Origin of the sequence: Comamonas serinivorans (assembly GCF_002158865.1) — a bacterium.
Classification (GTDB): domain Bacteria; phylum Pseudomonadota; class Gammaproteobacteria; order Burkholderiales; family Burkholderiaceae_C; genus Comamonas_E; species Comamonas_E serinivorans.
Genome location: NZ_CP021455.1, coordinates 1704087 through 1760756 on the forward strand (window position 1 = coordinate 1704087; position 56670 = coordinate 1760756).

Below are 56670 nucleotides of genomic sequence, written 5' to 3' on the forward strand. Positions count from 1 at the left end.
CATCATGCTGGAAAACGGTCGGAAGTCTATCTATTAGATCTGAGTCAATACTCCGGTTCTCGTCTCAAGCAAAATCTTTACGTGTTGGATTTTGAGAAAGGCCATATGGTTCTGAAAAGGACTCGAAGTTCAGAACCCGCACGCGTGGGAGATACGGTACTAAAGTTAGTATCACTCTTGCGGCGTGCGCCAATGCTCAATTTGGACCGCCTGTCAGATTCCATTCTGCCGGCGCACGATTTATGAGAAATATTTCGCGGTAAGGGATATTCACGGCTTGCTGATCGTGCAGAGCACGCTTGCGACCGCCCGATTGCAAGGCCGGCCGAAAAGCTGCTTTTGGCCGTTTTGCTGTCGCCCAACTGCTGCCCCCGCCTCTTGGCCAGCCTGATGAGGCCACTTAGCCCATCGTGATCACCACCCGCCCGGCCAGCGCGTTGTGCTGTACGTCGGCCACGGCCTGCTGGATGTCGGCCATGGGCAATTGGCGTGCGATGCGCGGCTTGAGCTTGCCTTCGCCAAACCACTGCATGACTTCGGCCATGAGCTGCGCGGCGAGCGCGGGCTGGCGTTCGCGGCACTGGCGCATGTCCACGCCGACCAGGCTGGCGCCTTTGACGATGCTGAGGTTGGTGCCCAGCTTGCCGATGTCGCCGCTGGCGAAGCCGACCATGAGCAGGCGGCCGCCCCAGCCCAGGGTGCGGAAGGCGGTGTCGGTGGCGGCGCCGCCCACGGGGTCGACGATGACGTCGACGCCGCGCTTGCCGGCCAGGGCCTTGACTTCGTCCTTCCAGGCGTCGGTGCTGGTGTCGACCACCTCGTCGGCGCCGGCCTCGAGGGCGGCCTGGCGGCGGTCAGCGGTGCGGGCGCCGGCAATCACGCGCGCGCCCAGCAGGTGGGCGATTTCGACGGCGGCGTAGCCCACGCTGCCGGCGGCGCCCAGCACCAGCACGGTTTCACCGGCCTTGAGCTGGCCGCGTTCGCGCAGGGCATACAGCGCCGTGCAGTAGGCGGCGGGCAGGGCGCTGGCGGCCACCAGGTCGGCATCGGGCGACAGGCGGTAAGCCAGGTCCTGGTCGACCACGGCCTGGCCGGCCCAGCAGCTGCGCACCAGGCAGGCCACCTTGTCGCCGACCTGATGGCTGGTGACGCCCTCGCCAACGGCGGCCACGGTGCCTGCGCATTCGCTGCCGCCGATCCAGGGGATGGTGTCCAGCACCTGGTATTTGCCTTCGGCGCGCAGCAGGTCGACGAACGAGATGGCGCTGGCGTGCACGTCGATGAGGACCTGGCCGGGCGCTGGCTGGGGCGGGGGCACGTCGTCCAGCGTGACGCGGGGCGGGGTGGCGAATTCGTGGATGCGCAGGGCTTTCATGGGCGGGGGCAGTGCGGTCAAGGGGTGGATGAAACGGCGGTGGTGCGTCTGCCAACATGGGCAGGGGTATCTGCGCATGGCCGTTCAATGTCAAACGGGCATGTGAACATACTCCTGAATGCATGGGCCTCGAGTGCCAATGCACTGGGCGCGCTGCCGGGTTGCTGGCGTGGGGCACGGTTCACGGCTGCACCGCGGCGGCTGCTCGGCTTGCGGCGATCCGGTCCATCGTCCAGCGCGGCCTGACCCGATTGCAAGCCGGTCGCAAGCCGGTCGCGGGCGGTCCGCACACCTGAATTCCACGTGTCGTGTGGCTGCCCGCTGTGCCGGTCCGCCGCGATGCGGTTGGCCATGCATGCGTCGCCCACTCTAGGGGCCGCGTCGCTGGCGCGCAGCCACCTGGGCGTCTTGCCACGGCGGGCGGCGCGAATCGCCACGAGGCCCGCAGGGCGGTGCGGTGGTCGGCGTGGCGCTGCTCGGGCCTGGGCCACAATCGCCGCTTTGCCTGCCATGCCGGTCGTTCGGGGCCGTGCCACCGCCATGACCGCTTTGCCCGTGCTGTACAGCTTTCGCCGTTGCCCCTATGCGATGCGCGCGCGCTGGGCGCTGTGGGTGGCGGGTCAGGCGGTCGAGCACCGCGAGATCCTGCTGCGCGACAAGCCCGCCGCGCTGTTGCAGGCCTCGCCCAAGGGCACGGTGCCGGTGCTGGTGCTGCCCGATGGCACGGTGATCGACGAAAGCCTGGCGGTGATGCGCTGGGCGCTGGCGCGTCATGACCCCGAGCAGTGGCTGCAGCCCGAGCGCGAATCATTGGTCGCGATGCTGGACAGCATCGCCGACTGCCAGACGCGCTTCAAGCCCCACCTGGACCGCAGCAAGTACCCGCAGCGCCATGCCGACGAGCTGCGCGCCTGGGCCGCGCGTGACGGTGCGGTGGCGACCGCCGTGGCGGAGTCTGATCCACGGGCGGGTGCGCCATGGGGTTCGCCAGCGGGCTCGGCGCACGCGCCCGGGCTGGTCGGGCCCGAGTTCGGAACCGAGCGCCATGCCGCCGTGCTGGCCGCCTACGTGGCGGCGCAGCACGCCTTGGCCGGCGCCTACCTGCAAGCCCTGAACGCACGCCTGGACGAGGGCGGCGCCCACCTGTTTGGCGAGCGCCCGGCATTGGCCGACTTCGCCATCGCACCCTTTGTGCGCCAGTACGCCGCGGTGGATGCGGCGCGGTGGGCGAGCGGCCCCTGGCCGGCGCTGCGAGCCTGGCTGGCGGGCCTGCTGGCGCGGCCCGAATTCGAGTGGGCGGTGATGCGCAAAGTGCCCGTCTGGCAGGCACCCACCTCGGGAGCCGCGACATGAGCGCAGCCGATTCACCCGCCCGTCCGGCATCTGACGCAGCCGCGCCGGCCCGTGCTGCCGGGCCGGATGCCGGGCCCCCCGAGGGCGCCGCGTTGAAGACGAGCGGCGCGAGCGCACCAGGCGCGCCTGCGGGCGGTGCGGCCACCTCCTCGGGGGTGCCGGCACTGGCGGTCGCAGCGCTGTCGTTCGCGGCCTTCCTCAGCGGCACCTCGCTGCGCCTGACCGATGCGCTGCTGCCGCGGTTGGGCGGCGAGTTCGGCATGGACCTGGCGCAGGTGGCCCGCGTGGTGACGCTGTTCGCCGTGGCCTATGGCGTGGCGCAGCTGCTGTTCGGGCCGCTGGGCGACCGCTTCGGCAAGTACCGCGTCGTGGCCTGGGCCTGCGTGGCCTCGGTGCTGACCACGCTGAGTTGCGCGCTGGCGCCGGGATTTCAGACCTTGGCGCTGGGGCGGCTGCTGGCCGGGGCCACGACGGCGGCCATCATCCCGCTGTCCATGGCCTGGATTGGCGACAACGTGCCCTATGAACAACGCCAGCCGGTGCTGGCGCGCTTTCTGCTCGGGCAGATCCTGGGGGTGTCGGCGGGCGTGTGGCTGGGGGGCTTTGCCGCCGATCACCTGAGCTGGCGCACGCCGTTCGTGCTGATCGCGGCCTGTTTCGCGCTGGCCAGCGTGCTGTTGTTCTGGCAGCACCGGCGTTTGCGGCCCCAAGCCCCCGTGGCCTCGGAGGCGCAGGGATTCGTGGTCGCGCGCATGGCGCGCGAATTCGGCCAGGTGCTGGCCAAGCCCTGGGCGCGCGTGGTGCTGCTGGCGGTGTTCCTGGAGGGCGCCTGCCTGTATGGCGTGTTTGCCTTCGTGGCCACCCATCTGCACCACACCTTCGGTCTGTCGCTGTCCACGGCCGGCAGCATGGTGATGCTGTTCGGCTTTGGCGGCGTGTTGTACGCCGTGGCCTCGCCGTGGCTGGTGCCGCGCCTGGGCGAGGTGGGGCTGATCCGCGTGGGCGGCGTGCTGATGGCGGTGTCGCTGGGGCTGGTCGCCCTGGCGCCGCTGTGGTGGTGGGCCATGCCGGCCTGCTTCGTCACCGGCCTGGGCTTTTACATGATGCACAACACGCTGCAGATCAACGCCACGCAAATGGCGCCCGAGCGGCGCGGCGCGGCGGTGTCGGCCTTTGCCTCGTGCTTTTTCATGGGCCAGGCGCTGGGCGTGGCCACGGCGGGGCGGCTGGTGGCGCAGTGGGGCTCGGCGCAGGTGATGCTGGCCGGGGCCACCGGCGTGCTGGGGGTGTCGCTGCTGTTCGCCTGGCGACGGGCCCGGCGCGGCCCGGCGTGAGCACGCGATGGGGGGCGCTGTCCGCAACGCTTGCCTCACGACCGATTCACGCAGGCCTGCGGTGTGCGCCGTGGCGCACAGTCGCATGAAGTCACCCAAAAGCCGCTGTGTTGCGCGATGATGCGTCGCAGCCGGGGCTGAACCCGGCCTCCGCCGCCGGATCCGGTGGGGGCTGTGAACCGATTGCGAGGACGACGATGAATTGGATGGCCGAACACCTGTTGAAGGGGCTGATGGCGCTTGCCCTGGTGTGCAGCGCGGGGGCTGTGAAGGCCCAGGGGCTGTTGTTTGAGCCCGGCGTGGTGAATTTTCCCAACACCGTGGCGGGCAGCACGTCGAGTGAGGTGACCATCACGGTGACCAACTTCGACCCGATGCCTGTGACGGTCACGGCCATCATCCCGCCAGCGAACACCGCCTTTGCCGTGACTCACGACTGCCCCGTTGGCAGCTACGCGCCGTTTGCGACTTGTCAGGTGCGGGTGACGTTCACGGCTCCGATGGCGGCCGGCCCGGTCAACGACGTGTTCCGTTTTCAGGCCTTGACCTATGGCGACCTGGACATCCGTTTGAACGGGGCGTCCGATGGGGTGCCGCTCACGCCGCAAACCATCACCTTCACCAGCACAGCGCCCGCGGCCACCGTGGGCTCGACCTATGCGGTCACGGCCACGGGCGGCGGCTCGGGCAACCCCGTGGTCTTCAGCATCGATCCGGCGTCTGACGCGGTCTGCACCGTCAATGGCAGCACCGTCAGCTTCATCGGGGTGGGCGATTGCACCATCCAGGCCAACCAGGCCGGCAACGCCACGTTCGAGGCGGCGCCTCAAGTTCAACAGGTGGTGACGGTGTCGGCCGCGCCGCCCGCGGCGCCGAAGGCCGTGCCCTCGTCGACCGCGTGGGGCCTGGGGCTGCTGGCGCTGGGGATGGCGGCGGGCCTGGTCTGGCGCAGGCCGCGCGCCTGAGAGGCCTTCAGGCCTGGCGCGGGCCTGAAGGTGGACGGACTGGCGGTCAGTCGCGGTTGGTGAGCGACAGCAGTAGCTGCAGCACGTACCAGAACAGCAGTGCGATCGAGGCGAACAGGTGCAGGGCCGCACCCACGGGCCGGTTGGTGGGGTAGTCGTGGATGATGCGTGCGGTGTCGTACAGCACGCAGCCGCCAGCGAACAGGATCATCAGGCCCGAGAACCACACGCCCAGCTTGAAGCCGAAGATCACGGCCGAGACGATGGTGCCCAGGGCGACGAAGCCGCCCACCTTGAGGATGCCGCCCAGGAACGAGAAATCGCTCTTCGAGGTGAAGGCGGTGTAGGTCAGGCCCGCCACCAGCAGCAGCGTGATCAGGGCCGCGGCGCCAATCGCCTCGGGGGCGATCAGCATCGCCAGGCCCATCAGCGGCATGAAGATCAGCGACTCGGCCACCACGTAGCCGCCCAGGGCCAGCATCTGCTTGCTCGGGTCATCCGAGGTGTCGGCGATCTTGGTGGCCAACCAGGCCACCACCATGAACGCGCCCAGCACCGCCAGCCAGGCATATTTGCCGCTGCCCGCCAGCAGCTTGGCCGCCTGCAGCGACAAGCCCGAGACGATGAACAGCCCGGACAGCACGGCAAACGCCAGGATGGCGATGCCCAGGTGCTTGTAGGTGGCGATCAGGAAATTGCGGCGCGCCTGCGGCTCGCCGGCATGCATCTGGGGGGACAGGACCGTGCTCATGAAACTCCTCCGGAAAATGGGCTGCGTCAGCCTCGGACATGGGGGTGGGGCCTGTGGCGCAGGCCGTCCACCCTCGGCACTACACAGTCTGACTGTACCTGGGGATGCCTGCGGCACGCCACGGGCCGGGCTATTGGGCCGGTGCCGGGGCGGGCCTTGGCGTGGCCGCGGGGGCCTTTGCGACCTCGCGAAATCGCGGCGATCACCTCAGGCTTTGAGTCTCAGGGCAAAAAAGGTCAATGGAGTATGGTTTCGTTGCCGATGTTTGGTCATCGGATGCTGCAGCATACTGCTTGGTGTTGGCCCGATCGAACGTCACCAGCACGACCTGCGCCCGCAGGCGCGTCACCATCGGCACGGTTCACCCGGCCCGCACCCAGCGGCTCAGCGCATCGGGCGAGGCAACTGGGCCACCAGCAGGCGCCAGGGGCTGCGGCCGGTGAGCTGCGACGCGATGGCGGCGCGCAGCGGGGGCAGGCGGCGCGCGCCTTGCAGCACGGCCTGGCGCAGCAAGCGCGGCAGGGGCCGGGCGTCGGTGAACAGGCCGACCACGGCATTGGTGCCCTGGTAGATCGGCCAGGCGTGGCGGTGCTGGCCGCGGGCGTAGGGCGCGAGCGCCTGCGCCGTGCCCCAGTCCCGCCCGGCCCGACGTGCGGCCACGATGGCCGCGGTCAGCCGCTCGACCCCGGCCAGGCCCAGGTTGAAGCCATGCGCGGTGACCGGGTGCATGCCCACGGCGGCATCGCCCAGCAGCGCAAAGCGCGGGCCGGCCAGGCGGTGCGCGTAGGTGGCCAGCAGCGGGTAGGTGTGGCGTTGGCCCACCAGGGCCATGGGCCCGAGCCGCTGCCGGAAGTGGCCTTGCACCTCGGCGGCGAAGGCCTGCTCATCGAGCGCCATCAAACGGGCGGCATCGGCGTTGTCCGTGGTGACCACGGCAGAGCAATGGTGGGCGCTGGCTTGGGCCTCGGCCTCGGTTGTGGTCTCGGCGCCCGCCGGCAGCGGCAGGATGGCCAGCGTGCGTTCCCAGCCAAAGCACTCGTGCGCGACCTCGTTGTGGGGCAGCGCATGGCGCATGCGGCAGACGATGACGGTGCGGCCGAAGTCGCGCATCTGCGCGCCCACGCCGAGCAGGCGCCGCATGGCGGACATGCGGCTGTCGGCTGCGACGAGCAGGGGCGCACGCAGGTGCTGTGTATCCGTGGTGGGTCCGCTGGTGGGTGAGGGGGCCGACGCACTCGCGCCCCTGTTCACGTTCGCGTCCGGGCGGAAGCGGTCCTGGGGCCCGGCGTAGCCGGTGTTGCAGGTGAACTGCAGCGCCGCGTGCGTGTCGTGCACCTGCACCTGGCTCACGCGGGCGCCGGTGATCAGGCGCAGGCCGGTGCCTGGGTCGGCCGCCAGCTCGGACGCCACCTGCCAGGCCGTGCGGCGCAGCGCGTGGTTGGGCACGATGCGGCCCAGCGCGTCCAGGCCGTGGTCGGCGGCGCCCGTGTCGCCAGCGCCAGGGTCGGCAGAACCCTTGCCGGCCGCACCGCTGGCGGCCGAACCCCTGCCAGCCGAACCCCTGCTGGTTGCGCCGCTGCCAGTCGCTCCAGGGCCGGCCGAGCCGGCGGCGTCGATGTCCAGCGTGGGGCGCCAGCCCACGGGGCCATCGTGCACCACGGCCTGGCGGATGTGGCCGCATTCGTGCGCCTGCAGGTGTTGCCAGGTGCCCAGGCGGGTCAGCGTGGCCACGCTGGGCAGGGTCAGGGCGATTTCCCGGCCGTCGGGCGCGGGCCGGGCCAGCTGGGCCTCGGGCTGCTGTTCGAGCACCGTGGTGCGCAGGCCGGCCCGGGTCAGTGAGATGGCGAGCGAGAGGCCGGCCGGCCCCGCACCCACGATGAGGACGTCGGCATGCGCGGTGGCGGTCATGGTGTGGCAATGTGTGGTTGGGTGGATGAATTGAAAACGGAGTATCAACCTGCTGTCGTTGATTGAACAACGGCAACAGGCTGATACTCCGTGCTGGCTGGCGCTCTTGCGCGCTGGCTGGCTGGCTGGCGGCACCGGTCTGCGGTGCCGGGCTTCAGCGCGTGCCCGTGATCGCGTGGCGCCGCGATCGTCGGCACGCGCTGCGGGCGTCAGCGGCGGCGCAGGGCCTCGGCTTCGGCCACGGCCAGGGCCGTCATGTTGACCAGGCGGCGCACCGTGGCCGACGGGGTCAGCACGTGCGCGGGCTTGGCCGTGCCCATGAGCACCGGACCCACGGTGACGCCATGGCCGATGGTCATCTTCATGACGTTGAACAGGATGTTGGCGGCGTCCAGGTTGGGGCAGACCAGCAGGTTGGCTTCGCCGCTGAGCGTGCTGTTGGGTACGTTCAGGCTGCGGATGGCTTCGGACAGGGCGCTGTCGCCGTGCATTTCGCCGTCGCACTCGACCTCGGGCTCCAGGTCGCGGAACAGCTCGCGTGCCTCGCGCACCTTGATGGCCGAAGGGCGCTTGGACGAGCCGAAGTTCGAGTGCGACAGGAAGGCGACCTTGGGCGGCACGCCGAAGTTGCGCACCTCGTGGGCGGCCATCTGGGCGATGTGGGCCAGCTCCTCGGCCGTGGGGTTTTCGTGCACGTAGGTGTCGGTGATGAACAGCGTGCGGTCTTCGGCCAGCAGCACGTTCAGCGTCGCGAAGTCGAAGTGGCCGGGCTGCAGGCCGATCACGTCCTTGATGTGCGAGAGGTGCTGGTCAAAGCGGCCCAGCGTGCCGCACAGCATGGTGTCGGCATCGCCGATGTGCACCATCAGCGCCGCGATGATGGTGGTCGAGCGGCGCACGGCGGCCTTGGCGGCCTCGACCGACACGCCGTTGCGGCTCATCAGGCCGTGGTAGGTCTCCCAGTACTGGCGGAAGCGCGGATCGTCCTCGGGGTCGCAGATCTCGACGTCCTTGCCGGGTTTGATGCGCAGGCCGGCCTTGGCGATGCGGGCCTCGATCACGTTGGGGCGGCCGATGAGGATGGGGTGGGCCAGGCCGTCGTCCACGGCGATCTGCGCCGCGCGCAGCACGCGCTCGTCCTCGCCTTCGGCAAAGGCCACGCGCTTGTGGGCCGCCGGGGCTTGGCGGGCCGTCATGTAGATGGGCTGCATCAGCATGCCCGTCTGGTGCACGAACTGGTCCAGGCTCTCGGTGTAGGCCTTGAGGTCGGCGATGGGGCGGGTGGCCACGCCGGACTCGGCGGCGGCCTTGGCCACGGCGGGTGCGATGCGCGTGATCAGGCGCGGGTCGAACGGCGTGGGGATGATGTAGTCCGGGCCGAACGTCATCTCCAGGCCTTGGTAGGCGGCGGCGACTTCGGCGCTGGGCTCGGCCTTGGCCAGTGCGGCGATCTCGCGCACGCAGGCGATCTTCATCTCGTCGGTGATCTTGGTGGCGCCGCAATCGAGCGCGCCGCGGAAGATGTAGGGGAAGCACAGGACGTTGTTGACCTGGTTCGGGTAGTCCGAGCGGCCCGTGGCCATGATGCAGTCCGGCCGCGCGGCCTTGGCGACCTCGGGGCGGATCTCGGGTTCGGGGTTGGCCAGCGCCAGGATGATGGGCTTGTCGGCCATGGTCTTGACCATGTCGCCCGTCAGCACGCCCGGGGCCGAGCAGCCCAGGAACACGTCGGCGTCCTTGACGACATCGGCGAGCGTGCGCGCGCCGGTGTCGGGCTGGGCGTAGCGGGCCTTGGACTCGTCGAAGCCACCCGGGCGGCCTTCGTAGATCAGGCCCTTGGAGTCGCAGGCGAACACGTTCTCGCGTTTGACGCCCAGGCTCACCATCACGTCCAGGCAGGCGATGGCGGCGGCGCCCGCGCCCGACACGGTGATCTTCACCTCACCGATCTGCTTGTTCACCAGCTCCAGCCCGTTGAGCAGGGCCGCGCTCGAGATGATGGCCGTGCCGTGCTGGTCGTCGTGGAAGACCGGGATGTTCATGCGCTCGGACAGCTTGCGCTCGATGTAGAAGCACTCGGGCGCCTTGATGTCTTCGAGGTTGATGCCGCCCAGCGTGGGCTCCAGGCTGGCGATGATGTCGACCAGTTTGTCGGGGTCGCGCTCGGCCAGTTCGATGTCGAACACGTCGACGCCGGCGAATTTTTTGAACAGGCAGCCTTTGCCCTCCATCACCGGTTTGCCGGCCAGCGGGCCGATGTCGCCCAGGCCCAGCACGGCCGTGCCGTTGGTCACCACGCCCACCAGGTTGCCGCGTGCCGTGAAGTCGTAGGCCTTGCTGGGGTCGGCCTGGATGTCCAGGCAGGGGTAGGCCACGCCAGGCGAATAGGCCAGCGAGAGGTCGCGCTGGTTCGACAGGGGCTTGGTGGGCGTGACCGAGATCTTGCCCCGCGTGGGGTTGCGGTGGTATTCGCGTGCAGCATCGCTCAGCTGCTGCTCGGCGGCATTCATGGGTTTGGACAAGGCTGTCTCCTGAACTGGCTCTAAAGGGTGAATCGTTGCATGGGCGCTGCCGCAAGGCGCTTGAGGCGTGCCGCGCACCAGGGTGCTGCAACACGTGGGACTAGCATACCCCAGCCAACCAGCCGTTTTGCCACGCGGCGCGCCCGGCCGGACACATGCGCGCAGACCACGCTGGGAAGGCGCCCACTGCTGCGCGGGCTCGCTGTGCCGGGGCCGCGCCAGCCGTTGTGCGGGCTGCTGTGAAGTCGTGTCACGGGCCGACCATGGCCTGCTGTGCAACGTATTTTTGGGAGGAGGGCCAGCGCAAGGACCCGCGCGCAGGCATCCGGGCCTGCGCAAGCCGAACCAGAGCCGCCGAAGGGCGAACGGCGAAGTGGTGTGTGACCAGCCCATGGCGCCGCGGGCCACGTTCGGCGTCGAGCGAACGGCCCGCTGCCATGTGCGCTGGGGGCCATTGCGTCGTTTTGGCATGCGCTGCCTGAGCCGGTTGGCGAGGCGATGGACATTCATGGCCATCGACACGGACACCCGCCCATGCGTTCACCCATGCGGGCCGGGTAGCGCAGCGGCGGGCGGATCATCTGCGGGCGTCGCCATGCCGAGCCGCCCTGAGCCTGGCCAGCGGCCATCCGCTCACGGGGTGTCCGGAGCGGGCCCGCGGATGCAGCCGGCACCGGCGCGGCTTTCTATACTTCGCCGGCGGTGGCGGCCGACTGGCACAGCCGGGTCCACCGCCCGTTTTTCGGCCCGACCGGGCGCGCCTTGCCGGCGCCGACCTGGCCGGGCGTGCTCGATGTTTCAGGAGTTCCCATGAGTCAACCCCGCTTTTCCACCTGCGACCTGTGCGACACCCACGAAGGCGACGTCAGCGGCGCCTTCCGCGTGCTGGCGCCCGGCTACCACAGCTACGGCGGCGTGCGCCACTTCTTTGGTCCGGCCGTGGTCCTGCGCGCGCTGGAGGACAACTCCAAGGTGCGAGATCTGCTGGCCACGCCGGGTGGCGGGCGCGTGCTGGTGGTCGATGGCGGCGGCTCGATGCGCCGCGCGCTGGTGGGCGGCAACCTGGCCGTGAACGGCGCCAAGAACGGCTGGGCCGGCATCGTGGTGCACGGCTGCGTGCGCGACGTGGCGGAGCTGCGCGCGGCCGACATCGGCATCCGCGCGCTGGGCACCCACCCCATGCGCACGGCCAAGCTCGGCACCGGCGAGGTGGACGTGCCGGTCCAGATCGGCGGCGTGTTCGTGCGCCCCGGCGACTGGGTCTATGCCGATGACGATGGCATCGTCATCAGCGACCGCGCTCTGCACGCGTGATGGGGTATGGCCTGGTTGCCGTTTGTTTGAGAACGGCAATCCAGGAATACTGCCAATTTTGAAAGGCTGAGTAGGATGCCGGTTTGGGCAGCGCCATGCCAAGGTGTCGCCGCCCGCCCCAGCGTTGCACAAGGGCGTGCAGGCAGACTGCGCGCGTCCCCTATCTAACGCTGCCCGAGCGCGGCAGGCCACCTGAACAGCCCACGCCTGCGCGCACGCGGGTTCAGCCCCGCGTGCGTCGCGCGCCGCTCCGGTCACCAGGCGTGCTGGGCGTCCACCGGAAAGCTGCCGTCCTTCACGGCACGCACGTAGGCTTCCATGGCTTCGCGCACGCCGCCTGCGCCTTCCATGAAGTTGCGCACGAACTTGGGGTTCTTGCCCAGGTTGATGCCCAGCATGTCGTGCATGACCAGCACCTGGCCGGCCGTGCCCTTGCCGGCCCCGATGCCGATGGTGGCGCAATGCGGCAGCTCCAGCGTCAGCTGGGCCGAGAGCTCGGCCGGCACCATCTCCAGCACCAGCATGGTGGCGCCCGCGTCCTGCAGGGCCAGCGCTTCTTCGCGCAGGCGCGCGGCGCTGTCGCCCCGACCCTGCACCCGGTAGCCGCCCAGGGCGTGCACGGTCTGCGGCGTCAGCCCGAGGTGGGCGCAGATCGGGATGCCACGGTCGACCAGGAAGCGCACGGTGTCCGTGGTCCAGCCGCCGCCTTCGAGCTTGATCATGTGCGCGCCGGCCTGCAGCAGCACGGTGGCGCTGGCCAGCGCCTGCTCGCGCGATTGCTGGTAACTGCCAAATGGCAGGTCGGCAATCAGCCAGGTGGTGCCCTGCACGCGGTGCAGGCCGCGCGACACGCTTTCGGTGTGGTAACGCATGGTTTCCAGCGTCACGCCCACGGTGCTGGGCAGGCCCTGGCACACCATGCCCAGCGAGTCGCCGACGAGGATGCAGTCGACACCGGCGGCGTCGGCCATGGCAGCAAAGGTGGCGTCGTAGGCCGTCAGCATGGCGATCTTTTCGCCGCGTGCGTGCATGTCGGCCAGACGCGGCAGGCTCACGGGCTTGCGGGTGGCCGGCAGGCTGGCGGGCGGCAGGCTGCCGTACGGACTGCCTTCGGGGGCGGTGAGCGTGGGGGCGGAAGAGGTCGTCATGCAGGTCCTTCAAACGGGCCAGGCCGGTGGCGCGAGCGGGGCTTGCCCAGTGCAAGCCTCATTGGCGAGCCCATGGGCAGCCTTGGGTGAACCTCGCGGCTCGCCTGGCGGGATGGCGGGTCTGCGGCAAGGCCACAGGCGAAACGGGCGCGAGTGTGCCGGCTGCGGGCGCCGCTGTCCACTGTCTGCACGACATGGCGGGCACCCGGCCCGCGTGCAGGCCCCCTCTGGGGCCACGTCGCTCGGTGTCCGCTCGTCGCCAGCGGGTGGCAGCAACGCCCTGGTGCTGCCCGGCCTGCTGCGGTCGCGTGGCCCAGGTGAACCACGCCAACCCTGCGTCAAGCCGGCTGGCCGGGCCGAGGCCTGGCCCACACGCGGTACAGCAGCGCCACGCCCACGGCCAGCAGGCCGAGGTAGGCCAGTCCGGCGGCGTAGCCCGCGCGCACGGGCGCCGCAAAGAACAGCACCCCGATCAAGGCCACGCCCAGGGCATTGCCCAGCTGCTGCGTGGACGCCAGCACCCCGGCGGCGACCCCAGCGTGCTGCGGCGGCAGGCCGGCCAGCACCGCCGAGACCAGCGGGGCCATCACCAGGCCCAGACCCAGGCCTTGCAGCAGCAGGCTGGGCCACAGCGAATGCACGCCGCCGGGCCAGGGCGTGAGCACCGCGGCGATGCCGAGCGCGTGGCCACCGGCCAGGATGAGGGCGCCCCAGCCGATCGGCGGGTGACCCAGGCGCCGGGACAGCGCGGGCGCCGCCAGCGAGGCCAGGAAGAACACGCCGGCCATGGCCCCGAACACGGCCGCGCCCGCCAGGGCCGACAGGCCCAGGCCCTCCTGCAGGAACTGCGTCAACACGAAGTAGAACGCGGCATTGCCGGCGTAGAACGCCAGCGTCATGCCCAGCCCCAGGCCGAAACTGGGCGCCGCGAGCAGGCTGGGCGGCAGCACCGGGTGGCCGCCGCGGCTGGCCAGGGCGCGCTGCTGCCGCAGCAGGATGACCAGCCCGGGCACCACCAGGGCGAGGCAGACCCAGGTCCAGGCGGGCCAACCGTGCTCGCGGCCCTGCACCAGCGGCAGCAGCACCAGCGTGATGAGCAGGCCCACGCCGCCCGCACCCATGCCATCGAGCCGGGCCTGGCCGCTGCCGGGCAGCGCCGGCAGGCCGCGCCGCAGCAGCGCCAGCACCACCAAGCCCACGGGCAAGTTGATGAGGAAGCACGCGCGCCAGCCCAGGCCCGCGGGGTTCCACTGCATCAGCAGCGCGCCCAGCACCTGGCCCAGCGCCGCCCCCAGGCCCAGCACCACGCCGTAGGCCGCATAGGCCTTGGCCCGGCGCTCACCGGTGAACAGCTCGCCCAGCATGGCCAGCACCTGCGGCTGGATGAGGGCGCCCGCGAGACCCTGCGCCACGCGCGCGGCCACCAGCGTGGGGCCGTCCGGTGCCAGCCCGCAGGCCAGCGAGGCCAGGCTGAACGCGGCGATGCCCAGCGCGTACAGGCGCCGGCGGCCGTAGAGGTCGCCCAGGCGTCCGCCGGTCACCAGCCCGGCGGCATTGCCCAGGCCGTAGCCGGCGACCACCCATTGCAGGGCGGCGTTGCTGGCCTTCAGCTCGTGCTGCAGCGCGGGCAGCATCACGTTCACGATGAAGAAGTCCAGCGTGACCATGAGCGTGCCGGCCAGCAGCAGGGCCAGGGCCAGCGCCCGGGACGATGAGGGGGCACGAGGCCAGGCGAGGGGGGCGGTGGTCGGTACAGGCATGGCACCGATTCTTGAGGCCTCCGGTCGCTTTGCCCATGACCTGGGAGGTCATGGCAGGGTGTTCAGCGCCCGCGCACGCGGCCAAGCCGTGGCGTTTGCACGCCGTGCACCAAGCACCAAGCGACCTCGGCCAGCTGAAGGCCGAGCCCCAGGGGCGCCTCGTGAACGGCATGACTTGGAAGGCCGATGCCTGCGCAGCATGGCCTCGGCGCCGCTGAGGGGGTGAGGGTGGCAGGCCATCGTCGGTCGGCTGACGGCCCAAGCCGCTGCGCGGCCATCGGGCAAGTCGCAGGAACATCCCGGCCGTGGCCGGTGCCCGCCTGGCCGGGCGTCGGCCGCACGCCAGCGATGCACGGCAGGTGCAAGGTCTCGCCGCCGGCTGCCGCGACCGCCAGATCATCCGGCCCGCCGCCAGGCCCCGCGTCACAGAGACCCGCCTGCCGATGACGCCCGCAAGCGAGTTCAACCACAGAGCGGTCAGCCTGACCCCTGGCCGGTCAGCGCGCAGGCGGTGCCTCGGGCAGGTCCTGGCGCAGCCAGGTGTCGAGCAGCGTCTTTTCGTGGCGCAGCGGGTCGCTGGGGTAGCCGTCGGCACGGGCCAGGAAGGCGTTGTCGCGCAGCTCGCGGTGACCGGCCTGCAACGTCTGGCCGTCGGCGGCCAGGCGCTTGAACGCCAGGGCGATGCGAGGCGGGTAGATGTCGCGCACGATGCGCACATCGGCCTGCGGCCCGCGCCAGGGCTCGAAGCCGCCCGCGCGTTGCACCTCGGTGATGCGCACCTCCAGCCGCTGGCCGACCGGCAACCGGGCGGCGGCGCGCTGGGCCAGGTGCTCGCCGAGCGCGGTCACCCAGGCCAGGCGGGCGCGATCGGTCTCGGCCGGGGCGTTGCGTTCGCGGTCGAAGCGCAAGGGCTGCTCGAACTGCACGCGAACCGGGCCTTCGGTCACGGTCAGGGTGGCGGCATCGGTGGCGATGGCACGGTCCGGCTTGCGGGACAGGGGCTCCTGGACACAGCCCGCCAGCAGGCCCAGGCTCAGGCTGGTGACGAGCAGCAGACCGGGCAGGCGCCGCGTTCTGCGGTGCGCGCTGGCCGAACGGCCCGGCGTGCGCAGGGCACGGCCGGTTGCTGCGTCGGCACAGGGGACGGTGTGCGGCGGTGGGGCGGGAATGGACATGGCAAGGCTCCTCTCGAACGAAGAAGTGGAGTATGGAGGGGTGGTCGATGACATCCAAATGACCTTGACTTGGTACTGCTGATGACAGGGATTTGATGCCATCGCCCGCATCGCAGCCCTGTAGCCCTGTGCGCCACGGCCACCACCGCAGCCATGTAGGCTGAGCCAACCCAGCACCTGGGGCCAACGGCCACCACCGTAAACCGGTGTGAAGCGGCTTGGTCTTGCGCCACGCGGGTTCGCTGCCGCTTGCCCGGTGCGCCGTGCCAGGCCGCCGCGGCATCGCGCCATCGCTCGCCTCAGACCCAGCCCAGCGCGCCCAGCACCGCCCCTACGGCGATCAGCCCGATCAGGCGCCAGCGCGTGCGCCAGGCCACCACGGTGGCCGCCACCGTCAGCAACCACAAGCGCCAGGGTTGGTGCACCTCGGGGTGGGCGCGCGACAGCACCCAGGCCGTGGCGAACAACAGGGCGATGACGATGGGCGCCAGCCCGCTCCTGAAGGCCCGCACGCTGCGCCGGGCCTGGTTGCGCGCCAGCCAGCGCGTGGCGCTGTAGGTCAGCACCGCAGACGGCAGCAGCATGCTGAGCAAGGCCGTGAGCGCGCCCAAGCCAGCCAGCAGCCACGGCCAGGCGGCGGCCCAGGCGCTGGCCTGCAGACCGCTTTGCTGCCCAGCCTGCCAGCCGATCTGCCAGCCCACCAGGGTGACGAACAGCAGGTTGGGGCCCGGCGCGGCCTGGGCCAGGGCAATGCTGGCGTTGAATTGCTCGCCCGAGAGCCAGTGGCGCTGCTGGACGATGTAGCGGTGCATCTCGGGCGCGGTGGACACGGCGCCGCCCACCGCCATGAGCGACAAGGCCATGAAGTGCAAGGCCATGGCGAGCCAGTCGGCTGGGCTGAAGCTCATGGCCATTCGCGGGATTCAGCCGCGGGCGGCGCGGCGTGAGGGTGGGGTGCAGCGGGTGCGGTCTGGGAGGCGACCCCCCGGGCCTGCGCCGGCACGGCGCCGGCGCGCCCGAGGCGCCAGAAGGCCAGCCCACAGCTGGCCAGCCCCAGCGTGGCCAGCACGCCGATCAGCGGCACGTGCAGCAGGGCCACGGCCACCCAGGCCAGCACGGCCAGGACGCCAGCCAGCCAGGGACCCAGCGGGTTGTGGCGCAGCGTGGGCAGCATCTTGAGGGCGGTGGCCGCGATCAGCCCAGCCGCCACGGCGCCCACCCCGCGCAGCGCGCCCTGCACGGCCGGCGAGCTGGACACCCCGCCATACAGCACGGCCAGCGCCACCAGCAGCAGCGCCGGCACGGCCAGCATGCCGGCCACGGCCGCTGCCGCGCCGCGCAGGCCGAAATAGCGCCCGCCCAGCATCATGCTCAGGTTGACCACGTTCGCGCCGGGCAGGGTCTGGGCCACGGCCCAGTCCTCGGCGAACTCGGCCGGGGTGAGCCAGCCGCGCCGCTCGACCAGCTCGCGCTGCACGATGGCCACCACGCCGCCGAAGCCTTGCAGCGAGACGCCTGTGCAGACCCAGAACAGCTGGGCCGGCGAGCGGGGGCCCAGTCGGGTGGTGGGGGAGGGAGAAGAGGTGTTCACCCCCGCGATTTTCGCCGTGTCGCCCCGGCAAAACCGCGGCGCGGCGCGCGCTTGGCCTTGGTGACGCGTTGGATCGTCAGCGAGGAGGTGACTTCGGTCCAGGCTCAGCGTCTCGTTGCCGGTGCCCGATCTTGGGCTCGATACGTTGCTGCGCGTCGGCGGGCGATGAGAAAGTCCTGCTGGCAACGCCCAGGCCCACCAGTCACTGGGCCAGCGCCAGTGGAAGCCCGCGAACGGCGCGGCATCGCGGCTTAGCTGGGCCAACCCGTGCGCTGACGGGCGGCTTGGGTCCGCTGGCGGCGCGTGGTGCTGCGCTCGGTGGCAGCGCGCCGCCATGGCGCATGCGCAGGCCGGGTTGGGCAGACCCGTGGCGATCTGCCGGGTCGACCGTGCGCGGCTTCGTGTCGTTGGCTTGCCCCAGCGCCCTCTCCGAGAGCGCATGTCAAGCACTGAGCGGCCGCCAGCAGGCAGGCAACCGTCGCAGCACGATCACCGGGCATGCGACGTCGCTCGCAGGCCTGCTTCGACGGCTCAGGCAGCAGCGGGGATGGCGTAGGTCACGACGGCCTGCCCCACGTCGTGGCGCAGGGAGTCCACGAACAGCCGCACGTCGACCACGGCCTGACGGCGGCCGAGCTTGATCAGGCTGGCGCGGGCGCGCACCGTTTCCTGCGGGCAGGCCTGCAGAAACTGGTAGTTCAGCGCCGAGGTCACCGCCATGGCGACCTCGCCGACGTGGGCCAGCACGGCGACGTAGGCGGCCGCATCGGCCAGCGCCATCAGCGTGGGGCCGGAGACGATGCCGCCCGGGCGCAGGTGTTCCAGGCCCGGCTCGCGCGACAGCAGCACCTCGCCGGGCGCCACCTGGTCCACGCGGGCCAGGTGTTCGCGCGGGCCATGCGGAAAGGCCCGCGCCATGAAGGCGTTGAGCGCCGCCGCATCCAGCACGGGCTGGTAGCCCTCGGCGCGCGCGGTGGGGCGCGCGGCCACTGCCGGCGCGGGAGACGTCAGGACCGACATGGTTCAGCGGTGGGTGAACTTGGCTTCGCGCTTGCCCAGGAAGGCGTCCATGCCTTCCTTCTGGTCGGCGGTGGCGAACAGCGAGTGGAACAGGCGGCGCTCGAACATCACGCCGTCCGACAGGCCGCTTTCAAAGGCGCGGTTCACGCTTTCCTTGGCCGCCAGCACGGCCAGGCGGCCGAAGTTGGCGATCTGCAGCGCGGCGCCCAGGGTTTCGTCCATCAGCTTGTCGTAGGGCACGACGCGGCTGACCAGGCCGGCGCGCTCGGCCTCTTCGGCGTTCATCATGCGGCCGGTCAGGGCCAGGTCCATGGCCTTGGACTTGCCCACGGCGCGCGGCAGGCGCTGCGTGCCGCCGGCGCCGGGGATCACGCCCAGCTTGATCTCGGGCTGGCCGAACTTGGCGTTGTCGGCCGCGATGATGAAGTCGCACATCATGGCCAGCTCGCAGCCGCCGCCCAGGGCGAAGCCCGACACCGCGGCGATGACCGGCTTGCGGATGCTGCGGATGACTTCCCAGTTGCGCGTGATGAAGTCACCGCCATAGGCGTCGGCGAAGCTGTACTTGGCCATGACGGCGATGTCGGCGCCGGCCGCGAAGGCTTTTTCGCTGCCGGTGATGATCATGCAGCCGATGCGCTCGTCGGCTTCGAAGGCCCGCAGCGCCGCGCCCAGCTCGTCCATCAGGTCGTTGGACAGGGCGTTGAGCGCCTTGGGACGGTTGAGCGTGATGACGCCAACGACTTCGCCTTCGGTGCGCACGTCGATGAATTGGTAGGCCATTGGGAACTCCATGTCGGGGGTGGGTGAGAGGGGCGTCTGGCTGGGGGTAGGTGTAGGGGGCCGCCAGCCAAAAACGGCCCACTATACCCAAGCGGCCGACCCGATCGCGGCGCGGGTCGGGGCCGGCGCCGCGTCCGCTGTCACCGGGGTGCCGTGCGGCATTCACGGGGCCGGACCGACGCGCTCGGGCGGCGGCGCGCACCCGCCTGGGTGGCTCAGCTGTGGGTCAAGGGGTGAAGAGATTGAGGAGCCAGCAATGACGAGTATGGGGCTGTTCTCGATGTGAAGAAAACGGCAGCAAGTCCATACTGGTTGAATTGGCTCAGGCCGAGCGTCAACGCGGCGCGTCGCCCTGGTCGACCTGTTGCAGCAGCAGATCGACCTGCTGATCGCCGTTGCCCGTGGTGAGCAGGATGCGCACCGGCAGGTACTGCAGGCTGGGCGCCAGCCACATCTGGGCGCTGATGCCCTTGGTGTCGCCTTCGATGGGGCGGGGCTTGACCAGCAGCGCGCGCGTGGTGCCGAGCTGGGGCAGCTGCAGCTGCGTGTCCTCGACCACGTCGTACGTCCACTGCGCCACGCGGTTGGGCCGCGCCAGGGCGAAGTTCACCGTTTGCCCGACCGCCAGCGGCACCTGGCCCGAGGCGAATCGGTGGCTCAGTTCGATGAACTGGCTGGCCGTGTCCTGCACGCCTGGGGGGCGCGGCAGCGTCTCGTCGTTGGCCAGGTGCAGGCTTTCGGTGCCCAGGCGCACGTTGCGCCGCTTCTTGCGCATCAGCTCCTCGTAGACCCGCGGCACCAGGCTTTGCGCCGTCAACTCGCCCTGGCTGGTCAGCCGCATGCTGGCCAGCAGGCCCAGGTCCAGCTCGACCTGCGCCTGGTACTGGGTGCCGCTGGTCTGCCACAGCACGCGCGCGGTGCCATGCAGCTCGCCGCGGTAGTTGCCACGCAGCGTGTAGGCCAGCCGGGTGTTCGGGGGCCAGGCATCGGCCACCTTGGCGCTGGCGCCGCCATGGCCGCTGCCCGTGGCGGTGCGCGCGCCCGAGGCCTGCGCGGCCGAGGCGCCGTCGCGTGCGGCGGTCAAGGTGTCGGGCGGTTGGCCCGGGCTGGCCGCTGGGTTGGCGTGGCGTGGGGGCAGGTTTGCCGAGCCGGGCTGGGCCCTGGGGTCAGCCGACGCGCTGGCCGACTGGCCGGTCATCGGGTGGGTGGAGGGGCTTGTCAACTGGCTTGCCAATTGGCTTGCCGACGCGCCGGTGAACGGGTCGGCTCCCAGGTTCGACGACCCGGCCACGGCGGCCGTCTGCCCGGTGCTTGACGGGCTGGCGCCGGCGCCCGTGGCCCCTTGCGGTGAACTGCCCGCAGCGGCCAAGGCCGCGGCGGTGTCGGTGTGACTGGTCGGGGTGTCGCCGTTGTTCGTGCCGCTGTCGGTCCCGGTCCCGGGTTCGGCCGAGCTGGCGGGTGCCAAGGGCTGAGCGGCAGCAGCGCGCGCGAGGCGTTCCTCTCGACGGGCCTTCTGGCGCGCCTGCTGGAGGGCCTCGTCGCGCGCTGCGTTCGCCTGTTGACGCGCCGCCTGGCGCGCTTCCTGGCGTGCCTGTTCACGGCGCTCGCGTGCCTGCACCCGTTCGCGCCGCGCCGCTTCGGCCGACGCGTCGTCACGCGCGGCGCTGGCGGTCGCCGCGGGCGCCGGCGCTTCGGGGGCTTCGGGGGCTTCGGGGACAGCGGGCGCGATGGTGCGGGATTGCAGGCGCTCGGGCACGGCCGCGGCCGCCACGGCCGACGCGGCGGCCGCGGGTGGGGGCGCTTCGCTGGGCGTCAGCACGCGTGTGTACATGGGGGCGGCCATCTGGGCCAGCAGGCTGTGCGGCTGGCGCAGGCCATACAGGCCGTCGAGCAGCACGGCATGGCCCAGTGCCACCAGCAGCGCAAGCGCCACCAGCCAGCGCCAGGGTGGTCGCGGGCGCCGGGGGGCGTGGGGGCGCAAGGGTGGCGAGGGCGTCATGCCGAAGGGGCGGCGGCGGAGGCCGCAGGCGCCGGCCCGGTGCGGCAGGCGCCGCGCGGCCGGGCGGATTCAAGCCCGTGTCGGCGCCCAGGGAGCGTGGCCAAGCGGTTCATGGGTATGGGGTGACTCGCGTTGTGTTGAAAACGCAACTTTGGGCATACCCACAGGTGCCGTCAGTGCACGGCCGCCAGCCAGGCGCTGACCTGGGCCGCGTCGGCGACGCCCAGCCGCCAGCTGCGGCCCGCCCCGGGCGGGTTCTGGCCGGTCCGGTCCGAATTGGCCTGGGCCTCGCCTGGCCGGGCCTCACCTGACCGGGCCTCACTGGGCTGCGCCTCGTGGTGCAACTGCAGGGGCAGGCTCAGCAGCCGGGCGCCGCGCCCCACCAGGGCTTGGACCCGGGTGTGCGGACCGGCCAGCGCGGGCAGGTCGTCCAGGGTGCGCAGGCGCCAGCTGGGCCCGGTTGATGCGTCGGCTGGGTCAGCTTCGCCGGGGGCAGGCAGCGTGATGCCCAGCCAATCGTCGCCAGCCGCCAGGCCGGCCTGTTCGGCCAGGCTGCCGCGCAGCACGGTCTGGATGCGCAGGCCGCCGTCCCGCGGTGTGCAGCGCAGGCCCAGGCGCTGGGCCACGGGCGCGGGGTCGTGGTGCACCTGCACGCCGGCCCGCGTGAGCAGCGACGCCAGCGGCAGCTCGTCGGTGCCGTGCACCCAGCGGGCCAGCTCGTCGGCGTAAGAGCGGCCGCCGAGGTCCTCGAGCACGGCGGCCACGTCGCTTTCCTGCATGGGGCCGCCCTGGCAGCGTGCCCACAGCGCGCGCATGACGCCGTCCAGCGAGGCGTTCGGCGTTTGGCCCTCCAGCCGCAGCGTCAGGTCCAGGCACAGGCCGACCAGCGCGCCCTTGGTGTAGTAGCTGATGGTGGCGTTGGGCGTGTTCTCGTCCATGCGGTAGTACTTCACCCAGGCGTCGAAGCTGGCGGCGGCCACGCTTTGCACATGGCGCCCCGGCGCCTCCTGCACCTGGTTGATGGCCTTGGTCAGCAGGCCCAGGTAGGTGGCGTCGTCGATGAGGCCGGCGCGGCGCAGCAGCAGGTCGTCGTAGTAGCTGGTCAGGCCCTCGAAGAACCACAGCAGCTCGGTGTAGTTTTCCTGGTCGTAGTCGTAGCGCGTGAACTCGGCCGGGCGCAGGCGCTTCACGTTCCAGGTGTGGAAGTACTCGTGGCTGATGAGCCCCAGCAGCGTGGTGTAGCCGGCGCTGGGCTTGGCCGCGGCGGCGTCGGAGCCGGGTGCCTGGCCGGGCCAGGTGTCGCTGCGCCGGGGCAGGTCGCGCTGGGCGCAGATCAGCGCCGTGCTGGCGCGGTGCTCCAGGCCGCCATAGCCGTCGTCGACGGCGTTGAGCATGAACAGGTAGTGGTCGAACGGCGGCTTGGCGTCCCCCTGCGGGTGCCAGAAGCGGATCTCGGCCTCGCAGATGGCGCGCGTGTCGGCCAGCAGCTTGTCGCCGTCGAACGAGGCGGGCACCCCGGCCACGACGAAGCGGTGCGGCACCCCGCAGGCCGTGAAGCGGCCTTCCCAGAAGTCGCCGAGCTCGACCGGGCTGTCGGCCAGCTCGTCGTAATCGGCCGCCAGGTAGCGGCCGAAGCCGCGCGCGTCCACGCTGCCTGCCGCTGCAGGCGCCAGCGCCGTGGCCGCGCGCCATTGCGGCAGCTCGGCCGGCGCCAGCAGCTCCAGCGCCTGGGGCGCGTCGGTCTGGCCGGCCACGCGCAGGCACAGGCTGGTGGCGTTGAAGAAGCCGCGTGCGGCGTCGAGCCAGGCGGTGCGCACCGAGTTGTCGAACGCGTACACGCGGTAGCGCAGCGTGACGGGCTGCTGGCCCGAGCAGGCCAGGCGCCAGCGGTGCTTGTCCAGCGTGTGCACGGCGATCGGGGCCTCGCCCTCGTGGGCGGTGAAGCCGAAGGCGTGGCGCGCGAACTCGCGGATCAGGTAGCTGCCGGGGATCCACACCGGCATGGACACGACCTGATCGGCGGCCGGCCGGGCGAGGTGCAGTTCGACCTCGAACAGGTGGGCGTTCACATCGGCGATGCGCACGCGGTGCAACACGGGAGAGGGAGAGGCACTCATGGACAAACGGTCAGCCCGGCCGGCGCGGATCGGCCCGCCGGGCGCAGGCGGTCAAAAGCCGACAGCGTAACCGCTGCGCGCCCCCGGGCGGCGGCGGCCGGCCAAAGGGCCTGCAGGCCGCCGGCTGGCGAGGGTGGGCGCGGAGGGTGTGGGTGAGTGAGGGGTATCCATGGCTTTCCGTTTCTTCATCAACGAAGATGCATGGATACTGCCTGGATCAAGGGCGCCGATGAAGAACGGGGTCAGCCCGTGCGCGTGCGCGCGTCGGCCGCGCTGCTTCAGTTCGCCGAGGCGGCTTGAGCCGGCTGGACCGCCTGAGCCGGCACGGGTGGCGCCTGGGTCGCGGCCTCGGCGCTGGCATGCGCCTGGGCGTTGGGGCCGTACTGGAAGCTCAGCGCGCCGATGAGGCTGAGCACCATGATGCTGACCGTGAACTGGCGGCGCAGCGGGATCCAGGGCGACAGGCCGGCGCTGGCCCACATCGGGCGTTCGACGTAGTAGGCCCAGCCGTGCAGAAGCGCCATGGCCACCAGGAACCAGGGCGTGGGCAGCAGCAAACAGGGCCAGGCGGCGTAGGCGGGCACCGGTGCCCACAGGAACTGGAACACCGGCATCTGGTGCGAGACGGCAGCGTAGCGCAGGCCCACGCCCCAGTTGATGCCGCAGGTGAACCAGAGCGTCTGGATCACCAGGGCCGTGGTCAGCAGGTGGATGCCCTCGTAGAGCGGTGCGAACCGGGGCAGCCAGAGGCAGATCAGCAGCAGGGCGACGATGAGCAGCGTGCCATACACGTAGACGTGCAGGATGCGCCAGCTGACGGACTGGCGCAGCAGCTGCAGGTCGTCCACCATGGGCTCGCCCGCCTCGGTCATCCACAGGCTGGCGTTCAGCGTGGCCGAGGTCTCCAGCAGCGTGGGGTCGTTGGGTCTGGGTTTGTCAGTTGGCATCGCTCAGCAACTGCTCCAGCTGGTCGCTGGGAATCGCGCCCGGCACGCGGCGTCCGGACTCGAACACCACCGTGGGCGTGCCCGTGATGCGGTACTTCTGGGCCAGCGCCACGTTGGCGTCGATGGCCGCGGTGTTGCAGCTGGCCTGGGCCGGGGCCTTGCCCTTGAGCATCCAGTCCGACCAGGTGGCGGCCTTGTCCTTGGCGCACCAGATGTTGCGCGTCTTGGTCACCGAGTCCTGGCCCAGGATGGGGATCAGGTAGACGTGCACGGTGACGTTGTCCAGCTTTTCGATCTCGCCCTCGAAGCGCTTGCAATAGCCGCAGTTGGGGTCGGCGAACACGGCCATCTGGCGCTTGCCGTTGCCGCGCTTGAGGGTGATGGCGTTCTTCACGGGCAGCGACTTGAAGTCGATGGCCGTGACCTTGGCCAGGCGCTCCTGGGTCAGGTTCTTCTGTGCGCGCGTGTCGAGCAGGTTGCCCTGGATGAGGTAGTTGCCTTCGGCGTCGGTGTAGAACAGGTCGGTGCCGATGCGGATCTCGTACAGGCCCTTCATCGGCGTGGGCTGCACCTCGTCGATGGCGGGCAGCTCGCTCATGCGGGCCGCCAGGTTCTTGCGGATCACGCTTTCCTGCGCCTGGGCCGAGGCCGCAAACAACAGGCAGGCGGCCAGGGTGGCGGAGGCGAGGCGGAACGTGGGCAGCTGGGTCATGGGGGAGCAATCAAATCGGTCGGTGGATCGGAAGAGGGGCGTGGCAGGCGTGGTGGTCAGCGGCTGCGCGCCACGCCCATGGCCTGGCGCGTCACCCAGCGTTTGAGCGGGCCGCTGGCGTCGAAGGCGCGCAAGCCCCAGTCCCGCAGGCCGGAGACCAGGGCGTTGTCGTGCCAGAACAGCTGTTGCAGGCCATCGGTGGCCAGTTGCATGGCGCGCACGTCGGCCTGGCGGGCGCGTTCGTAGCGGCGCAGCAGGCGCATGTCGCCCACGCTGCGCCAGCTTTCGCGCGTTTGCAGGATCTGCGCCAGCTCGGCCACGTCGGCCAGGCCCACGTTCAGGCCCTGGCCCGCCAGCGGGTGCATGGTGTGGGCGGCGTCGCCGGCCAGCGCCCAGACGGCGCCGGTCGCCTGGCCGGGCATGTCGCCCACCCAGCGCGCGGCGCGGCCCAGCTGCAGCGGCCAGCTCACGCGGCGGCTGGTCAGGGTCAGCGCGCCCAGGGTTTGGCGGCTGGCTTCGGCCAGGCGGCTTGCCAAGTCCGCGTCGGGCAGGGCCAGCAGATCGGCCGCAGCGGTCTGCGGCACGGACCAGACCACGGCCACCTCGCGCCCCTCGGGGCCGCCCAGCGGCAGAAAGGCCAGGATGTGCCCGTCTTCGAACCATTGGCGGGCCACTTGGCCGTGGGGCACTTCAGCTTGCAGGCGCAGCGCGATGGCGTGCTGCGGGTAGGCCACGCTGTCGAAGTGCACGCCCAGCGCGGCGCGCGTGTCGCTCGCCTTGCCTTCGCAGATCACGGTCAGCGGGGCTGGCACGGGCTGGCGCACCACATCGATGGCGGACTGAAAGCGCACGGCGTCGCGCAGCAGGCCTTCGAGCACCGGCACGTCCACGATCCAGTTGAGGGCACCGACGTTCTGCGTCTGGGCATCGAAGTGCAGCTGGCCGCCGTCGGCGCTGAAGACCTGCATGGCCTGCACGGGCGTGGCGTGCTGCTCGTCCGGCCAGCAGCGCAGGCCTTCGAGCAGGCCGCGCGCATGGGCGTTGAGGGCATAGGCGCGCACGTCGGCGTGGCCGCTGTCGCTGCGCGTGGCTGCGCTGTGGGGGCCGGACAGGGCGGTGGCCTCGGTGTCCACCAGGGCCACCCGCAAACGCGCGCGGGCCAACAACAATGCCAGGGTGCGGCCCACAATGCCACTGCCGCGCACGCAAACGTCTGGGGTATCGGACATGCGGGCATTCTAATGACGGCGCCATGCGGCCGCGGCGGCGCAGGGCATGGCGGCCAAGGCCGTCAGGCCCGGTGCGCGGCTCGGCTGGACCGGGTCAGCCCGAACGTGGCGCGAGGCCACTGAAACCGCCCTGCTGGGCACCCGGGGCAACGCCCAGTGCTGGGGACGGCACACCAGGATGGGTACACCGGTGCTGGGCGCTTGACGCAGCGCGGCGCGTCAACCACCCGCAGCAAGAGCTGCGCCACGACCTTGAGCGCAACCGATGGGCGACCGCACGCTGCGGGTTTGCCCATTTACCGCCCAGGTGGCGGCATCGCCTTTGGGCCGTCGGGCCGATTCGGCCATCGGCGGGATGAGTCCGATCATGGGATGTCAGCTCGCGCCGCATGCCTGGCCGATGAGCCCAACCCCTTCGGGTCTGGCCGCAGGGCTGTGGCACAGTGCAGGCCGATCTCACGCGGCGACACACCATGCACACACCAGCGTCTGTTCCCACCCCGTTCCCCAGCGCCCCGTCTGCGGCCGCCGCCGGCCAGGGGACCTTGCACGAGATCTGGGTTCACCCGATCAAGAGCTGCGCCGGCATCGCCGTGCCCCAGGCGCGCCTGCTGGCCACCGGCCTGCAGTGGGACCGGCATTGGATGCTGGTGGACAGCGCCGGCCGCTTCGTGACCCAGCGCACGCACCCGCGCATGGCCTGGCTCGACCCGGCCTTGAGCGACACCGCGCTGACGGTGACGGCGCGGCACGCGCCCGAGCTGGGCGCCGTGAGCGTGGCGCTCGACGCCCCCGAGGCCGCGCTGGCGCGCCGGGCCGTGCAGGTGTGGAAATCCCAGCTGCCGGCGTGCGACGAGGGTGACGAGGTCGCCACCTGGTTCAGTGCCGCGCTGGGCACCGCCGTGCGCCTGGTGCGGTTCGACCCCGACCAGCGCCGCGCCTGCAGCGCCGAATGGCTGGGTGGCGACACCGCCCACACCGAGTTCGCCGACGGTTTTCCCTTGCTGGTGACCACCGACAGCAGCCTGCCCGTGCTCAACGCGCGCCTGCAGGCGGCCGGGGCGGCGCCTGTCGACATGCGGCGGTTTCGGCCCAACCTGGTGCTGAGCGGCTTTGACGCGCACGCCGAAGACCGCATGCAGTCGCTCACCCTGGATGGCGATGCGGTGCACCTGCGCCCCGTGAAGCCCTGCACGCGCTGCCCCATCCCCGACATCGACCCCGACACCGCCCAGCTCGGCCAGGCCGTGCGCACGGCCCTCAAGGCCTACCGGGCCGATGCCCGCTTGAACGGCGCGCTGACCTTTGGCCAGAACGCCATCGTGACGGCCGGCGAGGGGACGCTGCTGCGCGTGGGCATGCCGGTGCAGGCGGCATGGTCTTGAGGTATGGGGTGAGTGCCGTTGTGCGTGAAACGGCAAGGCGGCGATACTGCTGAGTTCTGGTTTCGATGCCGATGCCGGAAGCTGGCCAGGTCGGCGAGACGAGGCGGCGCGTTCAGGCGGCCGGCTGATCCATCAAGCGCAGGATGCGGGTCCACTCGGCCTCGGTCACGGGGGTGATGGACAGGCGGTTGCCGCGCTTGAGCACCGTCATGTCGGCCAGCTCGGGCACCTGGCGCAGTTCGTCCAGGCTGATCAGGCGCGTCTTGCGCGTGGCCTTGACCTGGCGCAGCAGCCAGCGCGGCGCATCGCGGCTGGCCTTGGCATCGTGGTAGGGCGATTCGGGGTCGAACTGGGTCGGGTCGGGCTCGATGTCGGAGGCCACCTCGGCCAGGCCCGCGATGCCGGGTTCGGGGCAGCTTGAGTGGTAGAACAGCACGCCATCGCCCACGCGCATGGCATCGCGCATGAAGTTGCGTGCCTGGTAGTTGCGCACGCCGGTCCAGGGCACGGTCGCGCCGGGCGCGGCCAGCGCATCGTCGATCGAGCATTCGTCGGGCTCGGACTTCATGAGCCAGTACTGGCGGGGTGGGGCAGGCGTGGTCATGGGGCTGGGGCGTGAGATCGGATGCCGCCAGTATGCCCGGGTTGTCGATTCAACGCCATCGAGCAGGGCGGTGTACTGCATGGCGAGAGGCGGCTGAGTTGCTTGGCGTGCGGCGCGGGCAAGGGGACGACCGGTGGCACGGGCCCTGGCCGCCAATGTCCCAGCGGTGCCTCTGGTGATTCGCCAGGCGAAACAACCGTTTCGCGACATTGACGTGCCGTGCCGCGCGCGACCATGATTGCGCCACATGACCCCCATTGCATTGCCGGGCTTGGTGGACCCCCACGATTTGAGCGCCGACCGCCAGTTCTCGATGAACCTCGCGCGCGGCCTGCAGGTGCTGCGCGCGTTCACCGCGCAAGAGCCGGTGCTGGGCAACCGCGACATCGCCGCACGCACCGGCCTGCCCAAGGCCACGGTTTCGCGCATCACCTACACCCTGACGCTGATGGGCTACCTCGCGCGCGATGCCAGCCAGAAGCGCTATTGCCTGGGCCCGGGCGTGCTGTCGCTGGGCCACCCGCTGCTGGCCAGCATGACCGCGCGCCAGCAGGCAGGGCCCTTGATGGACGAGTTGGCGCGCCAGACCGGCTGCACCGTCAACCTGGCCATGCGGGACCGCGACCAGGCCGTGTACCTGGCCACCGTGCGGGCAGACGCCAGCAACCCGCACCTGCCCGACATCGGCAGCACGCGGCCCATTTTGTTCACGGCCGTGGGCCGGGCCCTGGTGCTGGGCGCCAGCGAGCCCGAACAGGTGGCCATCCTCAACCACCTGCGGGTGCAGGCCCCGCAGCAGTTTGCCGAGCACTGGCCGGTGTTCGACAGCGACCGCCAGCGCTTTGCGCAGGCCGGCTACTGCCAGTCGGACGGCGACCCTTACCTGGGTATCCACGCCGTGGCCATGCCGCTGTATCGGCAGCCTGGAGAACCCCTGCTGGCCATGAACTGCACGCGGTATGGCGGACCCAGCGCGCAGGACCACCTGGTGAACCATGCGCTGCCCTTGCTGCGGCGCGTGGTCAAGCAGTACGAGCTGGCGCATGTGCGGCGCTGACGGCCGCTTGGCCGCCAGGCAGTGCACCTGTGCCAGGCCCCACCGCGCGCCGCGCCGCCCCGTCATCCGCCCCGCGGCCCTTGTCCACGCGGCCCTGTTGTTTGTTTGATCCTTGAGCACGCCATGATCCGAGACCCCCAAGCCCTGCACGCCCTGTTGGCCGATGTGCGCGAATTCACCCAGACCGTGTGCCTGCCGCTCGAAGCGCAGATCGACGCCCACGACGCCATGCCCGAGGCCGTGGTGGACGGCATGCGTCGCCTGGGCCTGTTCGGCCACAGCATCCCCGCGGCCTACGGCGGCGCGGGCCTGACGACCGAAGAGCTGGCCCTGGTGAACATCGAGGTCTCGCAGGCCTCGCCCACCTTCCGCGCCCGCTTTGGCGGCAACACCGGCATCGCGGCCGAATCGCTGATCGTGGACGGCACCGAGGCGCAGCGCCAGCGCTACCTGCCGCGCATGGCCAGCGGCGAGCTGACCGGCTGCTTTGCGCTGACCGAACCCGAGGCCGGTTCGGATGCGATCTCGCTGACGACCACGGCGCGGCGCGAGGGCGACGATTTCGTGCTCAACGGCCACAAGTGCTTCATCACCAACGCGCCCATTGCCGGCCTGTTCACGGTGTTCGCGCGCACCGAGGCCGGCCGCGGCGCCGCCGGCATCTCGGCCTTCCTGGTCGAGCGGGGCACGCCCGGCCTCACCACGCCCGAGCCGCCGCGCAAGATGGGCCAGCACGGCTCGCCCGTGGGCGAGGTCATCCTGCAGGACTGCCGCGTGCCCGCCAGCAGCGTGGTGGGCGGCGAGGCCTTGCTGGGCCAGGGTTTTCGCACCGCCATGAAGACGCTGAACAAGCAGCGCATCAACCTGGCGGGCCTGTGCGTGGGGCCGGCCATTCGGCTGGTGCACGAGATGGTGGCGCGCGCGCGGGCGCGCCAGCAGTTCGGGCAGGCGATCGGCGAGTTCCAGCTGGTGCAGCAGATGATCGCCGAGAGCAACACCGAAGTGCACGCCGCGCGGGCCCTGGTGCTGGAGACGGCGCGCAAGCGCGATGCCGGCGAGGACGTGACCATGGAGGCCTCGATGTGCAAGGTCTTCGCCACCGAGATGTGCGGCCGCGTGGCCGACCGCGCGGTGCAGGTGTTCGGCGGCTCGGGCTACATGGCCGGCAACGTGGCCGAGCGCTTTTTCCGCGACGTGCGCCTGTTCCGCCTGTACGAAGGCACGACGCAGATCCACTGGCTCAACATCGCCAAGCGCACGCTGGCCGCGGGCGGAGCAGGTGTGTGACAGGCGTGGTTGAGGTATGCCTGTCAGGCCGATGATGCTGCATCGCAACTGGAGGGCTACTGGGGCAGATCGGTGTCCTGCGGCGCGTGTTTCCTGGTCTGTGACCGGCGCGGGGCGCGCCTGAGGCAGGCGGCGCCGAACCACGCGCTGACCTCGCGGTCGGGTCGCCGCTCACGGGCCCAGGGCTGTTTCAGCTGGGACGACTTCGCTCGCGCCCTGGCGGCTCACGTCGCCGCCGTTGCGCGAAGATCGGCGGTCCGTGCCGAACCGCGTTGACGGGGTGAGGCTTGCCCGCGGTCTCTGGCCACGAGGCCATCCGGGCTGCATTTCGGTCCGCTTCAGGCGGCCAGCAGGTAGGCCGACACGGCCACGGCCAGTTCGGCATCCAGCGCGGGGCTGCTCAGGCGCAGCGGCCCGGGATCGTTGAGCAGGGCATTGACCAGCGTGCCCATGGCCATCTGGAAGGCGAACCGCAGCCGCGCCCGCATGGCCGGCGTGTCCGGCAGCCCGGCCGCGGCCAGCATGAGTGGCGAGACCTGCTCCACCAGCTGTTGCCCGCCGTGCTTGAACGGCGCCCAGGTTTCGCGGTGCCGCGGGTCCTGCAGCGAGGCGCGCAGCACGCCTTCGTGGCGCCGCAGCGCCTGGCGCATGGTGCCCAGCAGTGCGGCGGCGGCGCCGCGCAGGTCGGGGGCGCCGCGCTCCAGCCGTGCCACCGTGGCCTGCATGCGCAGGCCGATGTCGTGTGCGGCCAGCGTCAGCAGGGCCTGCACATACGCGTCCTTGCCCGAAAAGCGGCCGTAGAAGGCGCCCGTGGTCAGCTGGGCCTGGGCGCACAGCTCCTGCACCGAAATGGCATCGATGGTGCGCGTGCGCAGCAGCTCGCGGCCGGCGTCGAGCAGCGCGTCGCTGCTGCGTTGTGCGGCCCGGTAGCGGGGCGGTGCGTAGCCGTTCTGCCGGGTCAGGGGTGAGGGTTTGGTCATGGCTGCGGCGGATTGTGCCAAGAGACTGCCCAGCGAAACGCCGGGCCTTGCGCAACCCGGGCGGGATGGTTGAAAATATAACGACGTTATATTTGTAATGTGATTACATCAGGAGACATGATGCTCGCCACCGACGACGATGTGCAGACCCGCGCCACGCCCGCCACCCCGCCGCTCAGCACGCCGCTGCGGCTGCAGCGCATCTCGCCGGCCCTGGGGGTCGAGGTATCGGGCATCGACCTGCGCGAGCCGCTGAGCGACGCGCAGGTGAAGGACCTGCGCAGTGCGCTGGTGGCCCACAAGGTGCTGGTGTTCCGCGACCAGGACATCACGCCGGCGCAGCATGTGGCCTTCGCCAGCCGCTTTGGCGAGCTGGAGATCCACCCTGTGTTCCCACGCCACGCCGATCACCCCGAGCTGGTGCTGCTGGGCGGCAATGCGCAAAAGGCGGCCAGCGAAAACGTCTACCACACCGATGTGTCGTGGCGTGAGCTGCCTTCGATGTCGTCCATCCTGCGCTGCGAGGTCTGTCCCGATGTCGGCGGCGACACCATCTGGGTGAACATGGAGCTGGCCTACGAGCGCCTGCCCGAACACCGCAAGGCGCAGATCCAAGAGCTGTTTGCCGTGCACGACATCATGCCGGCCTTCGGTCGGCGCATGAACCCCGAAGAGCGCGATGCCGCGCGCAAGCAGTTTCCGCCCGTGAGCCACCCCGTGGTCCGCACCCACCCCGAAAGCGGCAACAAGATCCTGTACGTGAACGCGGCGTTCGTGACCCACCTGGAGAACTTCACCGCCTGCAACCCCGTGCGCGGGGCGTTCGAGTCGCATTCCGAGAAGAACGACTTGCTCGAATACCTGTACCGCCAGGCGGCGTACCCCGAATACCAGATGCGCCTGCGCTGGGCGCCCAACACCATCGCCATGTGGGACAACCGCTCGACGCAGCACTACGCGGTGCAGGATTACTTCCCGGCCGTGCGCCGCATGATGCGGGCGACGGTGATCGGCGACAAGCCGTTCTGAGCCTGAAGCCAGAGCCCTGAATCCTGGCCGGCGCACGGCCGCACGACACAACGCCACCGCTCGTTGCCGAGCGGTGGCGTTGTGGTTCAGGGGGATCCGTGAAGCGGCAGCGCGCGTTGCGCGTGGAAAGAGGTCACGGCGCAGCGATCCAGGCAGCCGGCCTTGTTCACGCGAACGGTGTGCGTCAGCCAGCCACGGCCAGGGATGCTGGGCCCGCAGGCGTTCGGGTTCAGGCGCCTGGGCGTGTGGCGTGGATTCGTTCCGGGCGGTGACCACGCTCAGCCTGACGCGCTTGTCGATGCGGGGATGCGAATCAGCGCCGGCCATGACGAGATTTTGGGGTATCCATTCATGATCGACGATGAAAAATCGAGAATGGCTGGATACCCCTTGGTCCATCAGCGACCCTTGAACTGGGCGGGGCGCTTGTCGAGGAAGGCCTGGCGCGCTTCCTTCGAGTCTTCGGTGAAGCGCGCGGTGCGCTGGAATTCCATCTCGAGCAGCATCTGGTCGCGCAGGCTGTTGTTGGCGGCCATGCGCGTCAGGCGCTTGATCAGCGACAGGGCGACCGTGGCGCGGCTGGCCAGGCGCTGCGCCAGGGCACGGGCTTCGGTCTGCAGCTCGGCATCGGGCACGGCACGCAGCACCAGGCCCCACTCGGCGGCTTGCTTGGCGGGCAGCTTGTCCCCCAGCATCATCAGGGCGTTGGCCCGCACCGGGCCCAACGTGTGCGTGAGCAGCCAGCTCGCGCCCGTGTCGGGCACCAGGCCGATGTTGGCGAAGGCTTGCTGGAAGTAGGCCGACTCGCCGGCGATGACGATGTCGCCCAGCAGGGCCAGGCTGGAGCCGGCGCCGGCGGCCGCGCCGTTGACGGCCACCACCAGCGGCAGCGGGCACTCGGCCACGAACTGCAGCGTGGGGTTGAAGTAGTCGCGCATGCCGGCGTCGATGTCGGCGCCTTCGCCGCGGGCGGCGCTCAGGTCGGCACCAGCGCAGAAGCCGCGGCCGTTGGCGGTCAGCAGGATGGCGCGGGTCTGGCCGCCGTCCAGCGCGTGGCGCAGGCCGTTCTGCAGGTCTTCCATCAACTCGCGGCTCAGCGCGTTCATCTTCTCGGGCCGGTTGAGGGTGATGACGGCAACGCCACCGTCTTGCTCATAGGTGATGGTGGAGAACTGGGGATTGGACATGGGAGGTGGGCGGCGGTGCCGCGCAAGTGGGGGAGAAGCGCAGGACTCTAGGGGGCGCGCCAGGGCTTGGCTAGCACGTGGTGGACAAGGCGGCGGGCGCGTGTGGTGCGCCATCCCTGGCCGAGAGCCGGGCGACGCCGGCGCGAGTCGCCAGCCGGCCTTGTCCCAGCCGCACGCGGCGCGTCATGCCGCCCGCGTGCAGGCTCATGATGGCGTTCGCCCAGCCGGTCGGGGGCCGTTGAGGCGTGGCCAACGCAGGCGCCTGCGCTATCCGAGAACGGGCAGGCGTTGCCCGTCGCCACCAGCAATGGCAGGGCGGATGCTGCGGAGGCCTTCCACGGTGGGCTGCATCGAGGGCGGCGCAAAGCAACGGCGTGCGGACGCGGCGGTAAGGCCGCGAACAGGTGGCCCCAAGGGGGGAAGAGATGCTCACCAGGCGGCCCCAAGCGGCGACGGTCGCGCGCACGGCCAGCGGGGCGTGGGTGTCATCGCCATGGTGCAGGGCATGGCAGAACGCCGGCAGGCGCGGCCCGCCTGCCCTCGTGCCCAGGTCGCCCTGGATGCCGACAGCTCGCACCGGCTGGTGTTCCTGGTGCTGGCAGCATGCCGCCCCTGATCGGCCAGATCCGGGGCGGTCCTGACTTCGCTCAGGCGCTGGCTTCGGGGGCCTGGTGCGGGTGCAGCGGCGCGATGACCGAGCTGCTGTGCTCGGCCGTGTGGCCCTGCAGGTCGTCGACGATCTGGCTGCGCACGTCCATGGCCCACAGGCGGCGGCTGCGGCCCTCGGCCTGCTGCGGCGGCATGAAGTGCACGTGGGCCTCGAACGCCGGTGCGCGCAGCGTGCGCCACACCGTGCGCAGCAGGCTGTCGTCGCCCACGTAGGCCGGCGCCAGGCTGCGCGCGCCGGTGCCGCGGGTGCGGTAGCTCAGGCTCAGCGGCTGCACCGGGGCGTTGCCGTTCACGGCGGCCTCGAACATGTTGGCGTGAAAGGGCAGCACCGTGGCGCCGTCGGTCGTCGTGCCTTCGGGAAACACGGCGACAACCTGGCCCGCTTCCAACGCCCGGGTGATCTCGGTGACCACGCGCCGCACGTCGCGCTTGGACTGACGCTCGACGAACACCGTGCCGGCGGCGCCGATCATGCGACCCAGCACCGGCCAGCGCGCCAGGTCCGACTTGCCGACGAAGTGGCAGCGCGAGCAGGCCAGCAGCACCAGGATGTCCAGCCAGGAGATGTGGTTGGCCACGAACAGCGTGCTGCGGGTGCTGGGCGTGCCCTGCACCGACAGGCCGATCCGCCACAGCTGCAGCAGCTCGGTGGCCCAGGCGCTGACGCGGGCGGCGCGCTCGTCGGCATCCAGCCGGTCAAACTGGAAATGGATCTGCCGCCAGCCCTGAACGATGTGCAGGCCGCCCTGCAGCAAGCGCCACACGGCGCTGGCAACGGACGGGCGGGCCAGGGAAGCCGACGTGTGCTGCATGGGTGGTGGCGTGAGAAATGGGTGGGGTATCAGCCTGCTGCCGTTCATCGATGAACGGAAATTGGCTGATACTGCATGGGTTCAGGCGGCGTCGTGGGAGACGTAGCCGGCCGCCAGCGTGTGCCGCACCTTGCCTTGCAGCAACATGCCCTCGAACGGCGTGGACTTGCCCTGGCTGCGCAGCGCGGCGGCCGACACCTGCCACTGCGCGGCGGGGTCGAACACGCAGACGTCGGCCGAGCCGCCCAGGGCCAGCTGGCCCAGGCTGGCCGACAGCGTGCCCACGGCGGTGCCGAGCACGCGGGCCGGCGCCGCGGTGACGACCTCGAGCGCACGCGTCAGCGGCACGCCGTCTTCCTCGGCCCACTTCAGCGCCAGGTTCAGCAGCAGCTCGATGGCGCTGGCGCCGGGTTCGGCGTCGGCGAAGGGCAGGTCCTTGGCGTTGTGGTGCACAGGGTTGTGGTCGGACACCAGCGCGTCGATGGTGCCGTCGGCCAGGGCGGCGCGCAGCGCATCGCGGTCGCGCAGCTGGCGCAGCGGCGGCGACAGGCGCGCGCGGCTGTCGAAATAGCCCATGTCCAGGTCGGTCAGGTGCAGCGACTGGATGCTGACGTCGGCCGTCACGGGCAGGCCTTCGGCCTTGGCTTGGCGCAGCAGCTCGACCGTGGCGGCGCTGGAGATCTTGGTCAGGTGCAGGCGCACGCCGGTGCTGCGCGCGAGCTCGATGAGGCGGTGAAAGCCCAGCGTTTCGGCGATCACCGGCACGCCGGCCAGGCCCATGCGCGTGGCCAGCGGGCCGCTGGCGGCGACACCGCCGCCCAGCCAGGCGTCCAGCGGCTGCAGCCACACCGACAGGCCGTGGCTGTGGGCGTACTGCATGGCGCGCAGCAGCACGCCGGTGTCCTTCACGGGGTGATCGGCCTGGCTGAAGCCCACGCAGCCGGCGCGCGTGAGTTCGGCCATCTCGGTCAGCGCCTTGCCCTCGAGGGCGCGGGTGAGCGCGCCCAGCGGGAACAGGCGGGCATGGTGCGCCTCTTCGGTGCGCATCTTCAGCATCTGCACCAGGGCCGGCTCGTCCAGCACCGGCTCGGTGTCGGGCGGGCAGACCAGGCTGGTCACGCCACCGGCGGCGGCGGCGGCCATTTCGGACTCGAGCAGGTGGCGGTGTTCTTCGCCGGGCTCGCGCAGGCGGGCCTGCAGGTCGATGAGGCCGGGCAGCACCCAGCAGCCCGTGGCGTCGATCACGCGATCGGGTGCGAAATCGGGGTTGGCCCGGCCGATGGCGACGATGCGCCGTGCGGCGATGGCGATGTCGGCCTGGCGCAGCTCGCCGGTTTGCGGATCGACGATGCGCCCGCCTTGAATCAGTGTGTTCATGTCCGTCTCAACGCGTGTTGCTGCGGGTAGAAGAAGAGGTTTTGGCAGTATGGCTGTGCTGCCGTTCGTCGATCAACGAGAGCGTGGGCATACTGCTGAAGGGAATCGATCAGGCTTCGTTGCCGGCGACGATGCTCATCACCGCCATGCGCACGGCGATGCCGAAGGTCACCTGCGGCAGGATGACGCTCTGCGGCCCGTCGGCCACCTCCGAGGCGATTTCGACGCCGCGGTTGATGGGGCCGGGGTGCATGACGATGGCGTCGGGCTTGGCGTGGCGCAGCTTCTCGGGCGTCAGGCCGTACTGGTGGAAGTATTCCTGGCTGGACGGCAGCAGGGCGCCGTTCATGCGCTCGTGCTGCAGGCGCAGCATGATGACCACGTCGCAGTCCTGGATGCCTTCTTCAAGCTGGTGGAACACGCGCACGCCCATCTGCGTGAAGTCGGCCGGCACCAGGGTGCGCGGGCCCACCACGCGCACCTCGGCGGCGCCGAGTGTGGTCAGCGCGTGGATGTCCGAGCGCGCCACGCGCGAGTGCAGCACGTCGCCCACGATGGCCACGCGCAGGTTGCTGAAGTCCTGCTTGAAGTGGCGGATGGTGAACATGTCGAGCATGGCCTGCGTGGGGTGCGCGTGGCGGCCGTCGCCGGCGTTGACCACGTGCACGTGGGGCGCGACATGCTGGGCGATGAGGAAGGGTGCGCCCGAATCCTGGTGGCGCACGACGAAGATGTCGGCCGCCATGGCACTGAGGTTGGCGATGGTGTCCAGCAGCGACTCGCCCTTGGCGGCCGAGGACTTGGCGATGTCGAGGTTGAACACGTCAGCCGACAGGCGCTTGGCCGCGATCTCGAACGTGGTGCGCGTGCGCGTGCTGTTCTCGAAGAACAGGTTGAACACGCTCTTGCCGCGCAGCAGCGGCACCTTCTTGACCTCGCGGTCGTTCAGGCTCACGAAGTTGCTGGCCGTGTCCAGGATGTGCGTGAGCACGTCGCGCGACAGGCCTTCGGGCGTGATGAAGTGGATCAGCTCGCCGTTGGCGTTGAGCTGGGGGTTGCGTGGGCGGGCCATGGTGACGGTGGGGCTGTGAAGTGGGCTGCAGGTCAGCGCAGCTTGGGGGCGTACTCGAACACCAGCTGACCGCTGGCGTGGCGGGCCAGGCGCAGGCCCACGTCCTCGGGGACGGTCAGGGTGGCGGCGGCCAGGTCGGCGGCGATGGGCAGTTGGCGGCCCCCGCGGTCGGCCAGCACGGCCAGGCGCACGCGCGCTGGGCGGCCGTAGTCGAAGAGCTCGTTGAGCACGGCGCGCAGCGTGCGGCCGGTGTAGAGCACGTCGTCCAGCAGCAGGATGTCGGCGCCATCGACCTCGAACGGCAGGCGCGTCTGGCCGCTGGAGGACATGCCGCGCTGGGCGAAGTCGTCGCGGTGCAGGGCCGAGGAGACGACGCCGAAGGCCTGCGGACGCTGCAGGTCGGCGGTCAGGCGCTCGGCCAGCCAGGCGCCGCCCGAGGGCACGCCGACCAGCTGCGTGTCGGCCGTGATCAGGGCGGTCACGCCCTGGCGCAGCTGCTGGTACAGCGCCTCGGCATCCGGCACGGGGGGGCGATCTGGCGACGCGGTCATTCGAGGCTCCTGAAAAACTGTTCAAGGATGACGCAGGCGGCGCCTGCATCGGGGTCGGCGGCCCCGCTGCTGTGGGCTTCGGTGGTGGAGTAGCGCTCGTCCACCTCGAACACGGGCAGGCCGAAGCGGCCCTGCAGCTGGCGCGCGAATTTCTGCGCCTGGGCGGTCATCTCGTGCGGCGTGCCGTCGGGGTGGCGGGGCACGCCGATCACCAACGCGTCGGGCTGCCATTCACGGACCTGCACGGCCACGCCGTCCAGCCTGGCCTTGCCTTCGGCGCGCACCGTGGGCCGGGGGCTGGCGCGGCCGAGCAGCCGGCTGCCGTAGGCGAGGCCGGTGCGCTTGAGCCCCAGGTCGATGGCCAGGAAGCTCTGCAGCCGGTCGGGAACCTGTGGCGCGCTCATGCGGTGTGCCACAGGGGTGATGGGGTATGGTGAGCTTGCCGTTGTAAAACTAACGGCAAGTCGGTCATACTGCTGAGGGTGTGTAAGCTGCTCACGCCCGACCTGCCTGAGCCGAGAGGTGGTGCGCGGCCAGGCCGAGCAGGGACAGGGCTTGTTCCCAGCGCTGCTCGATGGGCGTGTCGAAGATGACGCGCGTGTCGGCATCGACCGTGAGCCAGCTGTTTTCGCCCAGCTCGCTCTCGAGCTGGCCTTCGCCCCACGACGCATAGCCCAGCGCCACCAGCACGCGGCGCGGGCCGCCGCCGTTGGCCATGGCTTCGAGCACGTCGCGCGAGGTGGTCATCTCCAGCCCGCCCGGGATGGCCAGCGTGGAGGCGTAGATGGAGTCGTCCTCGGCCTGGCCCTCGGCCTTGATCGCGTCGTGCAGCACAAAGCCGCGCTCGGGGTGCACGGGCCCGCCCTGGAACACCGGCGCCTCGCGCAGGTCGTCACGCCCCAGCGGCAGCTCGATCTTGTCGAACAGCTTGGGCAGGTCGATGTCGGAGGGTTTGTTGATGATGAGGCCCAGGGCGCCGCGCTCGGTGTGTTCGCACAGGTAGACCACCGAGCCGGCAAAGCCGGGATCGCGCATGCCGGGCATGGCGATCAGGAAATGGTGGGTGAGGTTGATGGCGGGAGCGGTTTCGGCGGTGGCAGCTGGGTCGGGCATAGGCGGCAGATTTTACGCCGCCGCCTGCCGACAGCCCGGTTCGGGGGCATGGCCCGGGTAGCGGCCAAGGGCGACTGAAGGAATGGTGTCAAGTGGGGGAGACCCGGCGAGGGCGGCGGGTCACCGCGGCCACGCCATCGTGCGCCTGGCGAAGTCGCTGGCGTGGTGAAGGAGGTCGCCCATGCAAGGCCTGCGGGCATCGGCTGGGCAGGTCGATGGTGCGGGGCCGGTGCTGGCCCTGCTGTTGCCGAGGTGCGACCCGTTCGACAGCCTGGGCCTTGGCGCAGCCGTGGGTGTGGAAGGGCTGAGGCGCAGTTGGGGGACTGACAGCCGGCCTGTCAGCTGCCGGTCTGTCGTGTGCGTTGCCGGTGTCGATTGGGCGTCACAGCCTGGCATCCGCCAGGGCCAGGGCCAGGGCCCGGCGGGAGGCTGGCCCGGTCGCCCACACGCCGCGATGCAACAGCGAGATATTGATGGGGTATGGGTCAGCCTCCGTTCAATTGAGAACGGTAACCTGGATATACCCTATTTGCGCAGGATGACGGCCAGCATGCCGGCGGCGATCAGGGGGCCCACGGGCACGCCGCGCAGGAAGGCGACGCCCAGGATGGTGCCGATGAGCAGGCCGGTCACCACGGTGGGGTCGGCCGTCATCAGGCCCACGCCGCGCCCGCCCAGCCAGGCCACGAACATGCCCACAGCCACGGCGACCAACGTTTTCCAGTTGCCGAGCAGGAACACGATTTCATCGGCCTTGACCTTGCCGGTGATCAGGGGCGCCATCACGCCCACGGTGAGGATGAGGATGCCCAGCTGCAGGCCGTGGCGCTCGAGCAGGGGGGCGTACTGGCTCAGCGGCGATTGCTGCACCAGCAGCAGGATGCCGGCCGCCATGGTCACCGACGTGTTGTGCCCGATGATGCCCAGCGCCATGAACAGCAGCAGCAGGAAGGAGGTGGCATGCGTCGTGAGGAAGGACACGGTGGTTTCCAGGGGTGAACAGCGATGCCCCGCATTGTGGCCGACCAGGCCGCGCCCACGCGGGCTTGGGACGTGGGCGCACATCGGGTGTCGCGAGGGCTGGCCAGGCGGGCAAGGGTCGTCGGCCGGGGTTGTGCTTTGCTTGCGCGGCGGGCACTGGTTTGGGGCGCACGATGACCGTCATGACGATGCGGTTGCTGTGGGCGTGGCACATTTGTAACCAGTCAATCAGGACATGCCTGATTCGCATGCCATCAGACCGCGACATTTGGAAGGACGTTGCATGAGCGAGACCTCGCTGGACAAAGCCAAGATCAAGTTTTTGCTGCTGGAGGGCATTCACCCCAATGCGGTGGAGGTGCTGAAGCAGGCCGGTTACACCAACATCGAATCGCTGCCGGGCGCCCTGGAGGGCGAGGCGCTGATGGCCAAGCTGGCCGATGTGCATTTCTTGGGCATCCGCTCACGCACCCAGCTCACGGCCGAGGTGTTTGCCGCTGCGCACAAGCTGGTGGGCGTGGGCGCCTTCTGCATCGGCACCAACCAGATCGACCTGGATGCCGCCCGCCAGCAAGGCGTGGCCGTGTTCAACGCGCCGTACTCCAACACGCGTTCGGTGGCCGAACTGGTGCTGGCCGAGGCCATCATGCTGCTGCGCGGGGTGCCGGCCAAGAGCCAGGCGGCGCACCAGGGGGGCTGGCTGAAGTCGGCCGAGAACTCGCACGAGATCCGCGGCAAGACGCTGGGCATCGTGGGCTATGGCTCCATCGGGGCCCAGCTCTCGGTGCTGGCCGAGGCGCTGGGCATGCACGTGATCTTCCACGACGTGGTGACCAAGCTGCCGCTGGGCAACGCCCAGCAGGTGCCCAACCTGCAGGCGCTGCTGCGCGAGGCCGACGTGGTCACACTGCACGTGCCCGAGCTGCCGTCCACGCAGTGGATGATCGGCGCGGCCGAGCTCTCGGCCATGAAGCCTTCGGGGGTGCTGATCAACGCCTCGCGCGGCACGGTGGTCGAGATCGAGCCGCTGGCCGAAGCGCTGGCGGCCGGCAAGCTGCTGGGGGCTGCGGTCGACGTGTTCCCCGTCGAGCCCAAGAGCAACAAGGACCAGTTCCAGTCGCCGCTGCGGGGCATCCCCAACGTCATCCTCACGCCGCACATCGGCGGCTCGACGCTGGAGGCGCAGGCCAACATCGGCCTCGAGGTGGCCGAGAAGCTGGTCAAGTACAGCGACAACGGCACCACGACCTCGTCGGTCAACCTGCCCGAGGTGGCGCTGCCGGCGCACCCCGGCAAGAACCGCCTGCTGCACATCCACCGCAACGTGCCGGGCGTGCTCACCGAGATCAACCGCGTGCTGACGCAAACCGGGGTCAACATCACCGGCCAGTTCCTGCAGACCCGCGGCGACGTGGGCTACGTGGTGAGCGACATCGAAGGCGGTGACACGGCCGAGCTGCGCCACCTGCTGGATGGCGTGCCCGGCACCATCCGCAGCCGCGTGCTGTTCTGACGGGCGCCGGCCCGGAGGACGCTGGGCGCGTGGCCCCTGCGCCGTCGGGGTGCTGCAGCCGCTGACTGGCTTCATGACCAAGGGTATGGGCCGGTTGCCGATGACACACCATCGGCAACCGGCCCATACTGCTTCATCTGTGCGAGCTCGACCCGCACCGGTGCCGCGCAGGCCTTGTCGAGCGGCGACCGGGTGCCGGCTCGGCAGGGGCGATTCGGCCCTGTGACACAATCCCCGGCTGATTTGGAGCCACCGGCGGAAGCCCCGTCACAGGGTGGCATCCAGGCGCTTTCCCCCGTCGCCTGCCTGCCCGGCCTGCCTGCCCGATGACCACGCCCGAAGCCCCTTCCGACGACTTCCTCCACGCGCCGGACAGCTCCCGACCTGCGGATTCCGCCACCCCCTCTCGTGCCGCAGTGGCCGCCACCACGCTGGGGGCCGCGACCTGGGCTGGTCTGCTGGCCCTGGGCTGGGGCGCGACACAGGCCGATCCGCAGCCGCCGATGCTGGTGGCGCCCATGATCGGCAACCTCGACGACTGCCTGCTGCAGGATGCGGCCTCCGGCCGCTTGCCGGCGGCGTTCCGGCCGCGCCCAGTCAGCTGCGAAGGGGCGCAGGGCTCGGCGGCCGAGCTGGTCACCCAGACGCTGGCGCCGCTGGTACCCACCGATGCGAGCCTGCTGCAGACCACGCGGCTGGGCTACACCCTCAACCTGCCGCTGCTGCGCATGCTGGACCGCGATGCGCAGGGGCGGTGGCAGGTCAATGTCGACCGCGTGGCGCGCTACGTCCACACGCTGGAGCAGGCGCAGAAGCCGGCCATCCTGTACCTGTTCGGCACGCACTTTGGCGTCAATGCTCCGATCGAGGCCGAGCTGCAGCGCGATCCCGACAACCTGGCCCACACCCAGGACGGCCCGCTGCCCGTGGACCGGTATCTGGACTACACCATCTACCCCTGGAGCGTGGCACGCACCGACAACGGCCTCACCCGTGCGCGCGACCGCGTGGTGGCCGAGGTGGCCCGGCAGCTGTGCGCGTCGCCGCAGGCGCTGGCCCAGGTCAGCGGCGTCACGCTGCTGGGCGAGGTGCACCAGCTGTTTCCGCGCTTCGAGACCGGCATGGGCTTTGAATCGGCCTACCGCATCAGCGACTACAGCGCGGCGTCGGTGCAGGGGTTCCGGGCCTATCTGGCCCGGCAGCTGGGCAGCGTGGCCGAGCTGAACCGCCGCCTGGGCAGCACCTTCACCGGCTTCGATGCGGTGACGCCGCCCCGGCTGGACATCCGCAGCGACCGGCTGGCGAATTACTTCGAGCACATCGACGCCTACGCGCACGGCAGCCTGCCGGTGAGTGGCTGGGTGCACGTGCCCGATGCCCTGTGGCCGGGCACGCCCGGCCAGGAGGGGCTCGACCCAAAGGGGCCCGGCGCACGCCAGCCAGCCACCCTGCTGGAGGCGCGCAAGCCGCAGGTGGCGATCCTGTTGAATGGCCTGGAGGTGGGGCGCGTGCGGGCCGACCTGAGCCGGCAGGACGTGGGCGAGGCGCGGCCCGAGCAGGGCACGGCCGATGTGGGCTGGCGGTTCGACCTGCCGTTTGCCCAGCTGCCCGCAGGCCGCCACCGGCTGGACATGCTGCTGGTCTTGCCCGACGGCCACCTGGCGCCGCTGGGCACCCGCCACCTGAACGTGATGGACCGCCACCAGCGAACGCCCGAGCCGCAACCCATGCAGGCCGCGGTGGAGGTGCGCGACATGCCCGCAGGCATCCACGCCTACCTCGACTGGCCGCGCGAGGACATGGACGTCTACTTCAACCCGCTGGTGCCGTACTGGCATGCCTTTCGGGCTGAGCAGGTGGCGCGCACCCTGCAGCATGCCCGCCAGCAGGTGGGGCAGACCTGCCTGGCGCAAAAGCCGCTGTACGTGCACCAGCTCTACCCCTATGGCAACCCCAGCTGGGATGCCAACCGCTATGCCGTGCAGCGCAGCCTGCAGCACCGTGCCGATTGGCGGCTGGGCGTGAGCCTGTACGGCGAGACCAGCTATGGCTTTGAGCTGGGCCGCGCGCTGGGCAACTGGGGCCAACACCGCTACGGCGTGACCGAATTCCATCCCATGCGGGCCGTCAGCGGCGAGCAGATGGGCGCCATCCTGGCCTTGCAACGGCAGCAGGGCGCGCGCTTCCTATCCTTCTTCATGGAAGCGCGCCCGGCAGGCAGCGTGCCGCAGCGCATGCACAACGCGTTCAGCTTCGACCCCGACAACCCGGTCATGCAGGGCGATGCCTTGTTCGACGCCGTGCAGCAGGTGATGCGCGCCCAGGTCAACGTGCCCGGCGCCGCGCCATGAGGCGCACGGGCGCCCCACTGACCTGCCATGGCCTGTGGGCCGGCCTGGTGCTCGGCCTGTGGGCGTGCGGCCAGGCCTGGGCGGCGCCGGCGGATGCGAGCCGGGCCGCTGCCAGCCCCGCTGCGTCAGCCGCGCAGGTGACGCAGGTGGCGCCCGCCTCGTCGCCAGCCAGCCCGCCCGCGTCGGAGGCCAGCGGTGCGCAGCCGGCCGGCGACATCGCTCGATTCTTCTTGACGCCGCACCTCGACCGGCTGGACATCTGCGACCAGGCCCAGGGCGACGCGCGCTTGCGCACCATGGCCCAGGTGCGCCGCGTGTGCGACGGCCTGGGTGACCAGCTGGGTGGCACGGCGGCCGCCACGCTGAGCCAGGCGCTGGAGGCGCTGGAGCCCGGCGGCGCGCAGGGCGCGGTGCAGGTGGGCTACACCTTGACGCTGCCTTTGCTGGGCCTGTATCGGCGCGAAGGCGATGACTGGGTCATCGACGACGCCCGGCTGAATCCGCTGCTGGCCCTGATCGAGCAGGTCGACCGGCCGGTGGTCGTCCACCTGGCCAGCAGCCCTGTCGACGCCACGGGTCCGCTGCCCGAGGCGCTGCGCCAGGATGCGCGCAACCTCATGCAGCTGGCCGATGGCAGCGTGCCGCAGCGCAGCGACGGGGTGCCGGCGTTGGCCTACACCCTGCTGACGGATCCGGACATCCCCGTCAACCGCTACCGGTTTCGCGCCCTGCACGAGGTGGCGGCGCGCCTCCAGGCCTTGCCGGAGGCTGCGCGCGCGCGCATCGTGGGCTACACCCTGGGCGGCGAGCTGCATCAGCTGTTCCCGGACTTCGAGCAGGGCGCCGGGCGGTTTGACCCCGTGCAGGTGACCGACTACAGCCCGGCGTCCATCGCGGCGTTTCGCGAGTGGCTGCAGCGCAAATGGGGCGCCGTGCGCCGGCTCAACGCGGCCACGGGCCTGGCGTTCGATGGTTTCGAGGCCATCGATGCCCCGCGCGGCAAGCTGCAGGACGGCAGCGCCAGGACGCTGGCCGAGCACTACAGCGCTTACGCCGCCGGGCAGCTGCCCATTGCCGGCTGGGTGCACGACCCGCAGGGGCGCATCGACTCGCTGACGTTGTTCCTCAATGGCAAGCCCGTGGGCGAGGTGACGCAGGGCTACAACCGCCTCGATGTGTACCGCGCGCGCGACGAGGTGCTGAACCCCAACGTGGGGTATCGCTACGACCTCGATGTGTCCGTGTTGGCACCAGGCAGATACCTCGCCCAGGTCGTGGCCCAGGTGGATGGGCTGAGTTACGAGTTGGCCCAGACCCGCTTCACCCTGGCGGGCCGCACCGACAGCCTGCGCGAGCGTGAACCGAGGCCGGCGCGCCGCTTGCAGGAGGTGAAAGCAGGCAACGCCTGGCAGCGCTGGTGGCGCCACCTGTTGCGCACGCTGGGCTTTGACCGCAGCCTGCCCACCTATGCGCGCGTGCCCGACGTGGACAGCCAGCTGGACCTGCCGGCCCGCGACCTGGTGGTGCACTACAACCCCCTGGCGCGCGAATGGGACCTGTTTCGCAACCACCAGGTGCTGGCCGCCATGCAGGCCCTGTACGACCAGGCGGTGGCTGCCGGCCTGCCGCCCGGCGAGCTCTACAGCCACCAGGTCAACGACCGCATCAACAGCGCCTGGAACGCGCAGCTGTTGGCGGTCGATGACGTGTGGGCCGCGCGCCAGGCCTGGCAGGCCGGCATGACCCTCTATGGCGGCGCGACCCACAACGCGCTGGTGCTGCGGCAGATCCGGCGTCAGCGGCTCACCGGTTTTGCCGCCCCTGAGTTCAACCCCCAGCAATGGAAGGTGCGTGACGCGCCGCTGAAGGCCTTGCGCGCCCAGCGCGAGGCGGGTGCCCGCTTCGTGTCGCCCGTTTACCTGAGCCTGGTGCCGGCCCGGCTCAAGGCCGCGGGGCAGGGGCCTGCGCTTGGACCGGTGGGCCCGGGCGTGAACCGCCTGGCGCTGGACCCCGCCAACCCCCAGGACGGCTCAGACCTGTTCTACCAGGCCATTCAAACGCTGGCGGCTGAATGATGGTTGGGGGTATGGTGCTGCTGCCGTTTTGAGGTCAACGGTGATCGATGCATACTGCCTGTTGTTGGGGCGGATGTGCAGCGTTCGCACGGGCTGAAGGCGCTCGCCCATCGGGCCCGGCGAGCATGAATTCCACGCACAGGCCCTGGCGTGCCGGGTCGGTCCAGCGGTAGGGCAGCACGCGGGTTTGCAGCGCGGGGTGGGCGCCGCCGGGCCAGGCGGCGCGCCACCAGGGGGCCGGCGCCGGTTCTTCGGCCAGCACCTGCAGCAGCGGCATGTGCTGGGCATGGGCGCGTGCCGCGGCCTCGCGCACGCAGTCCAGCGTCCAGCGTGTGTCGATGTCGCAAACCACCACCTGGGCCCGGGGGAACGCCAAACGCACGATGCCGCCGGTGGTGTGGTGGCCGGCGATCACCAGGCCGTGGCCGTCGAAGCCGGCATCGCGCAGCGTCTGGCCGATGGCTGCCACGGGCCAGTTCATGCGCTCGTCCTTGCCGCGCCAGGCGTCCACCACGGGGTTGAGCATGACCACGGCCCACAGCAGGGCCAGCAGCGCGCCGGATGCGCCGAGGAACCGCCGCGCGCCGCGCGGGTCGGCGGCCACCGTGGGGCGTGCCACCAGCGCCAGCAGCGGCAGCATCAGGAACAGGGGCTGCAGCCAGCGCCCGTCGAAGGACGAGGTGCCGGCCAGCACCATCGCCAGCAACGCGGCCAGCACGATCGCCACGTAGCGCGTGAACAGGCGCTGCACCTCGGCGGGCTGGCCAGGGGCCGGCGCGGCTGGCGCTACAGAACGCCACCGCCAGGCGCGGCCAAAGGCCCAGCGCGCCATCAGCAGCCAGGGCAGGGCGGCCAGCAGGCTGAACACCAGCAGGTCGCCGCCCCCGGCCAGCAGGCCTTGCAGGCGCGACAGCGTGTCGGGCGGCTGCAACTTGCGCAGGGTGCTGGCGCTGGCGCTCTGCCAATGCGCAAGTGCCCACAGGGCATGCGGCGTGACCAACCCCAGGCCGATCACGGGCGTCAGCCACCAGCCGCGCGACAGCAGGGCGCGCCGGGCGGCCGGCAGGCTCAGCGCGGCCAGCAGGGCCGCGGCCGCCATCAGCACGTAGCTGTACTTGGACAACACGCCCCAGGCCATCACCAGGCCCAGCCAGCCAAAGCCCGCCGGGCTGGGCGCGCGCAGCTGGCGCAGCAGCACGAACCAGGTGGCGGCGATCGCGCAGTTGAGCATCACGGTGTGGGTCTGGTCGCGCAGCAGTTCCCAGCCAATGCCGGGCAGCCAGACCAGCCCGAAGGCGGCCAGCCAGGCGGTGCGCGTGGCCATGATCTGGCGTGCGGCCAGGAACATGAACCAGGCCGTGAGGCCGACGAGCACGTGTTTGACCACGGCCAGCGAGAGCACCGTGGGCCCCAGCACGGCGTTCACCCCCCACTGCAGCCAGGTGTAGAGCGGCGGCTGCGGGCCATAGCCCCACGCCAGCGCCTGCGACCAGACCAGCTGTTCGTTCTGGTCCCACGACAGCGACGGCGACAGCAGCACCCGGCAGGCGACCAGGGCCAGCAGGATCAGGACGAGCCAGGTCAGCGGGCGGAGCGAGGGCGGGTGAGGAACGGTGTCCGTGGGCAGTGAAGGGGCAGCGCGTGGCCGGTGTACATCCACCATGGGGCAGGTCAAAACGGCGGGTCAGAGGGTGGACAGGCGCGTCAGGGCGTCGCGCAGGGTGTCGTCGCGCTTGGCAAAGCAGAAACGGATCATCTTCTGGTCGAAGCCCTGGCCGTAGAAGGCGGACAGCGGGATGGCGGCCACGCCCAGCTCGCGCGTCAGCCACTGGCAGAAGTCGGCTTCGGACAGGTCGCGTTCGGGCACCTGCAGGTCGGCGATGCTGACGCACTGGAAGTAGGTGCCTTCGCAGGGCGTCAGGCGAAAGCGCGTGCGCGCCAGGCCCGCGCGGAACAGGTCGCGCTTGGCCTGGTAGAAGGCCGGCAGGTTGAGGTAGGGCGCGGGGTCGGCCATGTACCGGGCCAGGCCCACCTGCATGGGGGTGTTCACGGTGAACACGTTGAACTGGTGCACCTTGCGGAATTCGGCCGTCAGCGCCGCCGGCGCGGCCACGTAGCCCACCTTCCAGCCCGTCACGTGGAAGGTCTTGCCAAAGCTGCTGACGATGAAGGCGCGCGCCGCCAGTTCGGGGTAGCGGGCCACGCTCTCATGCCGGTGGGGGGCAAACACCATGTGCTCATAGACCTCGTCGCTGATGAGCAGGGCGTTGGTGGGGGCCAGCAGCTCGGCCAGGCGCTGCATGTCGGCCGGTTGCCAGATGGTGCCGCTGGGGTTGTGCGGGCTGTTGATGATGAGGGCGCGCGTCTTGCTGTTCAGCGCCGCGGCCAGCTGGTCGAAATCGGGCCGGAAGCTGCCCGGGGTGAGCGGCACGCGCACCACGCGCGCGCCCGTCAGCTCGATGTTGGGCACGTAGCTGTCGTAGCAGGGTTCCAGCACGATGACCTCGTCGCCGGGGCCAGCACAGCACAGCACGGCGGTGAGGATGGCCTGGGTCGCGCCCGCGGTGACGGTGATCTCGCTGGCCTCGTCAAAGCGCCGGCCATACAGCGACTCGATCTTGGCGGCGATGGCCTGCCGCAGCACCGGCATGCCCGGCATGGGAGGGTATTGGTTGTGGCCGCTGGTCATGGCATCGGTGACGGCCGATACCAGCTGGGGATCGCAATCGAAATCCGGGAAGCCCTGGCCCAGGTTCACAGCCTGATGCTGCTGCGCCAGGGCCGACATGACCGAGAAAATGGTGGTGCCCACCTGGGGCAGGCGCGACGGAAAGCGCGGCGTGGCGGGCGCCGCTGCCGAGCCCGTGGGGGCGGTCAGGGTGTCAGAGCTCATAGTCGTGGTTGTTGCCGTTCATGGCTTTGAGGATGAGGTCCTGGTCCAGTCGATCCGACAGCAGCTCGGCAAAGCGGTAGACGAAGGTGCGCAGGTAGGCACCGCGCTTGAGCGCGATGCGGGCCAGATTCTGGCCGAACAGCTGGCCCATGGGGCGATGGACGAGGTCGCTGTGCGGGCCGTCGTCGCGCACCGCCATTTCGGCCACGATGCCGATGCCCAGCCCCAGGCGCACGTAGGTTTTGATCACGTCCGAATCGATGGCCTCGAGCGCGATGCGCGGCGTCAGCTTGCGCTGGGCAAAGGCCTGGTCGATGCGGGTGCGGCCCGTGAACGAGGGGTGGTAGGTCACGATGGGCTCGGTCGCCAGGTCTTCAAGCGTGATGCGCTCCTTGGTGGCCAGCGGGTGATGCGCGGGCACCACCAGCACGTGCTGCCACTCGTAGCAGGGCAGGGTGATCAGCTCGGGGTAGGCGCTGAGCGATTCGGTGGCGACGCCGATCTCGGCCACCTCGTCGATCACCATGCGCGCAACCTGATCGGGCGAGCCCTGGTGCAGGCTGACGTTCACGTTGGGGTAGAGCTCGCGCAGCCGCACCACGGGCACGGGCAGCACGTAACGCGCCTGGGTGTGCGTGGTGGCGATGGAGAAGGTGCCGGTGTCCTGGGCGCTGTACTGCTCGCCGATGCGCTTGAGGTTGCCGATCTCGCGCATGATCACCTCGATGCTCTTGAGCACGTGCTGGCCGGGCTCGGTGATGCGCTTGAGGCGCTTGCCATGGCGCGTGAAGATCTCGATGCCCAGCTCCTCCTCCAGCTCGATGATGGCTTTGGACACGCCGGGCTGCGAGGTGTGCAGGGCCTTGGCCGCCTCGGTCAGGTTCAGCCCGCGGCGGGCTGCCTCTTGCACAAAGCGAAACTGGTGCAGGTTCATGGTCTTGAATAAAAACGTCGTCTTTTATTGTATTTGTGTCTAACGGAGCCTGGGCCTGTGGCGGGCGTCACATCGGGTTGCGTCTGGGCGGCCCCGCTGTGCTGCATTGCACATCCTTCGTCCAGGTTTGATTTGATAATCGCGCGTTCGCGTGGACAGGCCATGCAAGGAGTGGGTCATGAAGTGGGAAGGCAATCGCGAGTCCGACAACGTGGAAGACCGCCGCGGTTCGGGCGGTGGCGGCGGCTTTGGCATCGGGGGCCGCAGCATCGGCATCGGCACCATCGTGCTGGCGCTGATCGGCTGGGGCGTGTTCGGCATCAACCCCCTGACCACCATCGGCGTGTTGTCGGGTGGGGGCGGCGCACCCACGACCCAGCAAGGGCCGGCCCCGGCACCACCGGCCAACGACCGCCAGGCCAAGTTCGTGTCCACCGTGCTGGCCGACACCGAAGACGTGTGGAGCAACATCTTTGCCCAGGGTGGCGGGCGCTACCAGCCGCCCAAGCTGGTGCTGTTCTCGGGTGCGGTCGGCACCGCCTGCGGCACGGGCCAGTCCGCCATGGGGCCGTTTTACTGCCCGGGTGACCAGAAGGTCTACCTGGACATGAGCTTCTTCCAGACCTTGAGCCGCGAGCTGGGCGCGCCCGGCGAATTCGCGCAGGCCTACGTCATCGCGCACGAGGTTGGCCACCACGTGCAGAACCTGCTGGGGATCAGCGGCAAGGTCGACGGCATGCGGGGCCGCGTCAGCCAGCGCGAGCAGAACGCCCTCAGCGTGCGGCTGGAGCTTCAGGCCGACTGCTTCGCCGGCGTCTGGGCCAACCACGCCAACCAGGCCCGCCACATCCTCGAAAACGGGGACATCGAATCGGCCGTGAACGCCGCTCAGCGCATCGGCGACGACGCGCTGCAGCGCCAGTCCAGCGGCACCGTGGTGCCCGACAGCTTCACCCACGGCAGCAGCGCCCAGCGCGTGCGCTGGTTCACCCAGGGCATCCAGAGTGGCTCGGTCAAGGCCTGCGACACCTTCAGTGCCCAGCGCCTGTGAAGTGGTGTTGAGGGGTATCCATGCTTACTCGTTGATGTTTCATCGAAGATGGACTCATACTCCATGAAAAAAGCGCGGCCAGGCCGCGCTTTTTTGTGGCTTCAGGGGGCGACCCCCTCAGCCTAGGCCCGCTTGATGACGCGCAGGATGAGGATGAACACGATGGCGCCCACCGTGGCCGTGATGATGGCGCCCACCAGCCCGGCACCAGCCGAGATGCCCAGCACCCCGAACAGCCAGCCGCCCAGCAGCGCGCCGATGATGCCGACGACGATGTCGCCCACCAGTCCCAGGCCGCCACCCTTGACTAGCACGCCAGCCAGCCAGCCAGCGATCAAGCCCACCAGGATGAAATACACGAAGCTCATGAGGACCTCCTCTGCGTTGAACCACACTGGGCGGCCGCCCAATTCACCCCGACCTTAGCGGCTGACGCGGTGCCGGCAGGTAGGAAGATGCCGGTACTGGAGGCGGTCAGCGCGCCGCGTGGTGCGCCACAGGCCGCGATGGCGGGCGCGGCGGTCTGTTGCAGGGAGCGCGGTCGGGCCAGACCAAGGGCTGGCCTTCGACATGGACCACGTCTTGGCGCGCCCCTGCCGTGATGCCCAGCAAACCCGTGGGTCAAACGCGGGCACGGGGCTGGCTGCAGCCGAGCAGGTTGGCACACGACCCGCAGCCACCAGAGGCCGTGCGGTGTGATCCAGCATGGGATGGTGCCAGCGTTAACGCCCTGGAGGCGCTGCAGCACGACCTGCTGAGGAACGCTTGGGCAGAGGAACGGGACAGGCCGCTCAATGAGCGTCCACCGGGGGCGGTCCGCGGGTCGACGGCCAGCCATCACGGGCATGAACCCGCAGACCCCTCTGCGCTTGCAGACGGCGGCCGCGGTCTCCGTTGCCATGCAAGGGTCTGCAGGCCCGTCGCCTGCTCGTTGGCGCGGTTCCGCCTCGATTGGCTGGTCATCGACTCGCGCGAGATGGAAGGCGAACGCCGTGAAGCGCTGGTCATGGTGGCGGCCGTCACCTGCTCAGCGAGGTGGCGGCGCCGAGGCCGGCCAGGACAGAGGTGCGAGTGCACGCGCAGGCCAGCGTGGGGGCAACAAAAAAGGGAACGTGGTGAACACGTTCCCTGGTCAGGCTTACCGTCAAGCGGGTGGGCGCAGCGGCGGGGTCACGGCCTTGGCGACGGCTCGCCCAGGTCGTGTTGCATTCAGGCCTTGCGCGGGCGGCGAATGCGGGTCAGGCCCATTGCCGCAAGGAGCGACATCAAGGCCATGAGCGACCATTGATTCAGGCTGGGAACGGCCTTGGGCGGCAGGCTGGCAACGGGGCCAGCCGCCGCTGTGCACACCTCGAGGCCTGGTGTGGGGCCGGTCTGGGCGTCGGGCGTCACGCAGTAATACAGGTACTGGTTCACGTCCGTGGGCTGCACGGTGTAAGAGACCGTTTGGTCGTCGCCACCGGTCGAGCCGCTGTCCACCACGGTGCCCTGGCTGGAACTGGTGATGTCGGGGTTGGGGCTGGTGACGAAGCGGTAGGTCGTGCCGCTGGGGTTTTCCGGGTCGGCGTGGTTGTCGGCGTACTCGTAGCTGCCGGTCACGGTCTTGCCGATCTGCGGCGTGCCCGTGATGGACGGATCGGCCAGCGGCGGGGTGTTCGCCGGCGTGCGCTCGATCAGGGCCACCATGTGCTGGTATTCGGGATCTCTGTTGCTGAACAGGTCCATTGTGTAGGTGCCCGAGCGGTACGTTGTGCGCAGCGTGGGCAGGGTGGCGCGCATGGCGTCGTACAGGGTGGTGTAGGCGGTGACGAAGGCGGCCTGGGTGGTGCCCGGGATGAGGACATACTCTGTGACGTCCTCCAAGGCCGGGCGCGCTTTACCTGCCGAGGGGTCAATGCTGGCTGCGGTGCCGTCGTAGTCGTTGCCCAGTTCCCACAAGGCGTGTTGAAGGGCGCGTCGCTGCTCGCCGCTGCCATTCTTGTAGTAGCTCTCGTAGTACTGGTCCATCAGCCAGTAGATGGCGGCCTCGCCGGCCGCACCCGACCCGCCCTTGATGGCGCGGGCGCCAGCCTCCGTGTCGAATTGAGCGGCGGGGATATCGTAGGTAAAGGGCGGATCTGTCTCGTGATCGATGCAGATCAGCAGCACAGGCAGATCGCTGTAAGGCGCGCCATCGGCGTCATAGGTGAGCCCGGTGGATGTCCCCGAGTAAATGAAGTTGAAGTTGTAGACAACCGGCCCCGATACAAATGCGGCCATGGAGAGGCTGGGGGCCGCCATGGCAAGCGCAGCCGAGAGACCCAAGAGTGTTTTCCGCATCGTGTCGTCCTTGAACGTCGGTAAGCCTTAATGCTATGGATTTTGACCTGTATCCAGACGCTCGCCAAGGTTTTGAGGTGTGACCGTGACACGATGTCGGCCCTCACAAGCAAAAAGCACGGCCAAGCCGTGCTTTTTGCGAGGGAGTGGGGTGATCGACCGAGGCCGACCAGGCCGGGCTTACATGCCCATGCCGCCCATGCCGCCCATGCCGCCCATGTCGGGCATGCCACCGCCTGCGGCTTCATCCTTGGGGGCGTCGGCCACCATGGCTTCGGTCGTCAGCAGCAGCGAGGCCACCGAAGCGGCGTTCTGCAGGGCCGTGCGGGTCACCTTCGTCGGGTCCAGGATGCCCAGCTCCAGCATGTCGCCGTAGCTGTCGTTGGCGGCGTTAAAGCCATAGGTGCCCTTGCCGTTCAGCACTTCGTTCACGACCACCGAGGGCTCGCCACCGGCGTTGGCCACGATTTCGCGCAGCGGGGCTTCCACAGCCTTCAGCACCAGCTTGATGCCGGCGTCTTGCTCGGCGTTGTCACCCTTGAGCTCGCCCACGGCTTGCTTGGCGCGCAGCAGGGCCACGCCACCGCCGGCCACGATGCCTTCTTCCACCGCAGCGCGCGTGGCGTGCAGGGCGTCTTCCACGCGGGCCTTCTTTTCCTTCATTTCGACTTCGGTGGCAGCGCCGACCTTGATCACGGCCACGCCGCCGGCCAGCTTGGCCACGCGCTCTTGCAGCTTTTCGCGGTCGTAGTCGCTGGTGGCTTCTTCGATTTGCGCGCGGATTTGCTTCACGCGGGCTTCGATGTCGGCAGCAGCGCCGGCGCCGTCGATGATGGTGGTGTTTTCCTTGCCCACTTCGATGCGCTTGGCCTGGCCCAGGTCAGCCAGCGTCACCTTTTCCAGCGACAGGCCGACTTCTTCGGCGATGACCTTGCCACCGGTCAGGATGGCGATGTCTTCCAGCATGGCCTTGCGGCGGTCGCCGAAGCCAGGGGCCTTGACAGCCACGACCTTCAGAATGCCGCGGATGGTGTTCACCACCAGGGTCGCCAGGGCTTCGCCTTCGACTTCTTCGGCAATGATCAGCAGCGGACGGCCGGCCTTGGCCACGGCTTCCAGCGTGGGCAGCAGGTCACGGATGTTGCTGATCTTCTTGTCGAACAGCAGCACATAGGGGTCGTCCAGCAGGGCGACTTGCTTTTCGGGGTTGTTGATGAAGTAGGGCGACAGGTAGCCGCGGTCGAACTGCATGCCTTCCACGACATCCAGCTCGTTGTCCAGCGACTTGCCGTCTTCCACGGTGATCACGCCTTCCTTTCCGACCTTGTCCATCGCGTCGGCAATGATCTTGCCCACCGATTCGTCGGAGTTGGCCGAAATCGAACCCACCTGGGCGATTTCCTTGGAGGTGGTCGTGGCCTTCGATTGCTTCTTCAGCTCTTCCACCAGGGCCACCACAGCCTTGTCGATGCCGCGCTTGAGGTCCATGGGGTTCAGGCCGGCGGCCACGTACTTCGAGCCTTCGCGCACGATGGCTTGAGCCAGCACGGTGGCGGTCGTGGTGCCGTCACCGGCGATGTCGTTGGTCTTGGAAGCCACTTCCTTCACGAGCTGGGCGCCCATGTTCTGCAGCTTGTCCTTGAGCTCGATTTCCTTGGCGACGGACACACCGTCCTTGGTCACCGTGGGGGCGCCGAACGAGCGCTCCAGCACCACGTTGCGGCCCTTGGGGCCCAGAGTCACCTTGACCGCGTTGGCCAGGATGTTCACGCCTTCAACCATGCGTGCACGGGCTTCGCCGCCGAAAACAACGTCTTTTGCTGCCATTTTGAGAATTCCTTGAATGAGATGTGATGCAGTATGGGGCTATGGCCGTTGTTCATTGAACAGTGATCAGGCCATACTGCCTCTGAATGTGCTTGTGAAGCGGTGCTTACTTCTCGACGACTGCGAACAGGTCGTCTTCCTTCATCACCAGCAGCTCTTCGCCGTCGACCTTGACGCTCTGGCCGCTGTACTTGCCGAACAGCACGCGGTCGCCGACCTTCACGGTCAGGGCCAGCAGCTCACCCTTGTCGTTGCGCTTGCCGGCACCCACGGCCACCACTTCGCCTTGATCGGGCTTTTCAGCGGCGCTGTCGGGGATGACGATGCCGGAGGCGGTCTTGGTTTCGTTTTCCAGACGCTTGACGATCACGCGATCGGCCAGAGGACGCAAATTCATGAAAAGTACTCCTGATGGAATCAAATCGACGGCCCGAAAGGGCCGCCTGGCGGGGATTGGATGGACGAGGTGTGACGCCCGCATGAAATTGCTAGCACTCACCTCAATCGAGTGCTAATCATAAGGGTCTGTGGCAGCAATTCAAGCCCCGATTGAAATTTTTTCGGCCACCTTGGCGTGCCCGCGTCGAAGGCCGTGCGGTGGGGGCCGCCACGGCCCGCAGCCCGCAGCTGCGGCGGCGGCGCCCGCGGATTCGGGGCATGGCCGGGCCGCGCGCCATGCCCGCATCAACCCGTTGCCAGCGCAGGGGCCGCGTCTCGGCCACTTCCGTCTGGAGGAGTGGCTCGGCAAGGTCCAGGACATCGAAGGCGTGGACGGCACCCGGAGCTGCATGGTGTCGTCTACGTTCGTGGAGCGGGGCCCCGACCTGCACCTGTGAACCCGGCCTGGCGCGGCCCGGCCCCCGCGCATCGGCGGCGGTCGGACAGGGCGCGCCGTGCCCCGCGGTCCCCTTGGCACAATGGCGGCCCGTGTTCTTCCTGCGTTTGTTGCCATGACCACAGCCCGCCCCTCGACCGTGCCCACGGGCGCACCCGCCCGCCAGCACCCGGTGCCGTTCCGCGTGGGCGAGGGCTGGGACGTGCACGCGCTGGTGCCCGGTCGCCCCCTGGTGCTGGGCGGCGTCACCATCCCGCACCACAGCGGCTTGCTGGGCCATTCCGACGCCGACGCGCTGCTGCACGCCATCATCGACGCGCTGCTGGGCGCGGCCGGCCTGGGCGACATCGGCCGCCACTTCCCCGACACCGACGCGCGCTTTCTGGGGGCCGATTCGGGCGTGCTGCTGACCGAGGTGGTGCAGCGCGTGCAGGCCCTGGGCTGGGCCATCGGCAACATCGATTCGACCATCGTGGCGCAGGCGCCCAAGCTGATGCCGCACATCGAGGCCATGCGCACGCGCGTGGCCGAGTTGACCGGCCTGCAGCCTGATCAGGTCAACGTCAAGGCCAAGACGGCCGAGAAGCTGGGGCCGGTGGGGCAGCAGCAAGCCATCGAGACGCGTGCCGCGGCGCTGCTGTATCGCGTTTGACTGAGGGTGGGTATGGGCCGATTGCCGATGATTGGGCAACGAGAATCAGCCTATACCCATCTGTGCGTTGCTGCGCGATGCGCGCAGGCCAACGCACCCGCCGAGGTCGCGTT

At 69.9% G+C, this 56670-nt stretch carries 48 protein-coding genes (2 of these 48 running past the window's edge); 14 read left to right on the forward strand and 34 right to left on the reverse strand.

Annotated elements, in window-relative coordinates:
* Nucleotides 1-246: the end of an ATP-binding protein gene (locus CCO03_RS07290; RefSeq protein WP_236904068.1), read on the forward strand. It extends 1410 nt beyond the left edge of the window; only the last 246 of its 1656 coding nucleotides appear in the window; its start codon lies beyond the left edge, outside the window; the stop codon is at nucleotides 244-246.
* 154 nt (nucleotides 247-400) lie between these two features.
* Here the strand turns inward: CCO03_RS07290 and CCO03_RS07295 are convergent, their stop codons facing one another.
* Nucleotides 401-1396 (reverse strand): NADPH:quinone oxidoreductase family protein, encoded by a 996-nt coding sequence (locus CCO03_RS07295; RefSeq protein WP_169717459.1) that lies wholly within the window; start codon nucleotides 1394-1396, stop codon nucleotides 401-403.
* Nucleotides 1397-1915: 519 nt separating this feature from the next.
* Between CCO03_RS07295 and CCO03_RS07300 the strand changes: the two genes are divergently transcribed.
* The 3 genes from CCO03_RS07300 (at nucleotide 1916) to CCO03_RS07310 (ending at nucleotide 5027) form a co-directional block, all read left to right on the forward strand.
* Nucleotides 1916-2728 (forward strand): glutathione S-transferase N-terminal domain-containing protein, encoded by an 813-nt coding sequence (locus CCO03_RS07300; protein WP_236904070.1) that lies wholly within the window; start codon nucleotides 1916-1918, stop codon nucleotides 2726-2728.
* Complete coding sequence (locus CCO03_RS07305; protein ID WP_087279214.1) at nucleotides 2725-4062, forward strand: MFS transporter; 1338 nt, start codon at nucleotides 2725-2727, stop codon at nucleotides 4060-4062. Before CCO03_RS07300 ends, CCO03_RS07305 begins: the two co-directional genes overlap by 4 nt.
* A 197-nt stretch (nucleotides 4063-4259) precedes the next feature.
* Nucleotides 4260-5027 carry a hypothetical protein gene (locus tag CCO03_RS07310; protein WP_157667552.1) on the forward strand — a complete coding sequence of 256 codons (768 nt, stop codon included), beginning with the start codon at nucleotides 4260-4262 and terminating at the stop codon, nucleotides 5025-5027.
* 46 nt (nucleotides 5028-5073) lie between these two features.
* Here CCO03_RS07310 and CCO03_RS07315 read toward each other — a convergent pair whose 3' ends face one another.
* The 3 genes from CCO03_RS07315 to CCO03_RS07325 form a co-directional block, all read right to left on the reverse strand.
* A complete protein-coding gene (locus CCO03_RS07315; protein ID WP_087279219.1) occupies nucleotides 5074-5778 on the reverse strand; it encodes a Bax inhibitor-1/YccA family protein in 705 nt (234 codons plus the stop codon).
* 384 nt (nucleotides 5779-6162) lie between these two features.
* Nucleotides 6163-7686: an FAD-dependent oxidoreductase gene (locus CCO03_RS07320; RefSeq protein WP_087279222.1), complete on the reverse strand. Its 1524-nt coding sequence runs from the start codon at nucleotides 7684-7686 to the stop codon at nucleotides 6163-6165.
* Nucleotides 7687-7895: 209 nt separating this feature from the next.
* Nucleotides 7896-10196 carry an NADP-dependent malic enzyme gene (locus CCO03_RS07325; protein WP_205690400.1) on the reverse strand — a complete coding sequence of 767 codons (2301 nt, stop codon included), beginning with the start codon at nucleotides 10194-10196 and terminating at the stop codon, nucleotides 7896-7898.
* Nucleotides 10197-11018: 822 nt separating this feature from the next.
* On the opposite strand from CCO03_RS07325, the gene rraA reads away from it, so the two are divergent.
* Nucleotides 11019-11522 carry a ribonuclease E activity regulator RraA gene (gene rraA / locus CCO03_RS07330; protein WP_087279228.1) on the forward strand — a complete coding sequence of 168 codons (504 nt, stop codon included), beginning with the start codon at nucleotides 11019-11021 and terminating at the stop codon, nucleotides 11520-11522.
* Between the two features lie 254 nt (nucleotides 11523-11776).
* Here rraA and panB read toward each other — a convergent pair whose 3' ends face one another.
* The 12 genes from panB to CCO03_RS07390 form a co-directional block, all read right to left on the reverse strand.
* Entirely contained in the window at nucleotides 11777-12670 is an 894-nt protein-coding gene (panB, locus tag CCO03_RS07335; RefSeq protein ID WP_087279231.1) for a 3-methyl-2-oxobutanoate hydroxymethyltransferase, read from the reverse strand.
* A 338-nt stretch (nucleotides 12671-13008) separates the two neighbouring features.
* Nucleotides 13009-14430, reverse strand: coding sequence for an MFS transporter (locus CCO03_RS07340; RefSeq protein WP_087279234.1), 1422 nt, complete (start codon nucleotides 14428-14430; stop codon nucleotides 13009-13011).
* Between the two features lie 497 nt (nucleotides 14431-14927).
* Nucleotides 14928-15605 (reverse strand): DUF3016 domain-containing protein, encoded by a 678-nt coding sequence (locus CCO03_RS07345; protein WP_087279237.1) that lies wholly within the window; start codon nucleotides 15603-15605, stop codon nucleotides 14928-14930.
* Nucleotides 15606-15904: 299 nt separating this feature from the next.
* Complete coding sequence (locus CCO03_RS07350) at nucleotides 15905-16513, reverse strand: chromate transporter (RefSeq protein WP_236904071.1); 609 nt, start codon at nucleotides 16511-16513, stop codon at nucleotides 15905-15907.
* Nucleotides 16510-17196, reverse strand: a complete 687-nt coding sequence (locus CCO03_RS20335; protein ID WP_335583036.1) for a chromate transporter — start codon at nucleotides 17194-17196, stop codon at nucleotides 16510-16512. Before CCO03_RS20335 ends, CCO03_RS07350 begins: the two co-directional genes overlap by 4 nt.
* Nucleotides 17197-17727: 531 nt before the next feature.
* Nucleotides 17728-18216, reverse strand: coding sequence for a PaaI family thioesterase (locus CCO03_RS07360; protein WP_087279245.1), 489 nt, complete (start codon nucleotides 18214-18216; stop codon nucleotides 17728-17730).
* A 3-nt stretch (nucleotides 18217-18219) separates the two neighbouring features.
* Nucleotides 18220-18999 (reverse strand): enoyl-CoA hydratase, encoded by a 780-nt coding sequence (locus CCO03_RS07365; RefSeq protein ID WP_087279248.1) that lies wholly within the window; start codon nucleotides 18997-18999, stop codon nucleotides 18220-18222.
* Nucleotides 19000-19333: 334 nt separating this feature from the next.
* The gene (locus CCO03_RS07370) at nucleotides 19334-20998 is read right to left on the reverse strand and encodes a DUF3108 domain-containing protein (RefSeq protein WP_087279252.1); all 1665 of its coding nucleotides are present in this window, start codon (nucleotides 20996-20998) and stop codon (nucleotides 19334-19336) included.
* A 173-nt stretch (nucleotides 20999-21171) separates the two neighbouring features.
* Nucleotides 21172-23115: a M61 family metallopeptidase gene (locus CCO03_RS07375; protein ID WP_087279256.1), complete on the reverse strand. Its 1944-nt coding sequence runs from the start codon at nucleotides 23113-23115 to the stop codon at nucleotides 21172-21174.
* Between the two features lie 278 nt (nucleotides 23116-23393).
* Nucleotides 23394-24062, reverse strand: a complete 669-nt coding sequence (locus CCO03_RS07380) for a DUF3429 domain-containing protein (protein ID WP_087279258.1) — start codon at nucleotides 24060-24062, stop codon at nucleotides 23394-23396.
* On the reverse strand, nucleotides 24052-24774 hold the full coding sequence (locus CCO03_RS07385; protein ID WP_087279260.1) for a DsbC family protein: 723 nt from the start codon (nucleotides 24772-24774) through the stop codon (nucleotides 24052-24054). Before CCO03_RS07385 ends, CCO03_RS07380 begins: the two co-directional genes overlap by 11 nt.
* 56 nt (nucleotides 24775-24830) lie before the next feature.
* Complete coding sequence (locus CCO03_RS07390; protein WP_087279263.1) at nucleotides 24831-26003, reverse strand: FAD-dependent monooxygenase; 1173 nt, start codon at nucleotides 26001-26003, stop codon at nucleotides 24831-24833.
* Between the two features lie 473 nt (nucleotides 26004-26476).
* On the opposite strand from CCO03_RS07390, the gene CCO03_RS07395 reads away from it, so the two are divergent.
* Entirely contained in the window at nucleotides 26477-27388 is a 912-nt protein-coding gene (locus tag CCO03_RS07395) for an MOSC domain-containing protein (protein ID WP_087284364.1), read from the forward strand.
* 112 nt (nucleotides 27389-27500) lie between these two features.
* Here CCO03_RS07395 and CCO03_RS07400 read toward each other — a convergent pair whose 3' ends face one another.
* Nucleotides 27501-27992 carry an EVE domain-containing protein gene (locus CCO03_RS07400; RefSeq protein WP_087279267.1) on the reverse strand — a complete coding sequence of 164 codons (492 nt, stop codon included), beginning with the start codon at nucleotides 27990-27992 and terminating at the stop codon, nucleotides 27501-27503.
* 247 nt (nucleotides 27993-28239) lie between these two features.
* Between CCO03_RS07400 and CCO03_RS07405 the strand changes: the two genes are divergently transcribed.
* Together CCO03_RS07405 and CCO03_RS07410 are read left to right on the forward strand one after the other, a co-directional pair.
* A complete protein-coding gene (locus tag CCO03_RS07405) occupies nucleotides 28240-29049 on the forward strand; it encodes an IclR family transcriptional regulator (protein WP_087279270.1) in 810 nt (269 codons plus the stop codon).
* Between the two features lie 123 nt (nucleotides 29050-29172).
* Nucleotides 29173-30336: an acyl-CoA dehydrogenase family protein gene (locus CCO03_RS07410; protein ID WP_087279272.1), complete on the forward strand. Its 1164-nt coding sequence runs from the start codon at nucleotides 29173-29175 to the stop codon at nucleotides 30334-30336.
* Between the two features lie 338 nt (nucleotides 30337-30674).
* On the opposite strand, the gene CCO03_RS07415 is transcribed toward CCO03_RS07410, so the two are convergent.
* The gene (locus CCO03_RS07415; protein ID WP_087279276.1) at nucleotides 30675-31316 is read right to left on the reverse strand and encodes a TetR/AcrR family transcriptional regulator; all 642 of its coding nucleotides are present in this window, start codon (nucleotides 31314-31316) and stop codon (nucleotides 30675-30677) included.
* 120 nt (nucleotides 31317-31436) lie between these two features.
* Here CCO03_RS07415 and CCO03_RS07420 point away from each other — a divergent pair, with 120 nt between their 5' ends.
* Nucleotides 31437-32345 carry a TauD/TfdA dioxygenase family protein gene (locus tag CCO03_RS07420; protein ID WP_087284367.1) on the forward strand — a complete coding sequence of 303 codons (909 nt, stop codon included), beginning with the start codon at nucleotides 31437-31439 and terminating at the stop codon, nucleotides 32343-32345.
* A gap of 398 nt (nucleotides 32346-32743) precedes the next feature.
* On the opposite strand, the gene CCO03_RS07425 is transcribed toward CCO03_RS07420, so the two are convergent.
* The 8 genes from CCO03_RS07425 to CCO03_RS07460 form a co-directional block, all read right to left on the reverse strand.
* Nucleotides 32744-33532, reverse strand: coding sequence for an enoyl-CoA hydratase-related protein (locus CCO03_RS07425; protein WP_157667553.1), 789 nt, complete (start codon nucleotides 33530-33532; stop codon nucleotides 32744-32746).
* Between the two features lie 647 nt (nucleotides 33533-34179).
* A complete protein-coding gene (locus CCO03_RS07430; protein ID WP_087279283.1) occupies nucleotides 34180-35013 on the reverse strand; it encodes a lysophospholipid acyltransferase family protein in 834 nt (277 codons plus the stop codon).
* A gap of 81 nt (nucleotides 35014-35094) precedes the next feature.
* On the reverse strand, nucleotides 35095-36390 hold the full coding sequence (locus CCO03_RS07435; protein ID WP_087279285.1) for a dihydroorotase: 1296 nt from the start codon (nucleotides 36388-36390) through the stop codon (nucleotides 35095-35097).
* 109 nt (nucleotides 36391-36499) lie between these two features.
* Nucleotides 36500-37462, reverse strand: coding sequence for an aspartate carbamoyltransferase catalytic subunit (locus tag CCO03_RS07440; protein ID WP_087279288.1), 963 nt, complete (start codon nucleotides 37460-37462; stop codon nucleotides 36500-36502).
* Between the two features lie 32 nt (nucleotides 37463-37494).
* Nucleotides 37495-38013, reverse strand: coding sequence for a bifunctional pyr operon transcriptional regulator/uracil phosphoribosyltransferase PyrR (gene pyrR / locus CCO03_RS07445; RefSeq protein ID WP_087279291.1), 519 nt, complete (start codon nucleotides 38011-38013; stop codon nucleotides 37495-37497).
* Nucleotides 38010-38417 (reverse strand): Holliday junction resolvase RuvX, encoded by a 408-nt coding sequence (ruvX, locus tag CCO03_RS07450; RefSeq protein ID WP_087279294.1) that lies wholly within the window; start codon nucleotides 38415-38417, stop codon nucleotides 38010-38012. The genes pyrR and ruvX overlap by 4 nt, the downstream gene beginning before the upstream one ends.
* Nucleotides 38418-38508: 91 nt before the next feature.
* Complete coding sequence (locus CCO03_RS07455) at nucleotides 38509-39126, reverse strand: YqgE/AlgH family protein (protein WP_087279297.1); 618 nt, start codon at nucleotides 39124-39126, stop codon at nucleotides 38509-38511.
* A gap of 525 nt (nucleotides 39127-39651) precedes the next feature.
* On the reverse strand, nucleotides 39652-40107 hold the full coding sequence (locus tag CCO03_RS07460) for a DUF441 domain-containing protein (RefSeq protein WP_236904074.1): 456 nt from the start codon (nucleotides 40105-40107) through the stop codon (nucleotides 39652-39654).
* Between the two features lie 283 nt (nucleotides 40108-40390).
* On the opposite strand from CCO03_RS07460, the gene serA reads away from it, so the two are divergent.
* The 3 genes from serA to CCO03_RS07475 all read left to right on the forward strand — a co-directional run bounded on the left by serA (nucleotide 40391) and on the right by CCO03_RS07475 (nucleotide 46046).
* Nucleotides 40391-41620, forward strand: a complete 1230-nt coding sequence (serA, locus tag CCO03_RS07465) for a phosphoglycerate dehydrogenase (protein WP_087279299.1) — start codon at nucleotides 40391-40393, stop codon at nucleotides 41618-41620.
* Nucleotides 41621-41946: 326 nt separating this feature from the next.
* Nucleotides 41947-43971 (forward strand): hypothetical protein, encoded by a 2025-nt coding sequence (locus tag CCO03_RS07470; RefSeq protein WP_157667554.1) that lies wholly within the window; start codon nucleotides 41947-41949, stop codon nucleotides 43969-43971.
* Nucleotides 43968-46046, forward strand: a complete 2079-nt coding sequence (locus CCO03_RS07475; protein ID WP_087279305.1) for a hypothetical protein — start codon at nucleotides 43968-43970, stop codon at nucleotides 46044-46046. Before CCO03_RS07470 ends, CCO03_RS07475 begins: the two co-directional genes overlap by 4 nt.
* A gap of 34 nt (nucleotides 46047-46080) precedes the next feature.
* Here the strand turns inward: CCO03_RS07475 and CCO03_RS07480 are convergent, their stop codons facing one another.
* The 3 genes from CCO03_RS07480 to CCO03_RS07490 are packed head-to-tail and all read right to left on the reverse strand — an operon-like array spanning nucleotide 46081 to nucleotide 49873.
* Entirely contained in the window at nucleotides 46081-47709 is a 1629-nt protein-coding gene (locus CCO03_RS07480; protein ID WP_087279307.1) for a glycosyltransferase family 39 protein, read from the reverse strand.
* Nucleotides 47710-47730: 21 nt separating this feature from the next.
* Nucleotides 47731-48939, reverse strand: a complete 1209-nt coding sequence (locus CCO03_RS07485; protein WP_087279309.1) for a pyridoxal phosphate-dependent aminotransferase — start codon at nucleotides 48937-48939, stop codon at nucleotides 47731-47733.
* Nucleotides 48929-49873, reverse strand: coding sequence for a CysB family HTH-type transcriptional regulator (locus CCO03_RS07490; RefSeq protein ID WP_087279313.1), 945 nt, complete (start codon nucleotides 49871-49873; stop codon nucleotides 48929-48931). The genes CCO03_RS07485 and CCO03_RS07490 overlap by 11 nt, the downstream gene beginning before the upstream one ends.
* Nucleotides 49874-50051: 178 nt before the next feature.
* Between CCO03_RS07490 and ypfJ the strand changes: the two genes are divergently transcribed.
* Nucleotides 50052-50924, forward strand: coding sequence for a KPN_02809 family neutral zinc metallopeptidase (gene ypfJ, locus CCO03_RS07495; RefSeq protein ID WP_087279316.1), 873 nt, complete (start codon nucleotides 50052-50054; stop codon nucleotides 50922-50924).
* Between the two features lie 122 nt (nucleotides 50925-51046).
* Here the strand turns inward: ypfJ and CCO03_RS07500 are convergent, their stop codons facing one another.
* The 4 genes from CCO03_RS07500 to groES form a co-directional block, all read right to left on the reverse strand.
* Nucleotides 51047-51292 (reverse strand): GlsB/YeaQ/YmgE family stress response membrane protein, encoded by a 246-nt coding sequence (locus CCO03_RS07500; RefSeq protein WP_087284373.1) that lies wholly within the window; start codon nucleotides 51290-51292, stop codon nucleotides 51047-51049.
* Between the two features lie 841 nt (nucleotides 51293-52133).
* Entirely contained in the window at nucleotides 52134-53243 is a 1110-nt protein-coding gene (locus CCO03_RS07505; RefSeq protein ID WP_087279319.1) for an IPTL-CTERM sorting domain-containing protein, read from the reverse strand.
* A 180-nt stretch (nucleotides 53244-53423) separates the two neighbouring features.
* Entirely contained in the window at nucleotides 53424-55070 is a 1647-nt protein-coding gene (gene groL / locus CCO03_RS07510) for a chaperonin GroEL (RefSeq protein WP_087279322.1), read from the reverse strand.
* A 106-nt stretch (nucleotides 55071-55176) separates the two neighbouring features.
* A complete protein-coding gene (gene groES, locus CCO03_RS07515; protein WP_087279325.1) occupies nucleotides 55177-55467 on the reverse strand; it encodes a co-chaperone GroES in 291 nt (96 codons plus the stop codon).
* Nucleotides 55468-56077: 610 nt separating this feature from the next.
* On the opposite strand from groES, the gene ispF reads away from it, so the two are divergent.
* Complete coding sequence (ispF, locus tag CCO03_RS07525; RefSeq protein WP_087284377.1) at nucleotides 56078-56557, forward strand: 2-C-methyl-D-erythritol 2,4-cyclodiphosphate synthase; 480 nt, start codon at nucleotides 56078-56080, stop codon at nucleotides 56555-56557.
* A 112-nt stretch (nucleotides 56558-56669) separates the two neighbouring features.
* On the opposite strand, the gene CCO03_RS07530 is transcribed toward ispF, so the two are convergent.
* Nucleotide 56670 carries a 1-nt sliver of a DUF1428 domain-containing protein gene (locus CCO03_RS07530; RefSeq protein WP_087279327.1) on the reverse strand. It continues 371 nt past the right edge of the window, so a 1-nt sliver of its 372-nt coding sequence is all that appears in the window; its start codon lies beyond the right edge, outside the window; its stop codon straddles the right edge of the window (only 1 of its three bases is visible, at nucleotide 56670).

Coding starts and splice junctions, on each gene's coding strand:
- CCO03_RS07430 (WP_087279283.1), bottom strand. CDS start 35,013: ATGCAGCACACGTCGGCTTCCCTGGCCCGCCCGTCCGTTGCCAGCGCC.
- CCO03_RS07505 (WP_087279319.1), bottom strand. CDS start 53,243: ATGCGGAAAACACTCTTGGGTCTCTCGGCTGCGCTTGCCATGGCGGCC.
- CCO03_RS07360 (WP_087279245.1), bottom strand. CDS start 18,216: ATGTCGGTCCTGACGTCTCCCGCGCCGGCAGTGGCCGCGCGCCCCACC.
- CCO03_RS07440 (WP_087279288.1), bottom strand. CDS start 37,462: ATGGCCCGCCCACGCAACCCCCAGCTCAACGCCAACGGCGAGCTGATC.
- rraA (WP_087279228.1), top strand. CDS start 11,019: ATGAGTCAACCCCGCTTTTCCACCTGCGACCTGTGCGACACCCACGAA.
- CCO03_RS07455 (WP_087279297.1), bottom strand. CDS start 39,126: ATGCCCGACCCAGCTGCCACCGCCGAAACCGCTCCCGCCATCAACCTC.
- CCO03_RS07420 (WP_087284367.1), top strand. CDS start 31,437: ATGCTCGCCACCGACGACGATGTGCAGACCCGCGCCACGCCCGCCACC.
- CCO03_RS07315 (WP_087279219.1), bottom strand. CDS start 5,778: ATGAGCACGGTCCTGTCCCCCCAGATGCATGCCGGCGAGCCGCAGGCG.
- CCO03_RS07400 (WP_087279267.1), bottom strand. CDS start 27,992: ATGACCACGCCTGCCCCACCCCGCCAGTACTGGCTCATGAAGTCCGAG.
- CCO03_RS07415 (WP_087279276.1), bottom strand. CDS start 31,316: ATGACCAAACCCTCACCCCTGACCCGGCAGAACGGCTACGCACCGCCC.
- panB (WP_087279231.1), bottom strand. CDS start 12,670: ATGACGACCTCTTCCGCCCCCACGCTCACCGCCCCCGAAGGCAGTCCG.
- pyrR (WP_087279291.1), bottom strand. CDS start 38,013: ATGACCGCGTCGCCAGATCGCCCCCCCGTGCCGGATGCCGAGGCGCTG.
- CCO03_RS07340 (WP_087279234.1), bottom strand. CDS start 14,430: ATGCCTGTACCGACCACCGCCCCCCTCGCCTGGCCTCGTGCCCCCTCA.
- ruvX (WP_087279294.1), bottom strand. CDS start 38,417: ATGAGCGCGCCACAGGTTCCCGACCGGCTGCAGAGCTTCCTGGCCATC.
- CCO03_RS07395 (WP_087284364.1), top strand. CDS start 26,477: ATGCACACACCAGCGTCTGTTCCCACCCCGTTCCCCAGCGCCCCGTCT.
- CCO03_RS07500 (WP_087284373.1), bottom strand. CDS start 51,292: ATGAGCTTCGTGTATTTCATCCTGGTGGGCTTGATCGCTGGCTGGCTG.
- CCO03_RS07365 (WP_087279248.1), bottom strand. CDS start 18,999: ATGGCCTACCAATTCATCGACGTGCGCACCGAAGGCGAAGTCGTTGGC.
- CCO03_RS07480 (WP_087279307.1), bottom strand. CDS start 47,709: ATGGTGGATGTACACCGGCCACGCGCTGCCCCTTCACTGCCCACGGAC.
- CCO03_RS07380 (WP_087279258.1), bottom strand. CDS start 24,062: ATGCCAACTGACAAACCCAGACCCAACGACCCCACGCTGCTGGAGACC.
- CCO03_RS07300 (WP_236904070.1), top strand. CDS start 1,916: ATGACCGCTTTGCCCGTGCTGTACAGCTTTCGCCGTTGCCCCTATGCG.
- CCO03_RS07325 (WP_205690400.1), bottom strand. CDS start 10,196: ATGAATGCCGCCGAGCAGCAGCTGAGCGATGCTGCACGCGAATACCAC.
- CCO03_RS07405 (WP_087279270.1), top strand. CDS start 28,240: ATGACCCCCATTGCATTGCCGGGCTTGGTGGACCCCCACGATTTGAGC.
- groES (WP_087279325.1), bottom strand. CDS start 55,467: ATGAATTTGCGTCCTCTGGCCGATCGCGTGATCGTCAAGCGTCTGGAA.
- serA (WP_087279299.1), top strand. CDS start 40,391: ATGAGCGAGACCTCGCTGGACAAAGCCAAGATCAAGTTTTTGCTGCTG.
- CCO03_RS07320 (WP_087279222.1), bottom strand. CDS start 7,686: ATGACCGCCACCGCGCATGCCGACGTCCTCATCGTGGGTGCGGGGCCG.
- CCO03_RS07435 (WP_087279285.1), bottom strand. CDS start 36,390: ATGAACACACTGATTCAAGGCGGGCGCATCGTCGATCCGCAAACCGGC.
- CCO03_RS07485 (WP_087279309.1), bottom strand. CDS start 48,939: ATGAGCTCTGACACCCTGACCGCCCCCACGGGCTCGGCAGCGGCGCCC.
- CCO03_RS07410 (WP_087279272.1), top strand. CDS start 29,173: ATGATCCGAGACCCCCAAGCCCTGCACGCCCTGTTGGCCGATGTGCGC.
- CCO03_RS07305 (WP_087279214.1), top strand. CDS start 2,725: ATGAGCGCAGCCGATTCACCCGCCCGTCCGGCATCTGACGCAGCCGCG.
- CCO03_RS07310 (WP_157667552.1), top strand. CDS start 4,260: ATGAATTGGATGGCCGAACACCTGTTGAAGGGGCTGATGGCGCTTGCC.
- CCO03_RS07490 (WP_087279313.1), bottom strand. CDS start 49,873: ATGAACCTGCACCAGTTTCGCTTTGTGCAAGAGGCAGCCCGCCGCGGG.
- CCO03_RS07345 (WP_087279237.1), bottom strand. CDS start 15,605: ATGTCCATTCCCGCCCCACCGCCGCACACCGTCCCCTGTGCCGACGCA.
- CCO03_RS07390 (WP_087279263.1), bottom strand. CDS start 26,003: ATGTCCGATACCCCAGACGTTTGCGTGCGCGGCAGTGGCATTGTGGGC.
- CCO03_RS07350 (WP_236904071.1), bottom strand. CDS start 16,513: ATGAGCTTCAGCCCAGCCGACTGGCTCGCCATGGCCTTGCACTTCATG.
- CCO03_RS07470 (WP_157667554.1), top strand. CDS start 41,947: ATGACCACGCCCGAAGCCCCTTCCGACGACTTCCTCCACGCGCCGGAC.
- groL (WP_087279322.1), bottom strand. CDS start 55,070: ATGGCAGCAAAAGACGTTGTTTTCGGCGGCGAAGCCCGTGCACGCATG.
- CCO03_RS07370 (WP_087279252.1), bottom strand. CDS start 20,998: ATGACGCCCTCGCCACCCTTGCGCCCCCACGCCCCCCGGCGCCCGCGA.
- CCO03_RS07375 (WP_087279256.1), bottom strand. CDS start 23,115: ATGAGTGCCTCTCCCTCTCCCGTGTTGCACCGCGTGCGCATCGCCGAT.
- CCO03_RS07425 (WP_157667553.1), bottom strand. CDS start 33,532: ATGTCCAATCCCCAGTTCTCCACCATCACCTATGAGCAAGACGGTGGC.
- ypfJ (WP_087279316.1), top strand. CDS start 50,052: ATGAAGTGGGAAGGCAATCGCGAGTCCGACAACGTGGAAGACCGCCGC.
- CCO03_RS07385 (WP_087279260.1), bottom strand. CDS start 24,774: ATGACCCAGCTGCCCACGTTCCGCCTCGCCTCCGCCACCCTGGCCGCC.
- CCO03_RS07475 (WP_087279305.1), top strand. CDS start 43,968: ATGAGGCGCACGGGCGCCCCACTGACCTGCCATGGCCTGTGGGCCGGC.